The sequence below is a fragment of the Nocardia nepalensis genome (assembly GCF_048910785.1).
In the GTDB taxonomy this organism is placed as follows: domain Bacteria; phylum Actinomycetota; class Actinomycetes; order Mycobacteriales; family Mycobacteriaceae; genus Nocardia; species Nocardia nepalensis.
This window is the reverse complement of record NZ_JBKBET010000003.1, coordinates 508501-566171: the sequence shown is the minus strand read 5'-3', so window position 1 is coordinate 566171 and position 57671 is coordinate 508501. Positions and strand designations below refer to the sequence as shown.

The following is a 57671-nucleotide window of genomic DNA, read 5'->3' as shown; positions in this document are numbered from 1 at the left end:
GACCAGCACGCGTTCCCCCTCGGCACCATCGGCGACCAGGATGTTCGACGGTTTGACATCGCGGTGCAGCAGATTCTGCTCGTGCGCGTGATGCAGCCCCTTCGCGGCCTCGCAGACTATGCGGGCCGCCCGGTCCGGTTCCAATCCGCCCGGTTGCTTGCGCATGAGTTCGCCCGCGTCGGTGCCGTCCACGTACTGCATGGCCATCCACAGCGCGTCGCCCTCTTCACCCCGGTTGTAGACCGAGACGACATTCGGATGGTCCAACCGGCACACCAGTTCGGCCTCGCGCCGGAAAATGCTGCGATAACGCTGGTTCGCGCCGAGATTTTCGGCGAGCACCTTCAGTGCCACCTGCCTCGGTAGGGCCGGATCCTCGGCCAGATAGACCGCACCCATCCCGCCGGAACCCAGCGGCCGCACGATCGAATATCCCGCGAATACCTGCCCCGGCCGCAATAACATCCCTGCCCTCCAAGGGAATACGGGCCACGTCCTCGCCCTGACGCGTATCAGCCACTACCCCACATCCGGGGCCCGGTGTCAAGCCGATATGCGCGACCCGCGCCGGCTGCCCCGTCGAGCGATCCATGAGCAATCGCTACCGCCCGCTCGAGCGATCCGCAGGCAATCGCCAGCCCTACATTCACCCATCCATCAAGGTCATCAGAGATTGATAGATAACGCTCTACCTCGACCCCTACCGGCCGGTAACAAACCCTCCTACACTCTTATGTGATCCTGATCACGTCCGAGGAGGACATCATGGCGAGTACCGCAAAAGTCGACGCCACCGAAGAACAGGCCCGCGCACTGGTCGAGGAATCCCGCGAAACCAGTTGGGCCAAACCATCGTTCGCCAAGGAGATGTTTCTCGGCCGATTCCGGCTCGATCTGATCCACCCCTACCCCCAGCCGAGCGACGAGGACGCCGCGCGCACCGAGGCCTATCTGGCCCGGCTCCGCCCGTTCTGCGAATCGCTGGACGGCAGCGTCATCGAGGCGGAGTCCAAGATTCCCGACGAGTACGTCAAGGGACTGGCCGAACTCGGCTGCTTCGGCCTCAAGATCCCGGAAGAATATGGCGGCCAAGGTCTTTCCCAGGTCGGCTACAACCGAGCGCTGATGCTCGTCGGCTCCGCGCACCCCAGCCTCGGCGTACTGCTGTCGGCGCACCAGTCGATCGGCGTGCCCGAACCGCTGAAGCTGGCGGGCACCCCGGAGCAGAAGGCCGAATTCCTGCCCCGCTGTGCGGCGGGCGCGGTCAGCGCGTTCCTGCTCACCGAGCCCGATGTCGGCTCCGACCCGGCCCGCATGGCCAGCACCGCCACCCCGACCGAGGACGGCGAGGCCTACGAGATCAACGGCGTGAAGCTGTGGACCACCAACGGTGTCGTCGCCGAACTGCTGGTGGTGATGGCCCGGATACCCAAGAGCGAGGGGCACCGCGGCGGCATCTCCGCCTTCATCGTCGAGGCCGATTCGCCGGGCATCACGGTCGAGCGCCGCAATGCGTTCATGGGCCTGCACGGCATCGAGAACGGCGTGACCCGCCTGCACAACGTCCGTGTACCAAAGCGCAATCTGGTCGGTCGCGAGGGCGACGGCTTGAAAATCGCGCTGACCACGTTGAACGCGGGGCGGCTCGCCATTCCGGCGCTGTGCACGGCGGCCTCGAAGTGGTCGCTGAAGATCGCACGGGAGTGGAGCACCCAGCGGGTGCAGTGGGGCCGCCCGGTCGGCGAGCACGCCGCGGTCGGGGAGAAGATCTCCTTCATCGCCGCCACCACCTACGCACTCGAGGCGGCGCTGGACCTCTCGGCCACCATGTGCGACGAGGCCCGCAACGATATCCGGATCGAGGCGGCGCTGGCCAAGCTGTGGGCCAGTGAGATGAGCTGCCAGATCGCCGACGAACTGGTGCAGATCCGCGGCGGACGCGGCTACGAGACGGCGGCGTCGTTGCAGGCCCGCGGTGAGCGCGCCGTCGGTGCCGAGCAACTGGTCCGGGATCTGCGGATCAACCGCATCTTCGAGGGCTCCAGCGAGATCATGCGGCTGCTGATCGCCAGGGAGATGGCCGACGCGCACATGGCCGCCGCCGGTGCGCTGGTCGATCGGAATGCGGAGTTCAAGGACAAGGCCAAGGCCGCGGTCGGCGCGGGTGGTTTCTACGCCAAGTGGTTCCCGCAGTTGGCGGTCGGCGCGGGCACGGTGCCGGCGACCTATGCCGAATTCGGGCCGCTGGCAAGGCATATGCGCTTCGTCGAGCGCAACTCCCGCAAGCAGGCCAGGTCGCTGATGTACGCGATGGCGCGCTGGCAGGCGGGTCTGGAGTACCGGCAGAACTTCCTCGGCCGCATCGTCGATATCGGCGCCGAGCTGTTCGCGATATCGGCGGCCTGCGTGCGCGCGCAGGCGCTGCGGACCGCGGGCGCGCCGGAGGGCAAGGCCGCCGAGGAGCTGGCCGATACCTTCAGCAGGCAGGCGCGGATCCGGGTGAAGAAGCTGTTCGACGCACTGTGGGACAACACCGACGACGACGATCGCACCCTCACCCGCAACGTCCTCGACGGCCGCTACCAGTGGCTGGAGGAGGGCATCTTCGATCCGAGCGAGGGCACCGGACCGTGGATCGCCGAATGGCAGATGGGTCCGTCGACCGAAACCAACCTGCTGCGCCCATTCCTGCCGTCGACCCGCAGCCACGCGGGCACCTAGGCCAGGACCCGATACGAGCCGTCGCCCGTCCCTGGGTGACGGCTCGTTCGTGTGCGTGACCAGCCGCGTTCGCGCCCGATCGGCAAATATTCGGCAGTCTCGGAAAATTCCTAGACGTCGACAGACATTCGATACTTCGAGGTGGTGACTGTCCGATAACAATCTCTAGCGAATTCTAGAAAATTCAACCGATTACCCGATAGAAGCCGATTCCACAGACGATCATGGTTGTCTACGTGAATCTAGCGTCTGACCTACTGGTTCGTAGATTCACCGATCGACGAGCCCCGCGATGTCGATCGGCGGCGTCAGTTGGACAACGCGTACATAACGAGTGGTATGGGGCGTTAACGGCTCGGGAATCCAAGCCGACAACCGGGCAAGAAACGCTCCGCATGGGTGTCCTACGAGGCACAGGAGAACCTTCATGTCCACGACCAGCGCCCGCCGGGCCGCCGATTACGACGGCCACCGCATCACGGTGTCGGCCGACGACGGCGTCCCGATCGCGGTCCGCACCTTCGGCGCCGACGACGCACCCCTGACCGTTGTCTTCGTACACGGTCACTGCTTGCGCACCGAATCCTGGTCATTCCTGCGCGATCACCTGCTGCGACACTGGGGGACGGGAGCCGGCGGGGCGGGTAAGTACGGCGGGACGGCAGCCGGCGAAGCCGACGGGCCGGGTAAGTACAGCGTGACTGCATTGCGCGAAGCCGACGGGACAGCTGGGTACGGCGGCACAGCATTGCGCGAAGCCGATGGGGCAGGTGGGTACCGCCGCGCGGACACCCGAATGGTCTTCTACGACCACCGCGGGCACGGCGAGTCGGGCGCCGCACACCCATCGACCTACACCATCGATCAGCTCGGCCACGACCTCGACGCCGTGCTGCGGACGGTCGTGCCGACCGGTCCGATCGTCCTGGTCGGACATTCGATGGGCGCGATGGTGACCCTGGCCTACTCCCGGCTGTTCCCGGCGGCGATCGGCACCCGAGTGGTCGGCCTCGGCCTGATCGCCGGCGCGGCCAACGGCCTCACCGAGGTGGGGCTCGGGCGGTTCCTGAATCGGCGCGCGGTGAACTCGCTGCAGGTCGCGGTGCTGCGCGCGCCGCGGTTCATGCACGCATCGAAGCGCCTGACCCGCCGGATCTTCGAGCCGATCGCCCGCGAGGCGAATATGGGCACCAAGCGGACGAATCCGCGCATGGTCGCGCTCGCCGCGGCGATGATGAACGACACGCCGCTGCTCACCATGTCGAGCTTCCTCGCCTCGCTGATCACCTTCGACGAGACCGCATCACTGCACCGCCTCGGCACCATCCCGGCGCTGGTGCTGGCCGGTTCGGCCGACATCGTCGTGCCATTCGCGCATTCGGTGGTGCTGGCCTCGCAACTGGCGGGCTCCGAGCTGGTCCGGCTCGAGGGCGCGGGACACAGCGTGCACCTGGAGCGGGCCGAGGAGGTGGCCTGCTACATCGTCGGGCTGGTCGAACGGGTCATCGCCGCCATGCACGATCACGGCCCCGGATATGCGGCGGTCGGCTGAGAGCGCGGCTCGTCGGAACTCACAACGGCGCGGAAGGCCATCCAGGCAACATTCGGGCGAACAACCAGAATTGTGGGTCCCACGAGCCAAATCGCGATTCCTCACGTACTGTGTTGTAGATCACGTTGTGTGGTGAGTCACACGACTTGGTGAAGCGCGGTCCCAGACAGACCATGGAACCAACCGCACCAGTTCGTCTGTCCGCCAAGGAACACAGGAGGTATCGATGACACGCAGCGACATAGCGGAACTACGCTACGCGGTCGGCCAGCTCCGGCAATCCATCGGCGCACTGCGCTCCCACTACGGCGACGCCAAGTCGGTGCGACGACTGGAGAACGATCTCGAGCGCCTCGTCATCGATGCCGACGAGCTCGAGCAGTCGCCGCCGCAGGAGATCACGCGCCGTCCACAGGAGGTCATCTACGTGCCGGACAGCAAGTCCGACGAGGCGGCGTGGATGGGTGCGCAAGACGAGGGCCTCGGCTTCCACTCGCGCCCGCGGACCAAGTAGCAAACCCCTGGTTTCCGACGCTCCTGCGCTCTCCGCGCCTTTTGCCGGTCGTCAGGTCCGCCACGGCTACCGTCGCGGACCGGCGGCTGGTAACTCCTCGCCCCTTGGACGTGCCCGGCGGAGTTGCGCATGCCCTCGCGAAATCAGTTGTTACGTCGGTCGGGTCGAACGAAATCGCCCGTAAACCACAGTTGCCGTTGGCGCCTGCCAGCGCGTGCGGCATCGTGGTCATGATGCACAGGGAGGTGGCGCCGCCGAGCGGATGACCGAGTGCGATCGCCGAGCCGTCGACGTTGCACGCCTCGCGCGGATCCCGGTCCCATTCCCGCACCAGCGCAAGCACTTCCACCGCGCCCGGAGTCGCGGTGTCCGAATCACATCCGGCCGCAGCCCATCCGAGGAGGGTTTGTATCTGGTTCGCCACAACGCACGGTAGGTAAACCCGGATCGGGTGTGGCGGAAATCACGGACCTGAGGGTGGGTCATGTTTGGCGTGACCTCGCTCGCGCGATAGCTGGCGTGTCGTATGGTGCTCAGCATCACATTCGATTGCGGAGGTCACGGGGACCGTCCGCACAGCAGATCAGCGAGGCATCCACCTGTGAGTGCCGCACCGACCGCCACCCCGGAAACGGGCACCGGCGTCTTCAGCAAGACCAGGGCCGCCATCTCCGCGCGCACGCTGCGCACCGACCGATGGTGGATCCCACCGCTAGTGACAACCGTCGGACTAGCCGCGTTCGTCATCTACGCGACGATCAGATCGTATGTGCGAACGGCATATTGGGTTCCGGAGTACCACTACCTGACGCCGTTCTACTCACCATGTGTGAGCAGCGACTGCGTCGAGGGCTCCAGCCACTTCGGCGCGTGGTTCGGCCATATCCCCGCGATCCTGCCGCTGGGCTTCCTGGTGCTGCCGTTCCTGCTCGGATTCCGGCTCACCTGCTACTACTACCGCAAGGCCTATTACCGCGCGGTGTGGTTCTCCCCGCCCGCGTGCGCGGTCGCCGAGCCGCACGCCAAGTACACCGGCGAGACCAAGCTGCCACTGATCATCCAGAACGTGCACCGCTACTTCTTCTATGTGGCCGTGCTGGTTTCACTGGTCAACACCTGGGACGCGATCTACGCATTCCACGGCGAGACCGGCGGATTCGGCTTCGGCCTCGGCAATATCGTCCTGACCGGCAATGTGCTGCTGCTCTGGGCCTACACGCTGTCCTGCCATTCCTGCAGGCACATCATGGGCGGCAAGCTCAAGCACTTCTCCGCGCATCCGGCGCGGTACTGGTTCTGGACCCAGGTCTCCAAGCTCAACACCCGCCATATGGCGCTGGCCTGGACCACCCTCGGCACGCTCGTGCTGACCGACTTCTACGTGATGTTGGTTGCCAGCGGCACGATTTCGGATCTGCGGTTCATCAACTAACCGCCCTCACAAACCAGGAGTTTCGCGGCCATGCCAGAAGTGGAACGGCACAAGTACGACGTCGTCGTCATCGGTGCCGGTGGCGCCGGACTGCGCGCGGTGATCGAAGCACGCGAACACGGTCTCTCCGTCGCGGTGGTGTGCAAGTCGTTGTTCGGCAAGGCGCACACCGTGATGGCCGAGGGCGGTTGCGCCGCCTCGATGGGTAATGCCAATGAAAAGGACAACTGGCAAACCCATTTCAAGGACACCATGCGCGGTGGCAAGTTCCTCAACAACTGGCGCATGGCCGAATTGCATGCCCAGGAGGCGCCCGATCGGGTGTGGGAGCTGGAAACCTATGGGGCGCTGTTCGATCGGACGGCCGACGGCCGGATCAGTCAGCGCAACTTCGGCGGCCACACCTATCCGCGGCTGGCGCACGTCGGCGACCGCACCGGACTCGAGATCATCCGGACGATGCAGCAGAAGATCGTTTCGTTGCAGCAGGAGGATTTCGCGGAGACCGGCGACTACGAGTCGCGCATCAAGGTTTTCGCCGAATGCACCATCACCGAACTGCTCAAGGACGGCGACCGGATCTCCGGCGCGTTCGGCTATTGGCGCGAGTCCGGGCGGTTCGTACTGTTCGAGACGCCCGCGGTGGTGCTGGCGACCGGCGGCATCGGCAAGTCCTACAAGGTCACCTCCAACTCGTGGGAGTACACCGGCGACGGACACGCGCTGGCGCTGCGGGCCGGGGCGACGCTGATCAATATGGAATTCCTGCAGTTCCATCCGACCGGCATGGTCTGGCCGCCCAGCGTCAAGGGCATCCTCGTCACCGAGGGTGTGCGCGGTGACGGTGGGGTGCTGAAGAACACCGACGGCAAGCGGTTCATGTTCGAGTACATCCCGCCGGTCTTCAAGGGGCAGTACGCCGAGACCGAGGAAGAGGCCGATCAGTGGCTGCGCGATAACGACTCCGCGCGCCGCACACCGGATCTGCTGCCACGCGACGAGGTGGCCCGGGCCATCAACTCGGAGGTGAAGGCCGGACGCGGCACCGAACACGGCGGCGTGTACCTGGATATCGCCTCGCGGCTGCCCGCCGAGGAGATCCGGCGGCGGCTGCCCTCGATGCACCATCAGTTCAAAGAGCTTGCGGACGTGGATATTACGAAGGAGCCGATGGAGGTCGGCCCGACGTGCCATTACGTGATGGGCGGAATCGAGGTCGAACCGGATACCGGTGCGGCCACCGTGCCCGGATTGTTCGCCGCGGGTGAGTGTTCGGGCGGTATGCACGGCTCGAACCGGCTCGGCGGCAATTCGCTCTCGGACCTGCTGGTCTTCGGTCGGCGCGCCGGGCTCGGCGCGGCGACCTACGTCGAACAGCTGACCACGCGGCCCACGGTTGCCGACACCGATATCGCCGCGGCCGCGAAAGACGCGGTGGCGCCATTCGATCCGCCCGCCGACGGGACCGGGGAGAACCCGTACACCCTGCACACCGATCTACAGCAGGCGATGAACGATCTGGTCGGCATCATCCGCAAGGACCACGAATTGCAGGAGGCCATCACCCGCCTCGCCGACCTGCGCACGCGCTTCGACAATGTGGTGGTCGAGGGGCATCGGCAGTTCAACCCGGGCTGGCATCTCGCCCTCGACCTGCGCAATATGCTGCTGATCAGCGAATGTGTCGCGCAGGCAGCGCTTTTGCGCACCGAGAGCCGAGGCGGGCACACCCGTGACGACTTCCCGGCCATGGATCCGGGCTGGCGCAACAAGCTGCTGGTGTGCTCGGTCGATCCCGCCGACGCGAACGGACCGGTGCCGGGCGTGCGGGTCGTCCCCGAGGACCAGATCCCGATGCGGGAGGACCTGCTCTCGCTCTTCGACCTCGGTGAACTCGAAAAGTATTACAACCCTGCCGAACTCGCCTCCCATCCGGAGGCTTCGGTTTCAGCCACGGAAGGCGAGGCGTAAGAATGGGTTACGACGCCAAGTTCCGCGTGTGGCGCGGCGATATCGATGGCGGTGAACTGCACGACTTCACCGTCGAGGTGAACGAGGGCGAGGTGGTGCTCGACATCATCCACCGGCTGCAGGCCACCCAGGCGCCCGATCTCGCGGTGCGCTGGAATTGCAAAGCGGGCAAATGCGGTTCGTGTTCGGCCGAGGTGAACGGTCGGCCACGGCTGCTGTGCATGACCCGAATGTCGACCTTCCAGCCGGATGAACTGATCACGGTCACGCCGATGCGCACCTTCCCGGTGATCCGGGATCTGGTGACCGATGTGTCGTTCAACTACCAGAAGGCCAGGGAGATCCCGTCTTTCACGCCGCCGGACGATCTGAAGCCGGGCGACTACCGGATGCAGCAGGTCGATGTGGAGCGCTCGCAGGAGTTCCGCAAGTGCATCGAATGTTTCCTGTGCCAGAACACTTGTCACGTGGTCCGCGACCACGAGGAGAACAAGGCCGCCTTCGCCGGTCCGCGTTTCCTGATGCGGATCGCCGAATTGGAGATGCATCCGCTCGATGTGGCCGACCGTCGCGATCTGGCTCAGGAAGACCAGGGGCTCGGGCTCTGCAATATCACCAAATGCTGCACCGAGGTCTGCCCGGAACATATCAAGATCACCGATAACGCCCTGATCCCGATGAAGGAACGGGTGGCGGATAAGAAGTACGATCCGCTGGTTTGGTTGGGCAACAAGCTTTTCCGACGCTGATCAGCTGCCATTGGACCACCGGCCGGGTGTGAAAGCCCGGCCGGTCGGCGCACCCTATAGCAACGCGACGACTCCGACTGCGACGACCCACACCAGCACTCCGACGAACAGCGCCGAGAGGAACGAGCCGGTGAGGACGAAGACGCCGACCGCCGACACCGCGAAAAGCAGTGCCACGATCAGCCATTCCACCCAATCGCCCGGCCGCAATTTCTTGTACCGGGGGTGGGAACTCTTGAGCCCACGGTCCACAAGTTGTTGTCTACCCGTAATCAGCCTCGGCAAACGCGGTTCCGTTGTCGAATCTGCGCTATTTCGTGATCTTCTCGCGCATATCCGATCATCAAGTCGCTGAACGACTCTGGCCGCAAGTGCCGCGGACCCGGCGGGTATCCCTTGCCACCGCCGGGTCGGTCGCACTACTCGGGACGGTCGAACTCACCGTCGTGCACGCCCGCGGTGAAGGCGGCCCATTCACCGGGCGTGAAGATCAGGACCGGCCCATCGGGGTCCTTACCGTCACGCAATGCGACGTGACCGGCCTCTAGTAGCGCCACTTCCACGCTGTCCTTACCCGTGCCCGTACCGGCCTTACGCCAGACCGCATCGGTCAGATCGACATTCGCGCCCTTATTAATGCTCACGCCGCACAACTCCCTCAGAACTCGCCACCCGCCACACCGGCGGTGAAGGCATCCCATGCGCCCGGGGTGAAGACCAGGGCGGGTCCACTCGGATTCTTGCTGTCGCGTACGCCGACTCGACCGCTGTCGAGAAAGGCGACCTCTACGCAGTCCTTACCCGCACCGCTGTGGGTGCTCTTGAACCACTGTGCGCCAACCAGATCCATACTCATGCCACATACTCCTTCGCTATCTGCCGCAGCAGATGCCTACTGGGTTGAATATCCAGCGCGCTGCGCTGGAGGCACTCGTGCGCACGATCGTACCGCCGTACATCAGCATGTCTTTCGAGGTAGAGATCCCCCGTGAAGCCCTCGGCGTACACCACCGGCGGCTCGACCGGCTGGCCCTTACTATCGGTTCCGAACGCCAGAATCGTGAACGGTCCGGTGGAAACCCCGAGTGGAACACCGGCCGCGAACGGCAGGATACGCAGGGAGATGTTGGGCTGGGTACTGATATCGGCAAGATGACGTAGCTGCGCCGCCATCACTTTGGCGCCACCGACCACCCGGCGCAAGACCGACTCGTGCAACACCACATCCACCGTTGCCGGTGCGGCCTTGCGGGTGATCAAAGCCTGGCGCTGCAACCGCAATTGGACGCGGCGTTCGATCTCGGCATCCGAATCATCCGGATAGCCGAGGCGATTCAGGGCTCTTGCGTAATCGGCGGTCTGCAGCAGGCCGAGCACGAGTTCGGATTGGTAGGCGTTGAGTTGCTGGGCCGATGCCTCCAAACCGACATAGACGTCGAAGTTTTCGGGGATGAGGTCGCCGTAGGCGTGCCACCAGCTCTTGACGGCGGCCTGCTGGGCCAGGCCCTTCAGCCCGTCGGATAGTTCGTCCGGTATGCCGTAGATGCGGCAAAGCTCTTGGATATCGATGGTGCGGATGCGGTCTGCCTGGCCTTTTTCCAAGCGCTGCAAGGTACTCGCGCCCCACTCCATCAGCCTGGATGCTTCGGCGATGGTGAGTCCCGCCTGGGTTCGCCAATCTCGGAGATATCTGCCCAGCTGGCGCCTTGGTAGGGTAGAGGCGGCGTTGTCGGGGGATAGCCGATCCGAAGTTGCGATCCCCCTGGAAGAATGCCGGGAACTCTCTGACGCTCTTGCCGAACTCGCTGACACAGCACGCTCCGTTCTTCCGATGCAGACCCAAAGGTTTGCTCCGGGCGACCCCACAAGCTCGGTTCCCCGTCACTTCGCTTGGGCAGAGGGCTCTTTCGTCCACTATGGAGAATCCTCCCTTCCCACCTGGGTTTTGTGCTGGGAATTCGCGCCAAATCTTTGGATATCCAACAAGGACGTTGTTCGCGACCTGCCACGGTGGTGTGCTGGGAGTGTGCCCGGAGCGGAACAGGCGCATATCCCCTCCTCCTGCGAAACCTCCGGGCACACACCAGGAATCGCACGTAGGAACGAGGAGTCATGGCTGTAAGTGTCATAGCGTCGTCCTTGATGACCAGCGATTTGACCCCGCATCGAGCCCGCAGCGTCGGGCAGGAGAGCTGGGTGGTTTCCTATTTGCCCGGGCGCACACTGACCTGCGCCCAGGCGGTCGCAGCACTGCAGGTTGCCGAGGTAGTGCCAGCGCTGCTGGGCGCGGTCGGCAATCTCGCCGACGGGATCGGGCTCACCCCACTCGAGGCGTTGGGGATGGCGATCCGGCAGGCCCCATGGGACGACGGACCGATCTCCCGCTACAACCGACATGTCCGCTCGGTGCGCCGCCGGGCGGCGGTCGCCTGATGCAACTCACCAACCTGAACATGCACGTCGCCTCGCTACTGACCTGCGGGCGCGACCCTGGTGTGCTGACAACCGAACAAGCCCACGCCGCAATGCAATTGCATATCGACTGCACCGTCGACCGGTGCCGGGTCCGCCGCGCCGCGCGCACCACGCTGGTCGAGGCGGGCAAATGCGTGTTGGACGAGCGCGCGCTGCGGTTATGAGCGCCGCTGCCGCCGAGCCGACAGCCATCCTCGCGACCGCGCGCCAGCAACGTGTACCGCAGACGCTGCTGGATTGCCTGCGCGTCCTGCGGTGGGTGACGGCCGAATCGCTGGCCCATCGCCGCCGTAGCGCCGTTCGAACGAAGGACGGCCTGCCGAAACGTATTGTCCGGCGGCGGATCCGGTCAGTGCCAGGTGTGATCGGTGAGCGGGGTGCGCGGGCCGAACTTCGGCTTGTGCGCGTGGCCGCTGATCTCCAGCAGGCGGACGGCCCGATAGCGATGTGGCCGTAGCGGTTCCAGATATTCGACCATCGCGGCATCGTCGATGGGCTCACCGAGCAGGGTCCAGCCGACGATGGCCGCGAGGTGGTAGTCGCCGACCGACAGGGCGTCCGCGTCGCCGAAGGCGCGCTGGCCGATCTCGGCCGCGGTCCACACGCCGATACCCGGCACTGTCTGCAGGCGCTGGGCGGCGGCCGCGGGTTCCTCGGCGGCCGCCCGCTCCAGCGCATCCGCCAGCCGGGCCGCGCGCACGATCGTCTGCGCACGCTGCGGCCCGACATTGGCGCGATGCCAGGTCCAGGACGGGATCAGTCGCCAGGTGTCGGCGTCGGGCGGTAGCAGCAGGCCGGCGGGCGCTGGCCCCGGCGCGGGAGAACCGAACTGCCGCACCAGTTTTCGCCAGGACGCGCGGGCGGAGACGGTGTGCACCTTCTGTTCGAGTACCGCGGGCACCAAGGCCTCGAAGACCAGGCCGGTGCGCAGCATGCGAAGTCCGGGGAAGCGGCGGTGCGCGTCGACGATCTTCGGATGTTCCGGGGCGAAGTCGGACAGGTCCTCGTCCAGGCACAGCATCCGGTCGAGGCCGTCCAGGAATTCGGCCGCGCCGGGACCCCAGGCGCGGGCGTCGACGGTATGGCGATCGGCTTGGGTCAGGCGGTAGGTGACCGGACCGGTCGGCATCCGGGAGGCATGCCAGTGCGCGCCATCAGGGGTGACCTGGTGACACGGGTCGCCGCGGCCGCGGGAGAGCGGCGCGAGGGTGGGCGCGAGGTCGATCGGCGCCTCGGCCGTGACCGTCCTGGTCAGACCGGCTCGGATCTGGTCCGGCTCGGCCGTTTGGTTGCGCACCGCCTCATTGTGCCCGTCAGGTGTGCGGCGCGAGCACGGACCTCCTGTCGCGTATCGAATGTTGCGCGGCTCACCGCGGTTTCGGCCCGAATACCGAATTCGCGATAGCGATTCGGCATAATCGCAGATCTAGGCTATTTCGTAACGCGAAGAATGGGTATGGCGATATTGATGCGTTCGGCAAATGGCTGGCACTCGCCATATCGGAGGATTCGAATGATCACCAATGCGCTCAACTGGTTGCTCAATGCCTGGGGTGCGGTTTCCGCGGGCAGCTCGGGTTACCAGATTCCGCCCGGCACACTGCCCTTCGGCAGCTGAGGCTCATTCGCCGAGCAGGAATTGCGCAAGGTGTAGCCCTCCGCGGCCGCTCAGCTGCGCCGCCTGGGTGCGACAGGAGAAGCCGTCCGCGATCAAGATCGAATCGTCGTCGGCGTTCCGCAGTGCGCGGAGTAGGCCATTCTCGGCCACCGCGACCGAAATGTCGTAATGGCCGGATTGCATTCCGAAGTTTCCCGCGAGGCCGCAACATCCGGTGACCTCTGTCACATTTATACCCATGCTGGCTAACATTTGGCGATCGGCATCGAAGCCGAGCACGGCATGCTGGTGGCAATGCGGTTGCACCACTACGGATTGTCCCGTCCGCAGTGGCGGCCGCCAGTTCGGCTGTTCGGCAAGGAACTCCGCGAGTGTGCGCACGGCCGTGGCGGTCGCGGCCGCACGGGGGTCCTCCGGCAGCAGTTCCGGCAGGTCCGCGCGTAGGACCGCGGTGCACGACGGCTCGAGGCCGACGATGATGCCGCCGCCGCGCACATGCTCATCGAGTTCGCTCAGGGTCGCGCGCAGCCGTGCTCGCGCACCGTCGAGTTGACCGGTGCTGATCCAGGTGAGTCCGCAGCACACGCGGCGCTCCGGTATGCGGACCCGATAGCCGAGCGACTCGATCAATTGCACTGCGGCCAAGCCTATTTCGGGGTCGAAGACGTCTGTGAACGTATCGACCCACAGCAGGACCTCCTGGGACGCAACAGCCTGCCTGTGCGAGCCAACTGCCGATCCGGGCGATGGCGGGCCATCGATCGACTCCGGCGATCGGGCGATGTCAGCCGACGCGATCGCTGCCCCTCCACCGGTCGCGGACTGCGCTGCTCGAGGATGACTCGACGACTCCGCCTGTTCGTTCAGGTCACGCCAGATCCGGCGGAAACTGCGGTCCGCCAGCCTCGGAACCGCGCGGCGCGGATCGATTCCCGCCGCGCGCATACCAATTCGGCGCAGCCATCCGATATCGGCCGATGCGTTTACCGCGCGCGGCATTCGGCTCATGACAGCAAGCCAGCGCGGCAGCCAGCCCAGCGTGTAATGATCGATCGGACGCGGGCGGTGCCGGTAGCGGCGGTACAGCGCCTCGGATTTATAGGTCGCCACATCAACCCCTGCCGGGCAGTCCGAGCGACATGCTTTGCAGGACAGGCACAGATCGAGCGATTCGGCGACGGCCTCGGATGACCAGGGGAGTGCGCCGCGCACCACCTCCTGGAGCACGCGCGCCCGGCCGCGGGTGCTGTCCTTCTCGTCGGCGGTGGCCAGATACGACGGGCACATGAAGCCCCCGGTCGCGCGGGTATCGGCGCGGCATTTGCCGACACCGACGCAGCGGTGCACGGCCATGGCGATATCACCGTTGTCGTGCGGAAACGCGAATCCACCTGCGCTCTCGATCGGGCGCACCCCGACCAGCCGCAGATCCGCATCGATCGGACGCGGGGCGACCAGTACGCCCGGGTTCAATACATTGTCCGGATCGAAAAGTGCCTTGTACCCTGCGAATACGTCGAGCGCATCCGATGAGTACATGACCGACAGCAACTCCGAGCGGGCCCGACCGTCGCCGTGCTCACCGGACAGCGATCCGCCGTAACGGACGACCAACTCGGTCGCGTCCTGCAAGAACGCCCGAAAACGTCGCGGCGCATCGGCAATGGGCAGATCGAGGCGGACGTGAATGCAGCCGTCGCCGATATGTCCATAGAGCAGGCCGTCCACGCCATGGTCTTTGGTCAGCGTGGCGAAATCGCGCAGATACGCACCGAGATGCGCCGGCGGGACCGCGGCATCCTCCCAGCCCGGCCAGGCCGGATGACCCGCCGGAGTGCGACCGGCCAGCCCCGCGCCCTCGGCCCGGATGCGCCAGAGCGCCGCGGCGACACCGGGATCGGTGACGATCCGGGAGTCCAGCGCATCGACTGTCCGGCAGAGCTTTTCGGCCGCGGCATATGCCTCGGCGGCGGTGTCACCGGCGGATTCGACGAACAACCAGCCGCTGCCGCGCGGCAGTTCGGGCACGCCGCTGGTGGCGCCGCGGTGCACGCGCACAATGTCGACCAGTCGCGCGTCGATGCCCTCGACCGCGATCGGATCGCATGCCATCACGGCGGCGACATCGTCCGCGGCGGTGGCTATATCGGGATAGCCGAGCACCGTGAGCACCGTGGCCTGTGGCAACGGGACAAGGGCCACCGTGGCCTCGAGCAACAGCCCGCAGGTGCCCTCGGTGCCGACGAACGATTTGGCGACCGCCGAACCATGTTCCGGCAGTAGATATTCGAGTCCATAGCCGGAGGCCTGCCGACCGAATCGGCCGAGTTCGGTGCGGATCACCGCGAGACTCGCCCTGGTGAATTCGGGCAGCCCGGGAATTGCGGACGGATCGCCCGCGAGCGTCCTCGCCGCGCCGGTCCCATCGAGAATGCGCAGTTCACGGATGTTGTCCGAGGTGCGCCCCCAGGCCACCGCATGCGGCCCGCACGCGTTGTTGCCGATCATCCCGCCGAGCGTGCAGCGATTCTGCGTCGACGGATCGGGACCGAACCGCAGCCCGTGCGCCCCGGCCCGACGCTGTAGTTCCGAGAGGACGACACCGGGCTGGACCCGCGCCACCCGCTGCTCCGGGTCCAACTCGAGCACGGCATTCATATGTCGGCTGAAGTCCAGCACAAGCCCGGGGCCGATGGCATTGCCCGCCACCGACGTCCCCGCACCACGCGCGGTAACCGACAGCCCGTTGTTCCTGGCGAATTCGAGAGTGCGCGCCACGTCCTCGTCACCGCGTGGGAACACCACAGCTGTGGGGAGCACCCGATAGTTCGACGCATCCGAGGAGTACTCCGCGCGCCTGCGCGCGGACGCGTCGAGCGCACCCGCGATCCCACGCCGCAACCCCTCGATCACCCGCTCCTCGTCCACCCCGCCAGCCTATGCACGCCCGCGCCACGACCGCGAGATCCGCGCGCTTTATCGCATCGGCACTGTTGCCGGATCGAAGTTCGCGGGTCGCGCCGAAATTCGAGCGCGGCGATCAGCGGCCGGGCCAACTGACCATTGCGGCGAGGTGAGCACAAAGTCGATCCGGGAACTCGGGCGAAGGCCGCCCATCCCGGCCTCGCAGGGCGTACCGCGCCGGTGCGTGGGAGAGCGGGAGTTACGGAGATCGGCTCCGGTGCGACGGTCGACAACAGCCCTTTGAGCGGCGCGGCCGTTTCGCTGTGCGCGGAATCGGGACGGAATGGGCTTGCTCTCAACCTTTGTTGAGGTCTTAATGTCGGTGGCCAGGAGTTCCATGGGTGGGGAGCGAGAGGGAGTACGCAGGTGAGTATCGAATCGGTGGCCTGGAGCCAGATGTATCGGCGGGCGAACGCGCCGCAGGAGCAGCGGCCGTTCCGGCTCGCGACGGCGCGGCGCATCCTGCGGTTCGCAGGGCCGCATCGCCGCCGGATCGGTGCGTTCTTGCTGTTCAGTGTGGTGTCGGCGCTGCTTGCGGTGGCGACGCCGGTGCTGGCCGGTCGGGTCGTCAACGACATCGTGGGCGGCGCCGCGCCGCGGGTGGTGGTCATCCTCGCGATCGTGATCGGCGGGTTCGCGGTGGTCGATGCCGCGCTCGGGGTGATCATTCGCTGGCTGTCCTCGCGGATCGGTGAGGGGCTGATCCTGGATCTGCGGACGGCCGTCTTCGATCATGTGCAGAAGATGCCGGTCGCGTTCTTCACCCGGACCCGCACCGGTGCACTGGTCAGCCGACTGAACAGCGATGTGATCGGTGCGCAGCGCGCGTTCAGCGACACGCTCTCCGGGGTGGTCACGAATCTGGTGACCCTCGCGCTCACCCTCGCCGTGATGGTCCGCATCTCCTGGCAGATCACGCTGCTCGCGCTGGTTCTGTTGCCGGTGTTCGTGGTTCCGGCGCGGCGGATGGGGAATCGACTCGCGGGCATGCAGCGCGAAGCGGCCGGACTCAACGCGGCCATGAGCACCCAGATGACCGAGCGGTTCTCCGCACCGGGCGCGACCCTGGTGAAGTTGTTCGGACGCCCGCAGCAGGAGTCCGACGAATTCGCGCTGCGGGCGCGCCGGGTGCGCGATATCGGGGTGCGCACGGCGATGCTGCAGACCGTCTTCGTCACCTCGCTGACCCTGGTTTCGGCGCTGGCGCTCGCCCTGGTCTACGGACTCGGCGGATGGTATGCGCTGCGCGGACAGCTGGATGCCGGTGCGGTGGTTTCGCTTTCGCTGCTGCTGACCCGGCTCTACACACCACTGACCGCGCTGGCCAGCGCCCGGATGGAGATCATGTCCGCGCTGGTGAGCTTCGAGCGGGTCTTCGAGGTGCTGGATCTGAAGCCGCTCATCGAGGATGCGCCCGATGCCGTCGCGGTGCCCGCGGGTCCGGTCGCGGTGGAGTTGGACAATGTCACGTTCGGATACCCGTCGGCGGACAAGGTCTCGCTGGCCTCATTGGAGGATGTCGCGACGCTGGATACCCGTGGCGGGGTCGAGGTGCTGCACAATGTGTCGCTGCGGGCCGAACCCGGTCAGCTCGTCGCGCTCGTCGGTTCCTCGGGCGCCGGGAAATCCACTGTCGCCCAACTCGTTTCCCGGCTCTACGACGTCGACGGCGGCGCGGTGCGGTTGAACGGCACCGATGTGCGCGAGCTGAGCACGACCTCGATCCGCGATACCGTCGGCCTGGTCACCCAGGACGGCCACCTGTTCCACGACACGATCCGCGCCAATCTGCTGCTGGCCCGGCCGGAGGCGACCGAGGCCGAACTGTGGGATGCGTTGCAGCGGGCGCGGTTACGCAATCTGGTCGAGTCACTGCAGGACGGTCTGGATACCGTCGTCGGCGAACGCGGTTACCGACTCTCCGGCGGTGAACGCCAGCGATTGACCATCGCCCGGCTGCTGCTCAAGCAACCGCGCGTAGTGATCCTCGACGAAGCGACCGCCTCACTGGACTCGACCTCGGAAGCCGCCGTCCAAGAGGCGCTTTCCGAGGCGCTGGACGGCCGCACCGCACTGGTCATCGCGCACCGCCTGTCCACCATCCGCGCCGCCGACCAGATCCTGGTGCTCGAGGACGGCCGAATCGTGGAGCGCGGCACACACACTCAGCTGCTCGCCGCCGACGGACGCTACGCGGAGTTGTACCGCACGCAGTTCGCGGACGATCCGGTCGAGGTCGCGGCCTGAGCCCGAACCCATCGAAGCCCGGCTCACCCCGGGCTTCGGTGGGTACCTTCAGAAGTCCCGGCACCGTTATGACCGCACCAGCGCGATCGACGGCGGAATATTGCGCAGGATCGGCAGCTCGAACAGCGGCAGCAATCGCGGCAGCGGGCCGTTGGTCGGGGCGAAGCTGGTGACGGTGACGTCGGTGATTCGGGGCACCCAGCGTCGCAGCAGCGGCTCGATGTCGTCGCGCTTGATCCCCCATGGCATCGGCGGCACGGTGTAGTGCGCGTTCTTGCGGTGGCCCGCCAGCGTCTTGCGCGCGAAGTACGGCGGGATCGCGTCGAACATCAACGTCACCTGGTCGAACCGGTCGAAGATCGCGGTCACCAGCTCATGGACCTGCTGCTCTTCGAAGTACATGAACAGCCCCTGCGCGGTCACGAACACCGGACCGTCAGCGACCTCGTCCAGCCACGCGGAATCCAGTGCGCTCACGCCCAGATGGCGGCAGCGGTCAGTGGCGGGCAGGAAGCGCTCGCGGATCTCGATCGACTCCGGCACGTCCACGCATAACCACCGCACGCTGCCGTTGTCGCACCGCTGGAACTGCGTCTCCAGTCCGGCGCCGAGTTCTACGACCGTTGCCGACGGGTGATCGGCCAGCCATGGCCGCACCGCGCCGTCGAATAGCTTCGACCGCATGGCGTGCACGCCATCGGGTCGGCCGAAGCTGCGTTCGTAGTCGTAGTCGATCGCGTCATAGATCCGCTCGCAGGCGGGGTCGGAAATGATCCCGCCCGGTCGTTTCGACTCCGACGCCCGGTTGTGCAGCGTCCACAGCATCGTCTCCGGAACGCCGGTCAAGTTCGCAGACGTCATGACAGCCTCCTCGATGGTCGGATGCCAGGCGGGATGTCTGCCCGCAACCGACCTAGTTTCGCTACCAATTGTATCGAAACCGATAGTAGCGGAATCCGTTATCGTGTGGCCATGGCACCAGCGACCACATCCGCCAGACCGCCCGGCCGCCCACGCGCCGGCATCGACGCCGTGGTCTTCGCCGCGACGCTGAGCACGATCCACGAGCTGGGCTATACGCGCGCGACGATGGATCGCATCGCGGCGGCGGCGGGCGTCGCGAAGACGACGATCTACCGTCGCTGGCCGTCGAAAGGGGCGTTGATCACCGACTGCCTGCTCGACGCGTTCGGCCCGCTGCCATTGAAAGGCACCGGCAGAGAAGAGGTCCTGTCTTCGGTCATCCGCTGGTTCGCGGCGAGGCTCAGCGAGCCCGGACTGGGCGCGGCATTCGCCGGTGTTTTCGTTGACGCCGTCAGCGATCCGCCCCTGCGGGAGGTCCTGTCCACGCGGTTACAGGCGCCGTACCTGCGGGTGCTTCAGGACATGCTCGGCGAGCCGGAGGACCGGGTCCTGCTCATCATCGACATCGTCGCCGGAACCATGCTGCACCGGATGGGCATGACCGGCGCATCAATGGCCGATGCGGATGTCACCGCGCTGATCGAGATGGTTCTGCACCACCTCGCCACCCGGTCCGGCCCGGCCTGACCCGAAGCGAATACCGCGAAGCCCGGCTCGATACGTTCGAGCCGGGCTTCTTCGGTTGCGATCAGAATTCGCCGGCGACGCCGAAGACGGTGCGGCCGGAGTGGGTGCCGTGCTGGATGGCGCGCAGCACCTGTTCCGCGTCGGTGATCGGGGCGAAGTTCTCGATGGTCGAGAGGTGTTGGGGCCGAAGGTCGTTGGCGAGACGGGCCCACAGGGCGCGGCGCTTGTCGATCGGGACATAGGCGGAATCGATGCCGAGCAGCGACACACCGCGCAGGATGAAGGGCATCACGGTGGTGGGCAGATCCGAGCCGCCGGTCAGGCCGCTGACCGCGACCGCGCCGCCATAGCCGATGGCACTGAGGATGTAGGCGAGGGATTTGCCGCCGACGCTGTCCACCGCACCGGCCCACGCGGCCTTCGACAGCGGGCGGAGTTTGGCATCCGGATCCTGCGGCAGTCGGCCGATCACCTCGTTGGCGCCGAGTTCGGCGAGCAGATCGCCCGCATCGGTCTTGCCGGTCGAGGCGATCACCTCGAAACCGAGACCGGACAGGATATCGATGGCGACGCTGCCGACACCGCCCGTCGCACCGGTGACCAGCACCGCGCCGGTCTCCGGGGTGAGTTCGTGAGCGAGCAGGCCCTGCACGCTCAGTGCGGCCGTGAAACCGGCGGTGCCGAGCGCGGCCGCGTCGCGGGTGTCCAGACCGTCGAGCTTGACCACCCAGTCCGCGGGCACCCTGGCGTATTCGGCGAATCCGCCGTTATGCGAGACGCCGATGTCGTAGCCGTGTGCCACCACCAGGTCGCCGGGGGCGAAATCGTCGACCTGGGATGCGAATACCTCACCGGTGATATCGATGCCCGGGATGATCGGATAGTTGCGGACCACGCCACCGCCCGGGGTGATGGCCAGTCCGTCCTTGTAGTTCGCGCTCGAGTAGTGAACCTTGATCGTGACCTCGCCCGGTCCGAGGAAGTCCTCGTCGACCTGCTTGCGCTCGAGCACGATCCCGCTGTCCGATTCGTGTGCCACCATCGCCCAGAACTCCATGCCGACGAGCATACGAGCGTGGCCGCCGGCCGGGGCAGATCTCACGGACACCCCGGCGGCACGCCGTGTCGGCGGGGTGTCATTCGGGGACCAACTCGAGGCGGACGCCGAGGAGGCGGACCGGGCGGTCGAGTTCGAAGCGGTCGATGATGCGCGATGCGGCTTCGACGATCGTCGGGACGTCGGTGGTCGGCTCGGGCAGCTTTTCCTGTTTGCTGCGGGTGTAGAAGGTATTGGTGCGGACGGTCACCGCGACACGCAGCGGAACGCGGCCCGCGGCGGCCATCTCCTCGGCCACCTCGGTGGCCAGGCGCGCGACCTGCGCGCGGATCTCCTCGGGATCGGTCAGATCGTGCGGGAAGGTCTCGGATTTGCTGCGTCCCACCGGAATTCGCGGTTCGGTCGTCACCTCGGTATCGCCCTTGCCATGACCGAGGACCCACAGATACGGCCCGGTGTTCGGGCCGAATTCGGCGGCGAGGCGATGCCGGTCGGCGGCCATCAGGTCGGCGACGGTTTCGATGCCGAGCTCGGCCATTCGGGCCGCGATCCGATTTCCGATGCCCCACAACGCATTTGTCGGGCGATGCGCCATCACCTCGACCCAGTTCGCGGCGGTGAGCCGGAACATACCCGCCGCCGCGCCATCGGTATCGGCAGGTGCGGCCGAGGACTTGCCCGCGGACTTGGCGAAACCGGTCGCGAGCTTGGCCGTCAGCTTATTGTCGCCGATGCCGATGGCACAGGTCAGATCCAATTCGGCGATGGCGCTACGGATTTCGCGCGCCAACTGCTCGGGATCATCGGTATCGGCGGCGAGGAAGGCCTCGTCCCAGCCCCACACCTCGACGCGGCCGGGGAAGGTCCGCAGCAGCGCCATGACGTCCTCGGACGCCTCCTCGTAGGTCGCCATATCCAGCGGCAGGAAAATAGCGTCGGGACATTTGCGCTTGGCCGAGCGCAGCGGCATTCCCGCACGCACCCCGAATGCCCTGGCCGGATAGGACGCGCAGGTCACCACCTTGCGCGGTTCGTCGGGATCGCCATTGCCGCCGACGATGACCGGCAGGCCGCGCAGCTCCGGATGGCGGCGGAACTCCACCGCCGCCTGGAACTGGTCGAGATCGACGTGCAGCAGCCACCTGGGCATATGTCCGTCTTACCGCACGGCTGTGACAGGCAGCGGAAATTCGCCACAAACGGCCGTTGTCGACCAGGGAACGAGCCGCGCGTACCGACGTACGATTTCGGTCAGGACGAGCAAGGGGAGCATTGCGCATGACCGACGCACCGGACAACCTGCCCGCGGTCAGGGTCGGCGATATCGATCGCGAGGTGGCGGCACGGCAGTTGCAGTTGGCCGTCGACGAGGGGCAGCTCGACCTGATGGAGCTGGATAAGCGGCTGGTCGCGGTCTATTCGGCGCAGACGTCGACCGAACTCGTCGCCGTCACGGCCGATCTGCCGGTAATCGCGGCGGCCCGTGAACCGATCGAACTGCGCACCGGAAGTGGCGCGCGGGTGAAAGACGGGGAGTGGATCGTCCCGGCCGAGATCACGGCCGAATGTAGTTCCGGCGGTATCAAAATCGACTTCACGCAGGCGCTGTGCCCGCATCGCGAGGTCGCGGTGCACGTATCCGTCGGTTCGGGCGCGGTTCAGCTGATCGTGCCGCGCGGCTGGCGGGTCGACCTCGATCGGGTGCAGACCAAGAGCGGCACCGTCAAGAACAAGGTGACCGAGAGCAGTCTGCCCGGGTCGACACTGATCCGAGTCGACGGCGAGATCGGCTCGGGCACGGTAGTGGCGAAGCATCCGCGCCCGCCCCGGCGATCGTTCCTGGCCTGGCTATTGCGCAGGCCCCGCCCCACTGCCTGACAGTTTCCGCTTCGACTGCCCGGGCAACGCCCAGACGATCGTTTCCGGCCTGGCTGCATCAGCCCCGCCCGACGGCCTGACAGCCACTTTCGACTGGCGGGCAGCGCCAAAGCAATCGCTCCCGACCTGGCTGCATCAGCCCGCCCGACGGTCTGACCGTTCCACCTCGACTGGCCGGGCAACGCCCAGACGATCGTTCCCGGCCCGGCTGCATCAGACCCGCCCGACTGCCCGGCAGTTCCACTTTCGACTGGCGGGCAGCGCCAAAGCGATCGCTCCCTGTCCGCCTGCACAGCGTCCAGGCGATCGCTCTCGGCCCGGCTGTACCATTCCCACCCGACTGCCCGACAGCTCCACTTCGACAGGCCGGACAGCGCCTAAGCGATCGCTCCCGACCTGGCTGTGTCGGCCCCACCCGACTGCCTGATTCCACTCGGCTGGCCGGGCAGGCCCAAGCGATCGTTCCCGGCCCGGCTGCATCGGCCCCATCCGACTGCCTGACAATTCCGTTTCGAACGGCCGGGCATTGCGTCGTCCGCGAAACAGAACTAAATTCTGGTTATGAAGATTCGAGATCGGTTGCTGCTGGCGGCCGAGCGGCAGTTCGCGGAGCGGGGGACGTTGGAGACAACGCTGACTCAGATCCGCGATGCGGCGGGGGCCAGCGTGGGCGCTCTCTACCACCACTTTCCGGATAAGGCGGAGCTGTATCGCGAGGTGTGGGCGCATGCGCTCGCCGATTATCAGGAGCACTTCTGGGTTGTCGTCGGCGAAAGTACCGGCGCGCGGGAAGGAGTCACCGCGGGTGTGCTCGAGCACCTGCGGTGGGTCACCGAAAATCAGTACCGCGCAAAGGTTCTCACCTCGGCGCGGCCGCCCGGCATCCGCGAAAGCGACAGCAATCGCGAATTTCTGCGCAATGTACTGCGGTGGTGGCGCACTCACGCCCGCTACGGCGCGGTGCGCGATCTCGATTTCGATCTCGTCTACGCCCTGTGGCTGGGCCCCGCCCAGGAGTACTCCCGACATTGGCTCGGCGGCGAAATCCGAACCGCCCCAATAGATGTCGCGCGCGAACTCGCCGATGCCGCCTGGCAGGCGCTGGGCACAACGGACAACTGAAACCTCGGAACGGAGCCGCTATGCCCACCATCGCCCTCGACCTGGACCTCGCGCGGCAAGTGCTCGCCGCACAGCCGTTCGCACAGCTGGTCGGCACCGAGATCGCCGCATTCGGCGACGGCGCCGCGACCCTGATCATCCCCATCCGCCCCGAACTCGGCCAGCAATTCGGCTTCGTACACGGCGGCGTGGTGTCCTACGCGGCCGATAACGCCCTCACCTTCGCGGCCGGTACGGTGCTCGGCGCAAATGTCCTCACCGGCGGTTTCACCATCACCTACCTGCGCCCGGCCGCGGGCACCCGACTGCGCGCCGAGGCCACCGTCACCGGATCGACCCGCCGCCAAGCCGTCGTCACCTGCGAAATCTATGCCGAGAGTGCGGATTCCGAACCGGTGCTGTGCGCGGTCGCACAGGGCAACGCGCGCTCTGTCGAGCGCGAACTCGGGGCCAACGGTAACTGAAGAACGCTCCGAGACATGGGGCTTGTTCCTGGCGTGGCTGGCCAACGACACCGAGGAATGGTTCACGATTCCTCGGTGTTCGCGAGCGAACGCGGCCGCGGGGGGCAGGGGGCCGCACTGGTATCCAGCGCCGATTCGGCATCGGAAGACCAGCCGGTGAGCGAGCGCAATGTCGTGGTCAGCGAGCTCGGGTACAGACCCTCGTCGGAACGCGCCGCCACATGTCCATCCGGACGCACCAGCAGCGCACCGCCCTCGGGCAGGCCGGTGCGGGCGCCCCATTCGGCGGCCAAACCGTGTACGGCGATATCGATTCCGGTCTCCCGCTGCGCGCGCGCCGCGGCATCACGCCAGGCCGCGGATGTTCCGACGATCAGAATCGCGTGGCCGGGCCCACAGAGATCCAAGGTCGAGGTGGTCTGCTCGGCATCGATCCACAAGTGCGGCAATCGCGTTCCGACCTGTCCTGTCAACCGATCGACATGCGGCTCAACCCATTCGACGCAATCCGCGGGTTTACGCGATACCGCGCTCGACGAGTACCGGAAGCACGACATGACCGCCCCGAAATCCAACCGCTTCGCCAAAATGTCCGCGTTTTCCGGGGTTTCGATGCCGTAGCGGGCCTCGAAGTCGGTACCCAGATTGGCCTGTTCGGCGGCGATGATCGCACGTGACCACCGTTCGGCCTGATAGGAGTCGAGCAGTGCGGGCCCGCCCGTACCCGACAGCACGGCGGCCAGTTTCCAGACCAGATTATGTGCGTCGGCGACACCGGTATTGCCGCCGAACCCACCCCACGGGGCGTGCCGGTGGGCGGCGTCACCGGTGAGGAAGATCCGGCCGCGCCGATATTCGTCCGCCACGAAACTACTGTCGTCCCAAGCACTTCGCGCCAGCACCTCGACCTCGATATCGGGCACCCCGATCGCGGCGCGGATCAGCTCGACACAGCGCTCGTCCGGATAGTCCGCAGCCGTCTCGCGCGTCGGATCGTATTCGAGGTGGAAGGACCATTCGTCGGTGTTGTTCTTGGACAAGACAAGTCCGCGAACCGTGTCATTGCTGATCGCGCACTGGCTGAACGTACGACCACCCAGCACGCCCGTGAGATCCGTGCGCACAAAGACATTGATGTAGTGGTGCGTCGGCGGCACCTCCCAGCCCGCGATGCCCAACGCCCGACGGATCGGACTCGCCGCACCATCGGCCGCGATGAGGTAGTCGGCCCGGATAACCGAGCTGCGGCCCGATTCGTCACGCAGGGTTGCCGTCACACCCGCATCATCGGCCTCGAAATCGACCAGCTCGACCCCGAATCGGAGATCACCACCGCGTTCGCGGGCCTGCTCCGCGAGCACCGGCTCGAGCAGCACCTGCGGCAGGAAGCAGAACTGCGATGGGCTGGGCTCGGCCGCCGCCATCGCCGCCCGCAGGTGGCTGACATCCAGCGGCCGCGCCGCGCTCAGGCTGGTACCCCGGCTCGCACCGCCGAAGCTGTCCGCCCGCAACGCGGTCGCGGCGGCCTGCCGGACCCGATCCTCGACGCCGACCTGGCGGAACAGTTCGGCGGTCCTGGGGTGCACGCCGCGGGCCTTGGGCAGGGGCGATGTCCGGGTCCGTTTCTCGACGAGAACGTAAGGGACATTGTGGTACTCGAGGAACAGCGCGGCCGACAGTCCGACCAGGCCGCCACCGACAACGAGAACGGGAATCCGCTGCGTAGAAGTCATGCCACGATCGTGTGCGCATGGGCTTGCACTGCCCTTGCGTCGCGATCACGGGAACCATGCATACGAAACGGGCCGTGCCCGCAGGCACGACCCGTTCGGCCGAAATATCAGGCGCTCGCCGCGAAGGCAGGGGCGTCCAGGGCCGGTTCGGCGACCGGTTCGATGGCGTAGGCCAGGATGTCGGCCACATCGGCGACGGGACGAACATCCAAGGCGGCCAGCACTTCCGCGGGCACCTCGTCCAGATCCGGCTCGTTGCGAGCCGGAATGAACACCGTCTTCAGACCCGCACGCTGAGCGGCCATCAGCTTCTGCTTCACGCCGCCGATCGGCAGCACCCGGCCGTTCAGCGTGACCTCACCGGTCATGCCGACATCCGCGCGCACCTGCCGACCCAGCGCCAGCGACACCAGCGCGGTGACCATGGTGACGCCCGCCGAAGGACCGTCCTTCGGCACCGCGCCCGCCGGGAAGTGGATGTGGATATTGCGATCCAGCACCGACGGTTCGATGCCGATCTCCGCCAGGTGCGAGCGCACGTAGGTGAGGGCGATCTGCGCCGACTCCTTCATGACGTCACCCAGCTGACCGGTCAGGGTGAGCGCGCGCTCGCCCTCGGCGGCATTGGCCTCGATGTAGAGGACATCGCCGCCCAGACCGGTGACGGCCAAACCCGTTGCCACACCTGGGACCGCGGTGCGTTCCACCGAGTCCGGGGTGAAGCGCGGACGACCCAGGTAGTCCTTGAGGTTGTCCAGATCGATGGTCAACGACTCCAGCGCGTCGTAGCCCAGGTCGGCGTCGTAACCCAGCGACACCACATTGTCGGCCGAACCGTTTCCGTCCTCGGACAGCCGAGTCGCGGCCTTACGCAACGCCTTCGCGATCAACCGCTCCATCTGCCGGACACCGGCTTCCCGGGTGTAGTTGGCCGCCACCTCGCGCAACGCCTCGTCGGTGATCGAAACCTCCTGCGCCGTCAGCGCATTGCGCTCCAGTTGCCGGGGCACCAGGAAGTCGCGGGCGATGGCCACCTTGTCGTCCTCGGTGTAGCCGTCGACGGTGATCATTTCCATCCGGTCCAGCAGCGGGCCCGGGATGGTGTCCATGACGTTCGCGGTCGCGATGAACAGCACATCGGACAGGTCCAGATCCAGATCCAGGTAGTGGTCCCGGAAGGTGTGGTTCTGCGCCGGATCCAGCACCTCGAGCAGCGCCGCGGCCGGATCGCCGCGGAAGTCCGAGCCGACCTTATCGATCTCGTCCAGCAGGACAACGGGATTCATCGATCCCGCCTCCTTCATGGCGCGCACGATCCGGCCGGGCAGTGCGCCGACGTAGGTGCGCCGGTGACCGCGGATCTCGGCCTCGTCGCGCACGCCGCCCAGCGCGACGCGAACGAACTTGCGGTCCATGGCCCGTGCCACGGATTCACCCAGCGAGGTCTTGCCGACACCGGGCGGACCGACCAGTGCGAGCACCGCGCCGGAGCCACGTCCGCCGACGACCTCGAGACCGCGCGCGGCCCGCCGCGAGCGCACCGCCAGGTACTCGACCATGCGGTCCTTGACCTCGTCCAGCCCGTGGTGATCGGCGTCGAGTACCGCGCGGGCGGCCGAAACATCGGTGCTGTCGGTGGTTTTCACCGTCCAGGGCAGTTCCAGCACGGTGTCGAGCCAGGTGCGGATCCAGCCGGATTCCGGGCTCTGATCGCTGGCCCGCTCCAGCCTGCCGACCTCGCGCAACGCCTCGGCGCGCACGTCATCGGGGAGATCGGCCTGTTCGACCCGGGTGCGGTAGTCGTCCGCGCCGTCGGGCTCGTCCTCGCCGAGTTCCTTGCGGATGGCGTTGAGCTGCTGACGCAGCAGGAATTCGCGCTGACTCTTCTCCATGCCCTCGCGGACATCTTCGCTGATCTTCTCGGTGACCTCGGCCTCGGCGATATGCGCCTTGGTCCACTCGATCAGCTTGGTCAAACGCTGTGCGGTATCGGGTGTTTCGAGCAGCTCACGCTTCTCGTCGGCGGTCAGGTACGGCGCGTAGCCCGCGGTATCGGCGATCGCCGACGGATCGGTCAGCTGATTGACCGCGTCGATGATCTGCCAGGCCTCGCGGCGCTGCAGCACCGAAACGACCAGCTTCTTGTATTCGGCGGCAAGCTCTTTGGTGCGCCCGTCGGCGGCGGGCGTCTCGACCGGTTCGGCCTCGACCCACAGCGCGGCGCCCGGACCGGTGACCCCGTGGCCGATCTTGGCGCGGCGTTCGGCCTTGAGCACGGCGGCGGGCGCGCCACCGCGCATCCGGCCGACCTGTTCGATGGTGGCGACGACGCCGTAGGAGGCGTAGCCCTCGGTCAATCGGGGCGCGAGCAGCACCGCGTCGGTATTCGCGGCCCGCGCGGCGTCGATGGCGGCCTGCGCCGATTCGTCCAGTTCGATGGGCACGACCATGCCCGGCAGCACGATCGGATCGGTCAGGAACAGCACCGGCAGGTTCTGTGGTGTAGTCACGTGTTCGACCCTTCCAAAAGTTGAGCGATGCCCAGTCAACCCCGCGGCGATCACGTTTGTTCCAGAACCTTCCCCGCGTTCGCTCACGGCGAATCACGTTGTCGCAGATAGTTCTCTGACCTGGCACGATGCCGGGCTTTCGGTAATCCGATGTGCGCTGCGGCACAGTCCGACGCAGGACTTCGCGCGCCGCGGACGCGGTCCAAGACCTCGGCGCTCAGCCCCAGGTCCGCATTGACACTCCGTCGGAGCCAATGAGAATGTTGGCACCTAGATATCTCAGGTCCGGGATATCGCACCACTTGGGCGGCAGTAGGGGGATCACCCGATGACAACACTCGGAGCGGGAGTGTTCATCAATTGGGAAGAGCTGACCGGCCTGTCCAAGTTCACCGTCGATCTGATCACCTTCCCTATCTTCAGCGCCCTCGCCGGATGGCTCACCAACTGGACCGGTGTGCTGATGCTGTTCTGGCCCGTCATATTTCGCGGAATCCGAATTCCGGGCCTGCAGGTGTTGTATCCATATTTTCCGCGCCGAGTCCAGGTGCTGCCGACATTCTCCGGCGACGGCCGCCGGTTCGGATTCCAGGGCTTCATTCCGGCGCGTGCGGAGAAGATGGCCAGCATTTGCGTCGACAAGGCGCTCATGCGCATCGGCAGTCCGCGCGATTTCATCCACGAACTGGATCTGGAGAGTATTGCCGATTACATCGCGATACTCGCGAGCAAGCAGGTGCAGCCGCTGGTCGACGAGGTGATGTATCGGGAGAATCCGGATCTGTGGCGCGGCGTGCCGAAAGCCATGAAACAGATCATCTATCAGCGGGTGGATCGGGAATTACCAGCGTTGACCACGCGGGCCTTCGAATCACTCGGCGACAATGTCGACCAGCTGATCGATATCAAGAGCTTCGTCATCCGGTATCTGCGGGAAAACCCGTACATCCTGAAGGATCTGACCACCACCATCGCCGCCCCGGAATTGCGCTTCATGGTGCGGATCGGCCTGCTCGGCGCACCGTTCGGCCTACTGCTCGCGCTGTATATGCATGTGCACCACACCATTCCGGTGTTCGGCTGGGTGCCGGGCTGGGTGATCGTGCTGCTGGCCTCCGCGGCGATCGGCGTGATCGTCAATGTCATCGCCGTCAAAATGGTCTTCGAACCGGGCGATCCGCAGCCGCGCTACAAATATCTGTGGAAACAGGCGCTGCTGGCCAAGCGGCAGCCGCAGGCGGCCACCGACCTCGCGCATATCCTCGCCTACCAGGTGCTCACGCTGCCGAACCTGTCCAGGGAACTGCTCGACGGCCCCAATGGCGATAAGACCCGGCAGTTGATCGAACGGCTGGTCTCCGATGAGATCCATCGCCAACTCGGCCCGACCACCGCGATCGTGCGCGTCGCCTTCGGCCGCCGCCAATTCGACAATCTCAAGGTCGGCGCGGCGGGCGCGGCGGTCGGGCTGGCCCCGAGCCTGGTCGAGGACGAGGCGTTCACCCTCGAACAGGCCAAGAAGATCGACGAGTTCGCGGCGCGCAAACTCCAGGACCTCACCCCGGGGGAGTTCATGGAGATGTTCTACGCCTCGGTCGAACAGGATGCCTGGCTGCTGTACCTGCACGGTGCGCTGCTCGGCCTAGTGGTCGGCGCGGCCCACCTGACGATTTTCGGCTGGTAACCGGCACAATTCCGGTCCGCTGAGCCTTTCGAGCAACCTGCAAGCAGTCGCTAGCGGTGAGCCCATCCCAAATACAAGCACGCATGCTTGCATTTTTTTCGTCCCGCTGCGATCCTGAATCGCGACGGCGCACGTAGGGGTGCGCCTCGACGACAGGGATCTGATGGCCGATCTGGACGCGCTCCTGCGCGATTTCGCCGACGAATGCGCGGAGCTGGAACGAATCGTCACGCTGCCACCGGCGGACTGGTCGAAGCCGACGCCAGCGCCGGGGTGGAGCATCGCCCACCAGATCGGGCATCTGGCCTGGACCGACGAGGTCGCCACCATGGCCGCCGCCGATGCGGACGGCTTCGCGAAACTACTCGAGCAAGCCGCCCCGAAGGCATTCACCTTTGTCGACGAGGCCGCCGAGGAAGCTGCCACCACGCCGTCCGCCGAACTGCTCGACCGTTGGCGCAGAGGCCGCGACGCTCTGATCGAGGCCCTGCGCGCGGTTCCGCACGGCACCAAGCTGCCGTGGTTCGGACCGCCGATGAGCGCGGCGTCCATGGTCAGCGCCCGCATCATGGAGACCTTCGCGCACGGCCAGGACATCGTCGACGCGCTCGGGCTGACCAGAACGCCGACCGCGCGGCTGCGCACGGTCGCGCATATCGGCGTGCGGACCAGGAACTTCGCCTACAGCGTGCGCGGCAAGACCGCACCGGCCGAGGAATTCCGGGTCGAACTCACCGCACCGGACGACGGTGTCTGGGCGTGGGGCCCCGAAGACGCCGCCCAACGCGTGACCGGCCAAGCCCTGGATTTCTGTCTGCTGGTGACGCAGCGCCGCCACCGCGATGACCTCGCGCTCGAAGCCGTGGGTGCGGACGCCGCCGAATGGCTCACCATCGCACAGGCTTTCGCGGGACCGACGGGAGCGGGACGAGCAGCGGGCCAGTTCGACTGACCCGCCGAACCCCGACCGCCCGGTCCGACGAAGGAATCGGAGCGGGCGAGCGCCACCTTGGGTGCGCCGTTCGTGTCGGCCGGACGCCGTTGGCCGGGTGTCTCGATGTGGCAGTCGAGAATGACGCTCGCCAGCTATGTGTATTTACCCGGTTGTCAGCTGCCGGAAACATGAACGACGCCCAAATGGCTCGAATTCGCCATCGTGCAGGTCACCCGGGGGATTGTGAGGCTGATCTCCCCCATGGGGCGCCACCCGGGGCCGTCCCTGTAACCTGGACAAGCGTACGGCTTCCAACGATGCGGGCCGGACCGGTGAGGGGACCAGGGGCGGAGGGAAAGGATACGCATCGTGGCAGCACATAGACCTGCCCAAATCGCACGGTATGCCGCCATCGTCCTCGCGGGCGCCGCCAGCCTCAGCCTCACCGTCGTCTCCGGGGCCTACATCGTCCATCAGATGGCCGACACCCAGCACAGCAGCGGCGATATCGCGGCACGACCCGCGCGCACCATCCCGGATATCGGCACCGATTCGGGTCCGATGCGCTCGGAAGCCGTGCTGACCGGCGGAAGCCGCGAGCTGCCCGCACTATTCGCCCGCTTTCCCGCGGAAACCATAGACCCCGACGCGAAAGCCTCGCAGACCCATGCCGATTCGCCGACCGCGGCGCCCGCCGGAATCGGCGGCAAGCTGCGCATCGGCACCACCTACGTCGGCGCGCAGGTCGACCCGGGCCGCGCGAATTCCGTCGCCTTCACGTTGGACACCAATGCGCTGACGGTGCTATCGGATTTCCTGCTCTCCGAACCGGTTCGGGAACGCCTCGGTATCCACGCCGATCCCGGCGGCATCACCCAGCTGCGCACCGAGGTCGACACGCACACCGGCGAAGTGACACTGACCTTCTCGGATCCGACCCTCGGCGAACACGGGCTCCGGCTGGATCGCTACCCCACGCCGACCACGAAACACGGGCCGGGCGTGGACGACTCGACCGCGCCCGCCACCGACGCCACGACCACCGGCGACGCGACACCGAATCCCACTGTGGCGGCGGCGAAACGCACCGTCGTGGTCTAGTCCGCCTACGCTGCGTCCCATGTACGACTTCTGTGTCATCGGGGGTGGGATCGTCGGAGTCGCGACCGCGCATCGGATTCTGCAACGCCATTGCGGCGCCAGCCTCGTGCTCGTCGATAAGGCCAGCGCGTTGGCCACCCACCAGACCGGGCACAACAGCGGTGTCATCCATTCCGGCATCTACTATCCGCCGGACAGTCTGAAGGCGCGCCTGTGCAGACAGGGCGCCGCGTGGACGAAGGAATTCGCCGCGGCGCACGACATTCCGTTCGAGGTCTGCGGAAAACTGCTGGTGGCCACCGATGCCGCCGAGCACGAGCGGATGCTCGCGCTGCACCAGCGTTCGGTCGCCAACGCCGTCGATGTCGAATTGATCGACGCCGCCGAACTCACCCGCCGGGAACCGCATGTGACCGGCGTCGGCGCGCTGTTCGTTCCCGCCACCGGCATCATCGATTTCACCCGCGTCACCGCCGCGCTCGCCGAGCAGGTCCGGGCCGCGGGCGGCGAGATCGTGCTCGGCGCCGAGATCACCGCGCTCTCCGAGACCGCGGACGCGGTCACCGCATCCGGGCCCGCGGGCTCCTGGACCGCGCGCACACTTGTGGTCTGCGCGGGTCTACAGGCCGACCGGATGGCCGCGCTCGCGGGCCTGCAAACCGAGTTCCGCATCGTTCCGTTCCGCGGGGAGTACTACCAGCTACCGCCCAGCCGAGCCGGATTGGTGCGCACGCTGATCTATCCGATTCCCGATCCGGACCTGCCATTCCTCGGCGTCCACCTGAGTCCGACCATCGACGGCGCGCTGACCGTCGGCCCCAATGCGGTGCTCGGACTGGCCAGGGAGGGGTACCGCAAGGGCAGCTTCGACGCCCGCGACGCCCGTGCGGTGCTCGGTTTTCCCGGCTTCCACCGGGTGGCCCGCGCCAATGTGCGGACCGGGCTGCGCGAATTGCGCAACTCGCTGTTCAAGCGCGGCTACCTGGCCGAATGCCGACGGTACTGCCCCGAGCTGACGCTCGCGGACCTGCGGCCGCGCGAGGCCGGGATCCGCGCGCAGGCGGTGCTGCGCGACGGCACCCTGGTGCACGACTTCATGATCGAGCGCACGGCGCGTTCGATCCATGTGCTCAACGCCCCGTCGCCGGCGGCCACATCCGCCATGCCGATCGCCGAATACATCGTCGACCAACTCTGAACCCGATTCGATAGCTGAGCCGTCCGTCCCAGCAAACCAAGCGACCACCCGGTCATCCAACTGGAAAGCTGGCCAACCAAATTCCGGGCAACCACTCCAATAAAGAGGAGAGCTGTAGTACTTTTAGCGGCAGCCAACAGGGAGGGCCTATGGGCCACATCAAGTACGCGAGCGACGTCGGAGCCCCGGTCGAGGTGGCCTTCACCTATACGGACAACCATCTGTTCGTGCCGGATTGGATGTTCGGTGTCGCGGCGTTCGAGCCGAAAGGCGAGCTCGAACAGGGTTTCGGTGCGGTCTTCACGACTCGGGTCAGGCTGGGGCCGTGGCGGCCGACCATGGAGTGCGAGATCACCGAATACCGGCGCAATGTGGTGATCGGCTACACCTTGCGCGGACGGTTTTCGGGAACTTTGACGCTGCGCTTCGATCCGCTCGGCTACGGACGCTCGGTGCTGACCTCGGAAGCGGAGTACGCTCCACCGAGCGGGCTTTTCGGTCGCGTATGCCTGCGCCTGGTGGATTCCGCCGTGCGCTCGGCGCTGCGCCGCACCGAATCCCAGTTGCGAAGGGAGATAGAGGAATTCCACGGTACCGATCTTGTCGGTCGGATTGCGTAGGGTGCCAGCCATGATCATCGTGAGCACCGACGGATCCTGCCTCCGCAATCCCGGCGGCGCCATCGGCTGGGCTTGGGTCAATCATCAGGGCGGCTCGCGCAGCGGGGGAGCCGCCACCGGAACCAATCAGGTCGCGGAGTTGCGCGCGCTGCTGGAGGCGATACTCGCCCATCCCGGCGAGGAACCGCTGTTCATCGAGAGCGATTCGCTCTACGCGATCAAATGCGCCTCGGAGTGGATCTTCAGCTGGCGCACCAACGGCTGGCGCACCTCAACCGGCGGCGCGGTGAAGAACGTCGAGCTCATCAAGCAGATCGACCGGGCCATCGCCTCCCGGCCGGGACCGGTCCGGTTCCGTTGGGTGCGTGGACATGTCGGCAATTACTTCAACGAGATGGCCGATACCCTCGCGGGCGAGGCGGCCAGGCAGGCCGCGGCCTCGGCGGCCGCCGGCGAGGTGCCGACCGCGGAACTGCCCGAATTGCCGCCGGTAGTCGAGGACAAGACCGAAAAGACCACCGCCCTCGGCAATTCGGCCAGGGCAGCCAAATCCTCCCGGCCGCGGTCAGCGGGGAAGCCGGTCGCACCAGCACCTCAGGCATTGACCTTGTTCTGAGACCGCCGGGCGCGACCGGGCGCAAGACCGCCGGAAAGACCTCCGGGCGGGTGGTGCCATTCCCACCCGCCCGGAGGCGCCTTCGCAATTCAGTTGTCGACGTGCTTACTCAGTTGCCCATCTGCTTCAGGATCGGCAGATCGAACTTGTCGACGAGCCACTTGTCCCCGACCTTCTGCAGACCGGCCACTACCACGAGTTCCACCTTGCTCGGCGGCTTGTTCGCGGCGGCGATATTCACATTGGTGGTGGTCTGGCCGATCACCACCAGCACCTTCGCGCTGTCGGTACCGCCGGACTGGAAGCCGCACTGCATGTCGTAGGTGGACGAGGTGGCCTTGGCATCCACGACGACACCCTTGAGGTCCTGACCGAGCTTGGCGAACTGGTCCTTCCACTCACCGGTCGACGCGGCGTCCACCTTCTTCAGGTATTCGTCGATGGTCTGCGGATCGTAGGTCGAGATCAGCTTGCCGTACTCGCAGGCGGCCGTGGTGGCCGCGGCGTGCGCGTCCAACTCGTCGCCGCGAGTGCTGGCCTGCCGGTAGAAGACGACGACGGCGGTGACCGCCGCGACGAGCAGCACACCGGCGACGAAGGCGGCGACGATGGGCACCAGTGGGCCCCGCGCGTTGCCGCCGTTCCCGGCGTCCGGCGCCTGCTTCGGGGTCGGCTCGGCGGCTACCGCGTCGCCCGACTTCCCGATCTCGACCGTCTTGTCCTCGGCGGCCTTGGCGTCCTCTTTCCGGTCATCCGAGTTCTGGTTCTCGGCGCCGACATCATCAGTGGACATCGATACAATCCTGCACTTTCCCGGCGCACCCGAGCGCACCGATATTGCCTTGTCGGTCCGCATCGGACGAACCGTTCGCACTCTGCGGGCGAGTATCGCTGTGTCGACTCATCGCAGCGGCGGCGGGGTCATTTCATTCGGATCCGCTCCCGGCGGCATCTGCGCACCGTTATCCGGAACGTTCGGCCGCGGCGCATTCGCCGAACCGCGAACCTGCAGCCCGGGCGGCGGGTTTTCACAGTAGTTCCACTTGGGCACCGTGCCGTCCTGGATGACCTCATTGCGGATCGGCGTGTGCTTGTACTGGCAGATCGGCCGAATCCAGATGTCGACGACAGTGTAGAACTCACCGTCGTGCGCTGGCACACCCGCGGCCGACAGGCCGAGGTTCAGCGACGGGAACAGCGCCTGCAGCGCCGGCACCCGCAACTGCGCGGCCTTGGTCATCGCGGCGAAGTTGGCCGCGAGACTGGTGATCGGGTCGGCCGTCTTGTCCAGCACCGCACCGAGACTGGTCAGCTGTCCCGGCGCCTTCTCCAGGACCGCCTGCAATTCGGCGTTGGCATTGTTGAACTGGTCGAACAGCTGGCCCGAGTTGCGGGTCAGCGTCGCCAGATCGGGCTGCGCGTGTGAGGTGGTGTCCGCGATGGTGCGCAGGTTGGTGATCAGATTCTGGGTCTGCGGCAGCAGATTGTCGAAACCGGCCATGGCCAGGCTGATGCCGTTCACCATGCCGCGCAGCTGATCCGGGCCGCCGCTGAGTGCGGTGTCCAGGTTGGACAGGATGACACTGAATTTATCCGGATCGAGCTGGGCGATCAGCGCGCTGGAGTTGTCGAGCACCGAGTAGATCGGGGTCGGGGTCTTGATCTTGTTCGCATCGAACTTGATTACCGAGCCGTCCTCGAGGAATGGTCCCTGCTCGATATTCGGCCGGAAGTCGATGTACTGCTCACCGGCGCCGGAGAGCGCGCCCACCGAGATATTGGTGTCCTGCGGAATCTTGAACTTCGAATCGATTTCCGCGGTCGCGGCAATGGACCGTCCGCGATCGACCAACTCGATGGAGGTCACCTTGCCGATGCGGTAGCCGCGCAGCGTCACATCGTTGCCAGGCTGCAGACCACCGGAGCGGTCCAGGTCGACCTTGACCGAATAGGTCGACTTCAACGGGTTGATCCGCATGACGCTCACCAGCAGGTAGCTGGCGCCGATGATGAATACCAGCACCAGGCCGATGGTGGACAGCAGCATCTTGCGCTGCATCAGTTTGCCGAGCCAGGTCATCGGTGACCCCCCTGCAGTCGTCCCTGAATTGCCTGCAGGACGGTGATCAGGCTGCCCGCGAAGTCCGAGAGATCACGGCCGTCGAAGAACTTGCCCTGTCCCGGATCCGACAACAAGCTGAAGTTGTGGATATTGGTGAGGGTCGCGTAGACCGCGAGGCTGTTGCCTTTGAACGACGCGTCGACCGGACCGCGCATCTCGTGCAGCGCGTCCAATGCGGGACCGAAGTTCTGCTCGGTCTGCGACAGCGCGTTCATGAGTTTGTGCACGTTGTCGAGTAGATCGCTCAGCTGATCGCTCGACGTATTGGCATAGTCACCGAGCGCGGCACTGGTCACCGAAATCTTCTGCAGCAGATCGCCGATGGCCCGGTTGTTCTCCGCGACGGCACCGATCATCTGCGGCAGCGTATCGGCGACCTGGCCCAATTCCCCATGCCTGCCCTCGATGGTGCCGGCCAGCGTGCTGAACTGGGCGAGCACACTGTCCACCCGGGCGCTGTTGTCGTTCAAACTGCCGACCACGCCGGTCATTTCGGTGATCAGATGCGCCATCTGATCACCGCGACCGCCGACAATGGAGTCCATCTCCGAGGTCAGCTTGGTCAGCGCGGCGACGCCACCGCCGTTGAACAGCATGGAGACCGAGATCAACAGCTCCTCGACGGTGGCGCCCGCCGAGGTCTTGTCCCGATCGAGGGTGCTGCCGTCGTGCAGCATCGGCGCACCCGGTTCCGCCGCGGGCTTCTTCACCGCGATGAACACATCGCCGAGCGGGGTGGCCTGGCGCAGTTCCGCCGTAGTGCCGACCGGCAATTCGATGTCCTTGCTGATCTTCAGATCGACGATGGCCTCGAAGTTCTTGGTCTCGATCCTGGAGACGACGCCGACGTCGGAGCCACCGACCTTCACCTTCGCCTGATCCGGCAGGTTCAGCGCGTTGTCGAATTTGGCGTGCACGGTGTAGGTTTCGCCGGTTACGCCCGGTTTGGGCAGCGGCAGCTTCTCCACCGTGAGACCACAGCCGGAGGTGATGGCCACCCCGGATGCCGCCGCCAGCGCGATCAGCGCGCGGCGGGCTTTCAACGTGAACCGGTCGCTCATTTGGTCATCCCCAGCAGTGCCGCAGTAACACCAAGGTCGGGACCCAGGTCCTCCAGTTTGCCGGTCCGGCAACCATCCGAGCGCATCTGAACCCGTTCACAGAACACGCTCAGCAGTTCGCCGTTGAGGAAGGTCGGCAGGTTGCCGTGCAGCCGGACGTATCCCAGCTGCCGGTTCATCGACCGGTCGAGGTTCTGCATGAGCAGCGGCGCCAGGTCGACGACCTCGGTGACGCCGCGGGCATTGGCGCGCAACTGATCGGTCACCTTGGTCAGACCGGCGAGCGAGCTGCCCAGCTGATCCTGGTACTGCACGAATACCGAACTCGTATTGGCCAGGAAGTCGTTGAGCTGCTGCAGCGTGGCCTCCAAGCCGGGGGCCTGATCGGCCAGCAGTCCGGTCATCTGCGTCATCCGATTGCTGAAATCGCGTACGGACTGGTCGTTTTCGGCCAGCATCGTGGTCAGCTCGTTCAGCTTGACGATGATGCTGGAGACCGCGTCCTTATTGTCGACGCCGACCTTCAACGCACCCGAGAGCGCATTGAGGGTGTCGCGCATCTTCTCGCCGTTGCCGTTCAACATCGGGTAGAGCACCCGACCGGAGAGCGGGCCGATGCCCTCGGACCCCGGTTCCGGCTTGAGCGCCGCGGCGAACTGATCGATGGTCTTGAGCATCGTGTCCAACTCGACCGGCGTCTTGGTCTTCGCCTTCGGCAGATGCGCGCCGTTGGACATGGTTTCGCCCTGGGTGTAGACCGGGGTGAGTTCGACGTGCCGGTCGGTCACGATGGACGGCGAAACGATCGCCGCCATCGCGTCTTTCGGGATCTTGACGTCCTTATCGATCGTCATGTGCACCTCGACCATGGTGCCCTTGGGAATGATCTTGTCGATCTTGCCGACCTGCAGACCGAGCACCGTGACCGGATTGCCCTCGAAGACACCGGCGATGTTCTCGAAGTCCGCGGTGATCGTCATCGTGTTGCCCAGTGCGCTGTTGACCGAACTCGGCACCAGCGAGCAACTGCCGATGGCGAGGGCCGCGGCGCTGATCATCAGTGGTTTGGCGATGCGCCCAACATTCGGGCGACGCAGGTTGATTCGCATCAGTCTCATCCCTGGCACCCCTCGACCAAGTGGGCGAAGCACAGCCAGTTGTCGGGGAAGCCCCACGGCAGGCCGACCTCACCGTACGGTCCATTGCCGAACACATTGTTGAAGGTGCGCACCGACACCGGCATGATCTGCAGCAGCCGGTCGAGGTTGTCCTTATTCTTCTGCAGGCCCTCGGCCATGGTGTTCAACTGCGCGATCGTCGGGCCGAGCTGGTTGTTGTTGGCCGCGCCGATCTCCTGCAGCTGGCGGCTCAGCGTCGACACATTGTCGAGCAGCTGGCGCAGCAGGGTCTGGCGCTCCATCACCCGGTTGGCGATGGCCTCGCCCTGGGTGATCACCAGCAGCACGCTATTGCGATTGTCGCCGAGGATCCTGGTGACCCGGTCGAGATCCTTGAGCAGGCTGTCGACCTCTGCCTTGCGTGAATCCATCACCTTCGCCAGCGCGCCGACACTGTCGAGCGCCTGCGCCGTCAGCGCGGGCGAATCGCCCATCTGCTTGTTGATCAGGTCGAGCGAGGCGGCCAGCTGTTTGGTGTCGAGCGCCTCGAACTTCGGCGTGCCGTACTCGACCACATCGGCCAGGTTGTACGGAACCGAGGTGTTGGACAACGGAATTCGGCCGTTCTTCAGCCCCGATCCGTCACCCGGGTCCAGATCGACGTAGCGCGCGCCGAGCAGCGTCGCCATCTTGATCGAGGCCCTGGCATCGGGCCCGAGCTTGACGTCGTCGTTCACGCTGAGGGTGAGCAGGATATGCCCGTTCTCCAGCTTCGCACCGGCGACATGGCCACTCGGGACACCGGCCACATTGACCTTGTCACCGACCTTGACCCCGGCGGTCTGCACGAACTCGGCCTTGACCGTCTTCTCGCCGACGCCGATCAGCTTGTAGACGCTGGAGCCGATCAGCAGCGCGATGACGAGGACGCCACCGATCACGCCCAGCCAGAAGTACCGATTGCTGTTGAACCTGTCCTTGATCTTGGTCATCATGGGCGGCACACCGCCGACTGTCCGTTGCCGCCGATCATGGGGAGCAGGCCCCGGGGGAGCAGGATGCCGTACAGCGAGATGTCCAGCTTGCACACATACGCGTTGGCGTAGGCGCCGTCCTGGCTGAACTTGCCCAGGTCGGCCAGCACCGCGGGCAGGTCGATCGCGGCCTGGTCGAGCTTGGCGCCGTTGGCGATCAGCAGCGTCAGCGCGGCGCTGGTGGAATCCTGTGCGGTCGCCAGCTTCGGCTTGATCTTGGCCATCATGTCGACCAGGGAGCTGGTCGCATCCGCGATCTGCACCGTGGACGATTGCAGCGACTGCCCCTGGTCGTACAGGCCGCCGATCAGTGCCCGGGTCTGGGTAACCAGGGTCTCCAATTCATCACCTCGCTTGGCCAACCCGGACATGACGCCGCTGAGGTTGGTGATCACATCGCTGAGAATCGCGTCTCGGCGCTGGAAATCCGTGGCCAGGGTGGCGGCTTGAGTGATGAACGCGCTCAACGAAACCTGGTCACCCTGCAATGCCTGGATGAAGGTCTCCGAGAGCCGGTTCACCTGCTCGGGCTGCAACACCTGGAACAGCGGCTGGAATCCGTTGAGCAGTCCGGACACATCGAACGACGGTTCGGTGCGCTCCAGCGGAATGGTGGCCTTGTTCTTCAACGCCGCCGGGCTCGCCGCCTTGCCCGGCGCCAGCGCGACATAGCGCTGACCGATCAGGTTCTGGTAGCGCACCAGCGCCTTGGTGTCGTCGTACACCGTCTGGTTGCGCTGCACGATGAACGTCACGTTGGCGACGGACTTCTTCTTGTCCTTGGGATCGCGGCTGAGCTCGATCTTCTCGACCTTGCCGACCCGCACACCCGCCATCCGGACGTCATCGCCCTCGCGCAGGCCGAGCACATCGCTGAAGGTCGCGGTGTAGGTGTTGGTATCACCCTCGACCACTCGCGCCAGCGTATTCCAGACGACGACGGTGACCAGGATCGAGACGATCGCGAAGAGACCGAAGCCGATCAGCGGTTTACGAATGCTCATTTGGCGGTACCACTTTCGCCGACCTGCAGGGTGCCCCCGCGCATCGCCGAACTGAGCAGCAGATATTCGGCCGCTGTCGGCCGACGACCGAGCAGCGCCACGATAGCGGCATCTCCTTCGTACGAAATCGGAGCGGCGGATGCGGGCGCACTCGCCGGTCGCACGGGTGCGGCCGGAGCCGCGGGCTGTCCGGCGGAGGGCTGGGCACCCGGCGCGGGCGGCGCCAGATTCGGGAACAGACCCTCCAGCGGGGTACCGGCGAACGGGCTCGCCGGCTTCGGCTCGCTCGACGTCGACGCGAGCGGATCACCCGGCGAGGTCAGACCCGGGATCTCCGGGAAACCCGCGGGCAGCGGCAGTTTCGCCAAACCCTGCGCCGTTTCCAGCGAACGCGGCTTCATCGAGTCCGGCAGATAGCCGGGATCGGAGACCGCCGGTGCGGTGGCGCAGCTCGGGCCGGCCAGGTTGCCGTAGCGCGGGCAGTCCGCCTGTTCGTATGGCCGGTACGGGGTGAGGGTGATACCCGCGTTCCAGACCATCTGCCGCTGCGGACCCCAGTGGAAGGTCTGGCCCAGCTTGCGCAGCGAGTTGTTCAGCGAGGCAATGGTGTCCGGAATCGAATTCGCGTCCGCGGCGATCGCGCCGAACATATCGCTGGTGCCCGCGGTCACCTGCTTGCCGACATCGCCGTTGCGGGCGAACAGGCCGTTGACCGTATCCACCGTGCCTGCCGTGCCGGTGATCAACGCGACCAGCGCGGAACGGTGATCGGCGATGGTCTGCGCGGTCTTCACCGAACTGCCGAGCACGTCGAGCAGTTCGGGCGCGGACTGGTTGAGCGCGTGCGCCGAGGCCGAGAAATCATCGAGCAGCACACCGAGATTCGGGATGGACTCGTCCACCGAGGTGAGCCACTTGTCCAGCCGCTCGATGGTGGAGCCCGGCATCCGACCGCTGCCGTCCAGCGCCTGGGAGAGCGTACCCAGCACCCGGCCGAACTGCACCGGGTCGAGTTTGGTGAGGACGCTGCGGACCTTGGTGAGGGTGTCCTGCAGTGCGATGGTGCCCTGGCTGCGGTCCTCTTCGATGACCGAACCCTCGTGCAGGTACTTGTCCACCGGATCGGTGGGGGGGACCAATTCCACCGAGGTGACGGCGAACAGGTTGCTCGGCACCACCCGCGCGGTCACGTTCGACGGAATGCCGCCGGCGAACTCGGGCTTCAGGTCGATCTTCACCTCTTGCGACTCGCCCTTGGCGACGACGTCGACCTCCTTGACCGCGCCGACCAGCACGCCGCGGAACTTCACGTCCGCCTCGCTCGGCAGCCCGTCACCGGTGGATTTCAGATTGGCGACCACATGCACCTTGGGCACGAAATAGCCTTCGTACCTGGCCATCAGGAAGCCGAGGATCAGCGCGAAGACGACGAGTCCGCATACGCCCGCGATCAACAACTGTCGCATGGTGGGACCACGCCCACTGGGATCGATGATCATCTCGTCCTACCCCGAGATCCGGATGCCGGGATTGACGCCCCAGATCGCCAATGTCATGAACAGGTCCGCGAATACCACGATAATGATGCACATCTTGATGGCCCGACCGGCCGCGACACCCACACCCTCCGGACCGCCCGAGGCGAAGAACCCGTAGTAGCACTGGATGAACGTGGTGATCGCGACGAACACCATCGCCTTGAGCAGCGAGGTGAGCACATCGACAGGTACCAGGAACTGATAGAAGTAGTGCGCGTAGGTGCCGCTGGAGGTATTACCGATCAGCTGCACCGTGAGCGAGCACGAGATGTAGGCCATGGCGAGGCCGAGGCAGTAGAGCGGAACGATGGCGATCATCGCCGCGAACATCCGGGTGCTCACCAGATAGGGCAGCGGCCGGATCGCGATCGACTCGAGCGCGTCGATCTCCTCGGAGATCCGCATCGCACCGAGCTGGGCGGTGAATCGACATCCGGCCTGCGCCGCGAAGGCCAGCGCCGCGAGCAGCGGCCCCAATTCCCTGGTGGTCGCGAATGCCGAGATGGCGCCGGTGATCGGGCTGAGGCCGAGCAGATTCAGTGAGGTATAGCCCTGGATGCCGACCGTCATTCCGCCGAATGCGCTGAGGATCAGGATGACGCCGATGGTGCCGCCACCGACGACCAGACTTCCGTTGCCCCAGGTGACATCCGAGAGCAGCCGCCAGACTTCCTTCGGATAGTGCCGCAGCGCCAACGGGATCGAGCCCACCGACCGCAGGAAGAAGAACACCTGGTGGCCCAGGCGCGCCACCAAATCCACCGGGGCCTGCGCGGACTTCTTTATTTGCCGAAGTGGCCGCAGCAGCGGCGGTACATAGGTTGTTGACACCGGCTCAGACCACCTGTGGGGGGAGGAGAACGTTGTAGATCTGGGTGATGATCAAGTTCACGCCGAACAACATGATGGCGGAACTGACCACCGCCGAGTTCACCGAGTTGGCGACACCACCGGGACCACCGCGGGTATTGAGCCCGGTATCGCAGGCGATGATCGCCGCGAGCAACCCGAAGATCAACGATTTCACCAGTGCGACAAGAAGATCGATGGTAACGGCGAACGAGGAGAAGGTGCCGATATAGGAACCGGGCGTGCCGTTCTGCGCGAAAATGTTGAAAATGTAGCCAGTCAAAAATCCGACGAATACGACGAAGCCACAGAGCAGGACACTGACCAGCATGGCCGCGCCGAGCCGAGGCGCGACCAAGCGGCGCAGCGGATCCACACCCATCACCCGCATCGCGTCGATCTCCTCGCGGATGGTGCGCGAACCGAGATCGGCGGTGATGGCCGAACCGACCGCGCCCGCGATCATCAGCGAGGTGACCAGCGGTGCGCCCTGCTGGATGATGCCGAGTCCGTTCGCCGCGCCGATGAACGAGGTCGCACCGACCTGGCTGGCGACCGCGCCGACCTGGATGGAGACGATCACGCCGATCGGGATGGCGACCAGCAGCGTCGGCGCCGCGGCCACGTTGGACATGAAGGCGCACTGACGGATGAACTCACGGTAGGGAAAGCGACGCCGGAATATCGCGATGAACAACTCCGCGACTGCCGCGAATCCCATCGTGATCTGCCGACCGAAGGTCTCCAAAGAGCGCTTCGGATGGTCTTCCCAGTAGGCCTTCGTCCAATCGACCGCGTCACTCATCCGTGATCGCGCTGGTGGACTCTTGGTCGACTGCACTGGCTAACCCCTCTCGACGCCGGTAACAAACCCCGACGACTTGTTTGCTTGACGCACCTTACTACGGAGTAGTGCAGAACACATCATCGACGTGTGATTGCAGTCATAGATTGGAGCCCGTGTTGGAGAAACGCTATGACCAGTGGCACGGGGCTTGGGACGGGTCCCAAAGTTAACGGTGATACTTCTAGAACAAGTTACAGTTCCACCAGGCCCTATCTTCCCCGCATATGGCATGTTCGGCTAATTGCGCGGATAATATTCATGCAAAATCTGTGGCGATTGGAATGGCTTACGCGATCGCGTCCGACGCAGAACTGAAACGCTATCGCGTACTTTCTGAACATCACTGTTATAGATCTTCGCTATTGCGAAGAATGAGACGCTGCATATGAAATGTCGAAAAATGAGGCCCCCGGCGTCGACGTGATCGACCGCCCGCGGAGCCGACCGGTTTCTAGCGACTTGCAAGCAGTCGCTACGGCCGGTTTCGAGCGCCCCGCAAGCACGACCCGTTTCGACCGACCGGCGAGCAGTCGCCACGACCCGTTTCGAGCGACCCGCAAGGGGACACTATGGATACAGGACGCGCCCGGAGCCGAATACTGACACGATGGGTGCGACAGATTGATATCGTGCGGGCTTCCGACGTCTGGAGGGACATGTTCAGCAAACTCGCCAAGGTGGCCAACGCCGCCTTCGCCGTAGCTCTTGGTGCGGCGCTGGTCGCAACGGGGTCCGGGACCGCGGATGCCGCGCCGGGACCGCCCGTCGTCGGCGGTGGGTCGGGAATCATTATCGATAATCAGTTCGAATGCACTGTCACGACGGTCGGTTACGACGGCGGCGGCCGGCTGGTCGGGTTGACCGCCGGGCACTGCGGCGACCCGGGCGCTCAGGTTTACGCCGAGGCCGACCGCGGCGCGGGCGTGATCGGCCGATTCGTCTACTCCAACCACGATCTGGACTACGCCATCATCCAGTTCGATCCGGGCAAGATCACCCCGGTGAACCGGATCGGCAATGTCACCATCACCGGGATCGGCGGCCCGGCCCAGTTCCCGATGATCGTCTGCAAGGAAGGCCGCACCACCGGCAATACCTGCGGCCTCGCCTACGGTGACCTGTTCGGCACGAATATGGAGACCTGGTCGCAGATGTGTGTGGTGGAGGGCGATTCCGGCGCGCCGGTCGTCGTCGGCAGCACCCTGGTCGGCATGGTCAACGCCTATCTCGCCATCGCCTGCTTCGGGCCCGAGGTCGGCACCAATATGAGCTCGATCATGGGTGATATCAATGCCCGTGGCAGCGTCGGGGCGGGCTTCAACCCGATCTAGCCGACTGCCGAATCAGTGCAACGCCGAATGAGCGGGGCCGACCGTTTCGAGTGACCTGCAAGCAGAGTCACTAGCGGGCGACCCGCTCATTCTGTTTTATGCAGCGGGGCCAGCGCCGGACCCGCCACCCCGCACTGCGGCATGCAGTCGACGTTGTCCAGCGTCGGTGTGTGCCGCGGCTCGCGCAGCAGCACGGCGGCGAGCAGCGCACCGGCCACCAGCAGGCCGACACAGATCCACATCGCGATGCCGAAGCCGCGGTCGAATTCGACCGGATCGCCGAGGGATCCGGAGATTCCGGCGAGGCCGGGCAGCGCGGCGACGGCGAGCAACTGGGCCGTCCTGGCGACGGCATTGTTCACCCCCGAGGCGATACCCGCCTCACTCGACGGCACCGCGCCGAGCACGGCGCCGGTAAGCGGGGCGACCAAGACCGACAGGCCGAGACCGAAGACAAGTACGCCCGGTAGGACATCGGTCAGATAGGTGGTGTCGGGTCCGATCCGCAGCAGCAACACCAGACCGCCCGCCGCGAGCAAAGGTCCGGCCGTCATCGGAATGCGCGCACCGTGCACCTGCGCCCAGCGGCCCGCGGGCGCGGAGAGCACCAGCATGATCAGCGTGACCGGGACCGTGGCCACCCCCGACATCAGCGGCGAATACCTCGCCACCAGCTGCAATTGCAGGATCAGCAGGAAGAAGACCCCGCCGAGCGCGGCATAGACCGCGAGGGTCACCAGATTCGCCGCCGTGAACACCCGGGAGGCGAACAGCGACGGCGGAACCAGCGGATGATCGCTGCGCATTTCGATCACCACGAAGACGGTGAGCAGCAGCAGACCGGCGACGACCAGCAGCGGCATCGCATCGATCAGACCGAAGGTCAGCGCGCCGAGAGCCAGCGCGACCACCACCGCACCCGGAACATCCAGTCGCGCCGCGGCATTCGGGTCATGACTTTCCGGCACACGTTTCAGCGTGACGAGCACGACGACCAGCGCGAGCGGCACATTGATGAAGAAGATGGACTGCCAGCCCGCCAACTCGATCAACCAGCCACCGAGGAACGGCCCGAGCGCGCCGGCGACGCCGCCGAAGCCGGACCACAGGCCGATCGCCGCGCCCTGATCCCGCTGATCGATGGACGAGGAGATCAGGGCCAGACTGCCCGGTGTGAGCAGCGCGCCGGCCACGCCCTGCAGGATCCGCGCGACCACCAGCATCTCGATATTCACCGCGGCGCCGCAGAGCACCGAGGCCAGCGCGAAACCGATGACACCCCAGACGAAGACCTTGCGACGACCGAGATGATCGCCGAGTGAACCGCCGAGCAGGATGAACGAGGCCAGGGTCAGGGTGTAGCCGTTGAGCGTCCACTGCAGTCCCGCGACATCGGTGTCGAGGGATGCACCGATGCGCGGCAGCGCGATATTGACGACGGTGGCATCCAGTGAGGCCACCGACGAACCGAGGATGGTGGCCAGCAGGATCCAGCGGCCGGTGGCCGAACTCAGCCGGGGTAGCTCTTGCGCACTCACCGACCCAACGTAACCTCCGCGGGCCGGATTCCGTGGCGGTCAGAGATTCTGGACGCAGACCACGAAATGCCGGGTCGGGTACTCGAACCCGCTGCTGCTGCCGCAGACGCTCGCGTCATCGGCGCCCTGCTGGATATTGGTCACCTTCACGCCCTGGCTGACGCGTTCGGTGCAGTCGATGCGCTTGGGGTCCTCGCCGCCGATATCCATGCAGCCGCCGACGACCCAGTCGATATCCAGGCAGATCGCACCCTGCTGGGAGCCGTTGAGGGTTTCGAAGTAGGCGGAATCGCGGTCGGCGACGCACTGCGAACTGTTCGCGGCCTTGCCGATCACTTTGTAGTTGGATGCCCGGCTGCCGCAGGACGCCTTGGCGATGGTGGCGTTATCGGTGGTGCCGCCGAGCGTCACACAATCACCGACATTGGCCTGGAAGTCGGTGCTGCCGCCCTTGGTCGCCGAGGTGGTCGTGGTCGGCTTGCCGGACGACGGACGTGCGCTCGTTGTCGGCCGCCCCGAAGTGGGCCTGGCGGATGAGCTTTTCGGAGTATTGGTGGACGAGACCGCGTCGATGGTCCCGTTCCCTATTGCGGGCTGGGCGGTGCCGCTGATTTTATTGCCGCAGCCCGCGAGCGTGAGCGCGGCGACCACCGCGACGGCGGCGACGGCCGCCATCGCGAGGCGACCCGAGATCAGTTGACGAGACACGTACAGTCCTCCCGGCTGTAACGCTCCGAACTCATTTCCCCCGTCGGAATCCGAAGTTGATCTAGCAATGCGTGAGATACCACGCCATGCATACACCACCGACCGCGCGTGCGTCGAGTCGACGGCGGCCAGGCCGGAGCAGCACACTACCGGCCCGGATGTCGGCTCGATCACTCCCGCGCGGCGCCCGACCAGCGGAATCGGCCCCCCAGCAACCGATCTGAGTATGGTGGGGTTTCAGGTGTGAAAGGAGCTCGTCCGTGAAGCTGATCAGCGCAATCGCCTGCGCCACCGCCGCGGTCGGCACCTCGCTGATGCTGCCGTCAGTGGCATCAGCAACCGATGTGCATTGCGCGGCCGAGAGCGGAACCGACGTGACCGTGATCGACGGGCACACCGGATGCCGGGCCGCGGCGGAAACCCACGGCCGGGCACGGGCGGCCGGATACGACGGAGTCGGCTACGCGCACGCCGCATCGGGCGCGGCCGCACTCGGCGTCGGCGCGGCGGGCGGCGTCGGCGCCAGCGATGGGGTCGGCGGGGTTCCGATCGCCTTCGGCTACGGCGCGGACGCGATCGCGCAGACCTCGATCGCCGCTGCGGCAACGGATTCCGAGACCCAGCAAGCACCGGCGGCCACACCGCTGTTCGCGGTATCGGTCGCCTTCGACGGCTCGCGCGCACAGGTCGCGACCGCCGAGAGTTCGGTGGTGTGCCTCGGCGTGGCGGCCTTCGCCTGGAATTCGGCCACCGGCGCGACCTGCCTGACCACGCCCTTCGGTCGCTGGCAAACACCACTATCCGAGCTAGGCTGAGAGTTCGGCCCCGCCAGCGAGCAGGAGGTGCGACCCATGGTTTCTGCCGTCCCGCCACCGGACCGGTGGCCATCGGCGCCACGGGAAATGCTCGTTGACCCAAGGTTCGTCCGGCTCGCCGACCACTTCTTCGGCATGTTCGCCCAGCCGACGCGCGGCGGTGGCGCCCTGGCCATCTACCTCGATGGTCGGCCCGTCGTCGATATCTGGGCGGGCTGGGCGGCCAAGGATCGGCGCTGGAACGGCGACAACCTGGCGCTCACCTTCTCCACCGGCAAGGGCGTCGCGACGACCGTGGTACACCGGCTGGCCGAACGGGGACTGATCGACTACGAGGCCGCGGTCGCGACGTATTGGCCCGAGTTCGGCGCGCACGGCAAGGATGACATCACCGTGCGAGATGTGCTCTCGCATCGGGCCGGACTGCATCGGGTGCGCGGTCTGGTCCCCGGCCGCGAGGGCATCCTCGACTACGACGCCGTCGTCGCGGCACTGGCCGAGAGCCCGGCCGATCCGCGGCGGATCCGCACCTCCGGCTATCACGCGATCACCTTCGGCTGGCTGGTGGCCGAGATCGTGCAGCGGGCCACCGGTGATTCGTTCACCGAGGTGCTGCGGCGCGAGATCGCCGAACCACTCGGCTACGACGAATTCTGGTTCCGGGTACCGGAATCCGAGCGCTACCGGATCGCCAAGACCTTTCCGCATCTGAGCCCGCCCGGAATCCGTTGGAATACCGCGTCATCGGTGCTGTCCTGGGTGCGGCCGATACGCGGACTCGCCGAGGCGGGCATGCCGGAGAGCTTCGACGAGTTGGTCCGCGATCCGCGCGTGCACGATGCGGTGATGCCGGGCTGGAACGGCGTCTTCTCGGCGCGCGCGTTGGCCAGAATGTATGGGGCACTTGCGAATAGGGGCCGGGTCGAGGCACTGGATGCCGAACGCGGTGGACACCGCATCGCGGCGGTGCAGTTCCTGAAACCGGAGACCATCGAGCTCATCAACCAGACGCAGCGGGCCGACAGCCGCGACTATGTGCTCGGACTGCCGCTGAAATTCACCCTCGGTTATCACCGGCCGGTGGTGATGTCCAAGCAACAACCGCGAGAAGCCTTCGGCCACTACGGTCTCGGCGGTTCGGGGGCCTATGCCGATCCCGAACTCGGCATGTCGATCGCCTTCATCACCAACCGCCTCGGCAATGCGGTGACCGCACTCGGGGACGCCCGGCTCGCGCGCCTGGCCGTCATTGCCAGCAATACGGTGCGCAAGGCGAAACCGGCGGTCGAACCGGAAGACCGGTGAGTTCGTAGCAATAGATATGGAGCAGGCGGACGCACCACTCGAAACGGCGCCGGAGGCGCCGCATTCGATGCCGCGCCCACCCAGGATGGTGCTCGCGCACGCGCTGGCCGCGGGCATCGATTTCGAGCGGTACTTCCGGTGGCGGCGGGGGCGCGAGGGCGATCCGTTCTACGTCCGGTTCCCCGGTTTCGGTGCGGTGCTGTTCACCGGCACCGCGGTCGGCGCTCGCGAAATCTTTCGCGCGCCGATCGAACTGCTCGAACCGCCGCGGCCGAATCCGATCGAACCGCTGGTCGGCTCTGCCTCACTCATCCTGGCCGCCGGCGAACGGCACCAGCGCGATCGGGCACTGCTCGCGCCTGCGTTCCACGGGTCCCGGATCCGGGCCTACGGCGAGCTCATTCGCGACTCGACGATAGACGAAATATCCGGCGGCACAGGCGAATCCCGCCCGGCGTGGCGACCAGGCACGCGCATCGACTCGCGCGCGGCGGCCAGGACGATCACGCTGCGGGTGATTCTGGAGGCGGTCTTCGGGGTGGACAGCCATGCGCGGCGCGCCGAATACACCGCCGCCGTCGCGGAATTCCTCACCGCCTTCTCCGGCCCGCTGATGCTGGTGCCCGCCCTGCGCCACGGGATGTTCGGCCATGCGCCGTGGGACCGGTTCGTGGCCGCGCGCGAGCGGCTGGACGAGCTGATCCTGGCCGATATCGCGCGGCGACGCGCGGTGGCCGACGGCCGCGCGGTGGGCGCCGACATTCTCGGCATGCTGCTGGCGACCAGCTATGACGACGGCACCTCCATCTCCGATGACGAGCTGTGCGAACAATTGCGCACCCTGCTCGTCGCCGGGCACGAGACCACCGCGACCACGCTGGTGTGGGCGCTGTTCCATCTGCATCGGGCACCCGAGGCGCTGGAGCGCCTGCGCGCCGAACTGCGCGCGGCCGGACCGGATGCCTCCCCGCTCGAGCTGGCCCGACTGCCGTTCTTGGATGCGGTCTGCCAGGAGACGCTGCGGTTGCATCCCACGGTGCCGATCGTCCTGCGCCGGCTGACCAGGCCGTTCACGCTGCGCGGGGTCGCGCTCGCGGCGGGCGAGACGATGGGCGTCGCGGTGCCGCTGCTGCACTCCGATCCCGCGGTGTGGTCGGACCCGGAGCTGTTCCAGCCGGAGCGCTTCATCGGGCGAAAGTATCGGCCGTTCGAATTCGCGCCGTTCGGCGGCGGACATCGGCGGTGTGTCGGGGCGTCGCTGGCCGATTACGAACTGCGGATCGTGCTCGCCACCGTGCTCGGCCGGGTCCGGCTGCGGCTTCCGTCGCGGTATGCGCGGGGGCGGGCGCCGCTGTCGGTGCCGCACAACATCGCGACGGGTCCGCGCCGGTCGATCCCGTTCGACGTCGTGACCGATGCGTGATTTATCTCACGAAGCGGTTTGCTGCCCGCTGCGCGCGCCCGCTCTATTCGATCTTCGGCCGCATCGAGATTCGCCGTCCTGACCGGCACTTATCGCGAAAGATGGTGGCCGCCAACAGCATATGTGTCGCGCGACACACTTGACGGTCGGTACGAATCAATCAGAAACACCGCTGGCCTCGGATGGCACCTGGACGGTAGGAAGGACGGCAGGGTCGGGTGCGTCATCAATACCCGTGGGGTGCCTCATGCTCCCCGCGCCGTTTTTCCGTGGGCGTTTGCGGCGGATTCCATATCAGTCTTCGTGGAACCGCCATGCGAACACCACACCGATGAGTGATCTCGCTGCGCCACCGGCGCAACCGAGAGATGGATTGGAACGAGAAACCTATGCATGCCGCTTTGCACACCGGGACGTCGACTGCTCCTCGTCGGGGGGCGCTAGCCCGCCGACTCCGGCAGGGCGTCCTATTGTCGGCGGCGATCGCCGCGATCGGTGTCACCGCCGTCGCGCCCGCACAGGCCGATCCGCTGGTGCCCGGTTCGGGCTCCTCCTCCTCGCCCGCGACCGATCCGGGCGTCAAGGCCAATTTCGCACCGCCGAACATCAGCCCCGGCGACGGTGAGACCGTCGGCGTCGCGCAGCCGATCATCATCAACTTCAAGGAGCCGGTGACCGACCACGCCACCGCCGAGCAGGCCATCAAGATCACCTCCTCGAATCCGGCGCCCGGGCACTTCTACTGGTTCAGCGACAAGCAGGTGCGCTGGCGGCCGAACGAGTTCTGGCCCGCCAACACCGATGTGACCGTCGAGGCGGGCGGCACCCGCACCGCCTACCGGATCGGCGACGCCTTCATCACCACCGCCGACGACACCACCCACACCATCACGATCACTCGCAACGGCGAGGAGATCATGACGATGCCGACCTCGATGGGCAAGACCAAGCACGAGACCCCGAACGGCACCTACTTCGTCGGCGAGCAGCTGCGCAAGATGACCATGGATTCGTCCACCTACGGTGTGCCGACCACCGATCCCGAGGGCTACAAGGTCGAGGTGGAGTACGCCACCCGCATCTCCAACAGCGGCATCTTCGTGCACGCGGCCCCGTGGTCGGTCGCACAGCAAGGCGTTTCGAACGCCAGCCACGGCTGCCTGAACGTCAGCACCGAGAACGCCAAGTGGTTCTTCGAGAACGCCAAGAAGGGCGACCCGGTCATCGTCGAGAACACCAAGGGCGGCACCCTGAACGCCCGCGACGGCTACGGCGACTGGAACGACTGAACATCCGGTCGAGCATCCCCCGAGCTCAACTCAGCCCAGGCGCGATCGCCTGGGCTGAGTTCGTTTTGTTCAGCTGATGGTGTTCCGGAATTTCCCGGACGACGGACCAGTTGCCCGTTAATCTCCCGAGTGGCGCAACGCTACAACTGATTGCGGGAGAACATGGGTAACTCGTCGGGTACGCCCAGAAACCAATCACCGGCACGACCGTCGGCCCGCGAGGAAACGCTCATCGCACCCAACGACCGGCAGAAGGTCCGGGGATGCGGACGAGCACATGGGTAACTCGTCGGATACGCCCAGCATCCAGCCGCCTGCACGAGGGCCGGCCCGCGACGAAGATGGCCTCGCACCCAACGACCGGCAAAAGGTCCGGGGAGCGGGCGAGAAGTTCAGCGTATCGGCGTTCAGCGTTAACCGATCATTTGCTGCGCGCCGTAAGGCTTCGGCCGTGCGAACCAGGCCCGAACGAGTGCTGCCCCAACCGCCCGGGCGTGGCCTGCGCAATCGGCCGTGGCAGGACTATGCGCTGTTCCTGGTGTTGCTCGGGCCGAATCTGGCGCTGCTGGCGCTGTTCGTCTACCGCCCGCTGGCCGACAATATCCGGCTCTCGTTCACCGACTTCAATATCTCCGATACGTTCGTGACCTACATCGGGTTCGCCAACTACACGGAGTGGTGGGGGCGCGACGATTCCTGGCAGATCGTCACCAACACAGTGGTTTTCACCCTGGCCGCGGTGGTCGGCAGCATGGTGCTCGGGCTGGCCCTGGCCCTGCTGCTGGACCGTAAGCTGTTCGGCCGCAACCTGGTCCGTTCCACCATCTTCGCGCCGTTCGTCATCTCCGGCGCCGCCATCGGCGTGGCGTTCCAGTTCATCTTCGATCCCAGCTTCGGGCTGGTCCAGGATGTGCTGCACCGCATCGGCGTCGACAAGGTGCCCGACTTCTACCAGAACCCGCACTGGGCACTGTTCATGGTGACGGTCACCTATATCTGGAAGAACCTCGGCTACACCTTCGTGATCTACCTGGCCGCATTGCAGGGCACCCGCGCCGACCTGATGGAGGCGGCCGAGATGGACGGTGCGAGCCGCTGGACCACCTTCACCAAAGTGCTCTTGCCGCAACTGCGCCCGACCACCTTCTTCCTGTCCATCACGGTGCTGCTGAACTCGCTGCAGGTCTTCGACATCATCAATGTGATGACGCGCGGCGGGCCGCTCGGTACCGGCACCACGACCATGGTCTACCAGGTCTACGAAGAGTCCTTCCGCAACTTCCGGGCCGGATACGGCGCGACGGTCGCCACCATCATGTTCCTCGTGCTGCTGGTCATCACGCTGGTTCAGGTGCGCATCATGGATCGGGGCGAGCAGTGAAATATGCTGGCGTGCAGACGCTTTCGTATCGGCGCAGGCAGCGGGCGGTCACCCTGCTCGGATACGCCGCGATGGTGTGCGTGCTGATCATCGTCGGCGTTCCGCTGTTCTGGATCTTCATCACCTCGTTCAAGGCGCGTCCGGATATCTACACCCAGCCCGCGGTGTACTGGCCGCACGGCTGGCATCCGGAGAACTACGAGGAGGCCACCACCGCACTGCCGTTCTGGACGTTCCTGCGCAATTCGCTGATCATCACCGGGATCGTCTCGCTGGTGAAATTCGTGCTGGGTGTGTTCAGCGCGTACGGCCTGGTTTTCCTGCGTTTTCCTGGCAAGACCGCGGTATTCCTGGTGATCATCGCGGCGCTCATGGTGCCCAACCAGATCACGGTGATCTCCAACTACGCGCTGATCGCGCAGTTGGGCTGGCGAAATACCTTCCAGGGCATCGTCGTTCCGCTCTGCGGGGTCGCCTTCGGCACCTTCCTGATGCGCAACCATTTCCTCTCGCTGCCCTCGGAGGTGATCGAGGCGGCCCGGATGGACGGCGCCAACTGGTGGCGGCTGCTCACCCGGGTGGTGCTGCCGATGTCCGGACCGACGATGGTGGCCTTCGCGGTGGTCACGCTGGTCAACGAGTGGAACGAATACCTCTGGCCGTTCTTGATGGCCGATGACACCAGGGTCGCCACGCTGCCGGTCGGCCTGACCCTATTGCAGAACACCGAGAATCCGAGCGTTACCAACTGGGGACCGGTGATGGCGGGGACGCTGCTGACCATGCTGCCGATCCTCATCGTCTTCCTGCTGCTACAGCGCCACATGATCAAGGGCCTCACCTCCGGTGCGGTCAAGGGTTGAGCCCACCCGCCGCCCGACCACCACCCCCGAAGGAATCGCTACGCGATGCATACCCGATTAGGAGAAACCAGTGTCCACTTCACAATTCCCGGCACTGTCGCGGCGCGGATTCATCGGCCTGGCCGGTGCGCTGGCGGCGGGTACCGCACTGACCGCGTGCGCGGGCAGCGGCGGTGGCGGCAAGCAGTCCGGTGACGCCAACACCATCACCTTCTGGTCGAATCACCCTGGCACCTCGAAGGAACTCGAGACCGAGCTGATCAACCGGTTCCAGGCGAAGTATCCGGGCCTGAAGGTCAATCTGGTCGATGCGGGCAAGAACTATGAGGAGGTGTCGCAGAAGTTCAATGCGGCGCTATCCGGCGGTGAGCTGCCCGATGTCGTTGTGCTGTCGGATGTCTGGTGGTTCAACTACGCGCTCAACGGCACCATCGAACCGCTGGACTCGCACTTCGCCGATGCCGGGGTGCAGCTCGACGACTACGTCGATTCGCTGGCCGCGGACTATGTGTTCAACGGCAAGCACTACGCACTGCCGTACTCACGTTCGACGCCGCTGTTCTATTACAACAAGGATGTGTGGGCGAAGGCCGGTCTGCCCGATCGCGGCCCGCAGAGCTGGCAGGAATTCGACGAGTGGGGCCCGAAGATCCAGTCGGTGGTCGGCGATGGCAAGCTCGCGCACGGCTGGGGTGACGCCAAGAACTACCTGGCCTGGACCTTCCAGGGACCGAACTGGACCTTCGGCGGCGCCTACTCCGATCAGTGGACGCTGAAATTCACCGACCCCAAAACCATTGCGGCGGGCCAGTTCCTGCGCGATATGATCCACACCAAGAAGTACGCGGGCATCAAGCCGCAGATCGCCGTCGACTTCGGCACCGGCGTCATCGCCTCCACCATCGCCTCCACCGGCGATCTGAAGGGCATCCAGAAGAACGCCGAGGGCAAGCTGGAGTTCGGCACCGCCTTCCTGCCACATCCCAACGGCCCCGGCGTCACCACCGGCGGCGCGGGCCTGGCGGTTCCGTCGCGGATCTCGGATCAGCGGAAGGTGAACGCGCTGAAGTTCATCGAATTCGTCACCAATGCCGCGAATACCGCGTACTTCTCACAGGGCACCGGATACATGCCGGTGCGCAAGTCGGCGGTGAGCGATGCGAGCGAGGTCGACTTCCTGGCGAAGAATCCGAAGTCGAAGGTCGCCATCGAGCAGCTCGCGGTGACCAAATCGCAGGACTACGCGCGGGTGTTCGTGCCGGGCGGTGACCAGATCATCGGCACCGGGCTGGAGCAGATCGGTCTGCAGAATGCCGATCCGGCAACGGCTTTCGCCAATGTGGCGAGCCAGCTGCAGGCCATTATCGATCGGCAGATCACGCCGAAGCTGCCCAAGTAATACGCACCGAAGAGGGAGATCGACAGCATGGCAACAGTGCACTTCGACGGGGTGACGCATCTGTATCCCGGTGCGCCGACGCCTGCTGTCGACAGCCTGGAGCTCGACATCGCCGACGGGGAGTTCATCGTCCTCGTCGGCCCGTCGGGCTGCGGCAAATCGACCAGTCTGCGGATGCTGGCCGGGTTGGAATCGGTTGCGGCGGGGCGCATTCTGATCGGCGGCAAGGATGTCACCGGGCTGCCGCCGCGCGCCCGCGATGTGGCGATGGTGTTCCAGAGCTATGCGCTCTACCCGAATATGACCGTCGCGCAGAATATGGGCTTCGCGCTGCGCAATGCGGGAATGAACAAGGCCGATACCGCGGTTCGCGTCCAGGAAGCGGCGAAGATGCTCGAGCTCGAACATCTGCTCGACCGCAAACCGGCGAAACTCTCCGGCGGACAACGCCAGCGCGTCGCGATGGGCCGTGCCATCGTGCGCCGCCCCCAGGTCTTCTGCATGGACGAGCCGCTGTCCAACCTGGACGCCAAACTGCGGGTGAGCACCCGCTCCCAGATCGCCGCACTGCAGAAGCGCCTCGGCACCACCACCGTCTATGTCACCCACGACCAGGTCGAGGCCATGACCATGGGCGATCGCGTCGCGGTGCTGCGCGACGGAAAACTCCAGCAGATCGCCAAACCCCGTGAGCTCTACGACAATCCGGTGAACACCTTCGTCGCTGGCTTCATCGGATCACCCGGTATGAACCTGCTCGACGCCCCCGTCCACGACGGCGCGGCAGTACTCGGCGACCTGCGAATACCCTTACCCCGCAGCGCGACCAGCGACCGAGTCGTGGTCGGCATCCGCCCGGAATCCTGGGAAACCACCACCGATCCGGACAACAGCCTGGCCGTGGCCGCCGAACTCCTCGAAGAACTCGGCGCGGAATCCTTCATCTACAGCCACGGCGTCACCGACGAATGGAACAGCCGCTCCGGCAAGGTGGTCGCCCGCGTCGACCGCCGCTTCCAGGTGGCCCTCGGCGACCGCCTGCGCCTGCGCCCCAAACTCGACGAGATCTTCTTCTTCGACGGCGAAACCGAGGAACGCCTGCGCTGAAGCCCGGCGTCCTCGGCCCGCCGCGTACTCACCAGATCTTGACGCGCTGCTCAGGTTCCAGATACAGCGCGTCGCCGGGCTTAACGTCGAAGGCCTCGTGGAAGCTGTCGATATTGCGAACCACCGCATTGCAACGGAATTCCGGCGGGGAGTGCGGGTCGGTGGCCAGGCGTCGAATGGCCTCCTCGTTGCGGGCCTTGGTGCGCCAGACCTGGGCCCAGCCGTAGA

53 protein-coding genes (2 of these 53 only partly in view) are annotated in these 57671 nt (G+C 65.8%); 28 read left to right on the top strand and 25 right to left on the bottom strand.

The features are described from left to right. Nucleotides 1-465 carry the 5' portion of a protein kinase domain-containing protein gene (locus ACHQ4I_RS03120; RefSeq protein ID WP_420770097.1) on the bottom strand. 906 nt of this gene lie to the left of the window's left edge, so 465 of the gene's 1371 nt are visible here — the first part of the coding sequence; its start codon is at nt 463-465; its stop codon lies beyond the left edge, outside the window. Between the two features lie 300 nt (nt 466-765). On the opposite strand from ACHQ4I_RS03120, the gene ACHQ4I_RS03115 reads away from it, so the two are divergent. From ACHQ4I_RS03115 to ACHQ4I_RS03105, 3 genes are all read left to right on the top strand, one after another. After that, nucleotides 766-2721 carry an acyl-CoA dehydrogenase family protein gene (locus tag ACHQ4I_RS03115; RefSeq protein ID WP_420770096.1) on the top strand — a complete coding sequence of 652 codons (1956 nt, stop codon included), beginning with the start codon at nt 766-768 and terminating at the stop codon, nt 2719-2721. A 427-nt stretch (nt 2722-3148) separates the two neighbouring features. After that, the gene (locus tag ACHQ4I_RS03110) at nt 3149-4273 is read left to right on the top strand and encodes an alpha/beta fold hydrolase (protein ID WP_420770095.1); all 1125 of its coding nucleotides are present in this window, start codon (nt 3149-3151) and stop codon (nt 4271-4273) included. 226 nt (nt 4274-4499) lie between these two features. Next, complete coding sequence (locus tag ACHQ4I_RS03105) at nt 4500-4787, top strand: hypothetical protein (RefSeq protein WP_420770094.1); 288 nt, start codon at nt 4500-4502, stop codon at nt 4785-4787. Here ACHQ4I_RS03105 and ACHQ4I_RS03100 read toward each other — a convergent pair. Then, nucleotides 4693-5130, bottom strand: coding sequence for a hypothetical protein (locus ACHQ4I_RS03100; protein WP_420770187.1), 438 nt, complete (start codon nt 5128-5130; stop codon nt 4693-4695). The genes ACHQ4I_RS03105 and ACHQ4I_RS03100 overlap by 95 nt on opposite strands. 258 nt (nt 5131-5388) lie before the next feature. On the opposite strand from ACHQ4I_RS03100, the gene ACHQ4I_RS03095 reads away from it, so the two are divergent. From ACHQ4I_RS03095 to ACHQ4I_RS03085, 3 genes are read left to right on the top strand one after another with little or no spacing between them, the layout of a single operon-like run. Then, the gene (locus ACHQ4I_RS03095; RefSeq protein ID WP_420770093.1) at nt 5389-6219 is read left to right on the top strand and encodes a hypothetical protein; all 831 of its coding nucleotides are present in this window, start codon (nt 5389-5391) and stop codon (nt 6217-6219) included. Between the two features lie 30 nt (nt 6220-6249). Next, complete coding sequence (locus tag ACHQ4I_RS03090; RefSeq protein ID WP_420770092.1) at nt 6250-8190, top strand: fumarate reductase/succinate dehydrogenase flavoprotein subunit; 1941 nt, start codon at nt 6250-6252, stop codon at nt 8188-8190. Between the two features lie 2 nt (nt 8191-8192). Next, complete coding sequence (locus ACHQ4I_RS03085; protein WP_420770091.1) at nt 8193-8939, top strand: succinate dehydrogenase/fumarate reductase iron-sulfur subunit; 747 nt, start codon at nt 8193-8195, stop codon at nt 8937-8939. Nucleotides 8940-8993: 54 nt separating this feature from the next. On the opposite strand, the gene ACHQ4I_RS03080 is transcribed toward ACHQ4I_RS03085, so the two are convergent. From ACHQ4I_RS03080 to ACHQ4I_RS03065, 4 genes are all read right to left on the bottom strand, one after another. Further along, nucleotides 8994-9191, bottom strand: a complete 198-nt coding sequence (locus ACHQ4I_RS03080; RefSeq protein ID WP_040697654.1) for a hypothetical protein — start codon at nt 9189-9191, stop codon at nt 8994-8996. Nucleotides 9192-9358: 167 nt separating this feature from the next. Next, on the bottom strand, nt 9359-9583 hold the full coding sequence (locus ACHQ4I_RS03075) for a DUF397 domain-containing protein (RefSeq protein WP_420770090.1): 225 nt from the start codon (nt 9581-9583) through the stop codon (nt 9359-9361). A gap of 14 nt (nt 9584-9597) precedes the next feature. Next, the gene (locus tag ACHQ4I_RS03070) at nt 9598-9795 is read right to left on the bottom strand and encodes a DUF397 domain-containing protein (protein ID WP_420770089.1); all 198 of its coding nucleotides are present in this window, start codon (nt 9793-9795) and stop codon (nt 9598-9600) included. Further along, nucleotides 9792-10697 carry a helix-turn-helix domain-containing protein gene (locus tag ACHQ4I_RS03065; protein WP_420770186.1) on the bottom strand — a complete coding sequence of 302 codons (906 nt, stop codon included), beginning with the start codon at nt 10695-10697 and terminating at the stop codon, nt 9792-9794. Before ACHQ4I_RS03065 ends, ACHQ4I_RS03070 begins: the two co-directional genes overlap by 4 nt. A 384-nt stretch (nt 10698-11081) precedes the next feature. Here ACHQ4I_RS03065 and ACHQ4I_RS03060 point away from each other — a divergent pair, with 384 nt between their 5' ends. Then, a complete protein-coding gene (locus ACHQ4I_RS03060; RefSeq protein WP_420770088.1) occupies nt 11082-11372 on the top strand; it encodes a hypothetical protein in 291 nt (96 codons plus the stop codon). Next, nucleotides 11372-11578 (top strand): hypothetical protein, encoded by a 207-nt coding sequence (locus ACHQ4I_RS03055; RefSeq protein ID WP_420770087.1) that lies wholly within the window; start codon nt 11372-11374, stop codon nt 11576-11578. Before ACHQ4I_RS03060 ends, ACHQ4I_RS03055 begins: the two co-directional genes overlap by 1 nt. Before the next feature lie 185 nt (nt 11579-11763). On the opposite strand, the gene ACHQ4I_RS03050 is transcribed toward ACHQ4I_RS03055, so the two are convergent. Next, complete coding sequence (locus tag ACHQ4I_RS03050; protein ID WP_420770086.1) at nt 11764-12711, bottom strand: DNA-3-methyladenine glycosylase family protein; 948 nt, start codon at nt 12709-12711, stop codon at nt 11764-11766. A gap of 324 nt (nt 12712-13035) precedes the next feature. Then, the gene (locus tag ACHQ4I_RS03045; RefSeq protein ID WP_420770085.1) at nt 13036-15960 is read right to left on the bottom strand and encodes an FAD-binding and (Fe-S)-binding domain-containing protein; all 2925 of its coding nucleotides are present in this window, start codon (nt 15958-15960) and stop codon (nt 13036-13038) included. 402 nt (nt 15961-16362) lie between these two features. On the opposite strand from ACHQ4I_RS03045, the gene ACHQ4I_RS03040 reads away from it, so the two are divergent. After that, entirely contained in the window at nt 16363-18243 is a 1881-nt protein-coding gene (locus ACHQ4I_RS03040; RefSeq protein WP_420770084.1) for an ABC transporter ATP-binding protein, read from the top strand. Between the two features lie 66 nt (nt 18244-18309). Here ACHQ4I_RS03040 and ACHQ4I_RS03035 read toward each other — a convergent pair whose 3' ends face one another. Further along, on the bottom strand, nt 18310-19104 hold the full coding sequence (locus ACHQ4I_RS03035) for a class I SAM-dependent methyltransferase (RefSeq protein ID WP_420770083.1): 795 nt from the start codon (nt 19102-19104) through the stop codon (nt 18310-18312). 33 nt (nt 19105-19137) lie between these two features. Here ACHQ4I_RS03035 and ACHQ4I_RS03030 point away from each other — a divergent pair, with 33 nt between their 5' ends. Beyond that, on the top strand, nt 19138-19794 hold the full coding sequence (locus tag ACHQ4I_RS03030) for a TetR/AcrR family transcriptional regulator (protein WP_420770082.1): 657 nt from the start codon (nt 19138-19140) through the stop codon (nt 19792-19794). Nucleotides 19795-19855: 61 nt separating this feature from the next. Here ACHQ4I_RS03030 and ACHQ4I_RS03025 read toward each other — a convergent pair whose 3' ends face one another. Both ACHQ4I_RS03025 and ACHQ4I_RS03020 read right to left on the bottom strand, forming a co-directional pair. Next, on the bottom strand, nt 19856-20851 hold the full coding sequence (locus ACHQ4I_RS03025) for an oxidoreductase (protein WP_420770081.1): 996 nt from the start codon (nt 20849-20851) through the stop codon (nt 19856-19858). Between the two features lie 79 nt (nt 20852-20930). After that, entirely contained in the window at nt 20931-22001 is a 1071-nt protein-coding gene (locus ACHQ4I_RS03020; RefSeq protein ID WP_420770080.1) for a DNA polymerase IV, read from the bottom strand. Between the two features lie 128 nt (nt 22002-22129). On the opposite strand from ACHQ4I_RS03020, the gene ACHQ4I_RS03015 reads away from it, so the two are divergent. The 3 genes from ACHQ4I_RS03015 (at nt 22130) to ACHQ4I_RS03005 (ending at nt 24315) form a co-directional block, all read left to right on the top strand. Next, nucleotides 22130-22729 carry a DUF1707 SHOCT-like domain-containing protein gene (locus ACHQ4I_RS03015; protein WP_420770079.1) on the top strand — a complete coding sequence of 200 codons (600 nt, stop codon included), beginning with the start codon at nt 22130-22132 and terminating at the stop codon, nt 22727-22729. A gap of 561 nt (nt 22730-23290) precedes the next feature. Further along, the gene (locus ACHQ4I_RS03010) at nt 23291-23851 is read left to right on the top strand and encodes a TetR/AcrR family transcriptional regulator (protein ID WP_420770078.1); all 561 of its coding nucleotides are present in this window, start codon (nt 23291-23293) and stop codon (nt 23849-23851) included. Nucleotides 23852-23871: 20 nt separating this feature from the next. Beyond that, on the top strand, nt 23872-24315 hold the full coding sequence (locus ACHQ4I_RS03005) for a PaaI family thioesterase (protein ID WP_420770077.1): 444 nt from the start codon (nt 23872-23874) through the stop codon (nt 24313-24315). A 62-nt stretch (nt 24316-24377) separates the two neighbouring features. Here the strand turns inward: ACHQ4I_RS03005 and ACHQ4I_RS03000 are convergent, their stop codons facing one another. Together ACHQ4I_RS03000 and lon are read right to left on the bottom strand one after the other, a co-directional pair. Beyond that, nucleotides 24378-26048, bottom strand: coding sequence for an FAD-dependent monooxygenase (locus ACHQ4I_RS03000; protein ID WP_420770076.1), 1671 nt, complete (start codon nt 26046-26048; stop codon nt 24378-24380). 107 nt (nt 26049-26155) lie between these two features. Beyond that, nucleotides 26156-28498: an endopeptidase La gene (gene lon, locus ACHQ4I_RS02995; RefSeq protein ID WP_420770185.1), complete on the bottom strand. Its 2343-nt coding sequence runs from the start codon at nt 28496-28498 to the stop codon at nt 26156-26158. Nucleotides 28499-28886: 388 nt separating this feature from the next. Between lon and ACHQ4I_RS02990 the strand changes: the two genes are divergently transcribed. From ACHQ4I_RS02990 to ACHQ4I_RS02965, 6 genes are all read left to right on the top strand, one after another. Then, on the top strand, nt 28887-30242 hold the full coding sequence (locus tag ACHQ4I_RS02990; protein ID WP_420770075.1) for a DUF445 domain-containing protein: 1356 nt from the start codon (nt 28887-28889) through the stop codon (nt 30240-30242). Between the two features lie 163 nt (nt 30243-30405). Next, on the top strand, nt 30406-31194 hold the full coding sequence (locus tag ACHQ4I_RS02985) for a TIGR03084 family metal-binding protein (protein ID WP_420770074.1): 789 nt from the start codon (nt 30406-30408) through the stop codon (nt 31192-31194). 351 nt (nt 31195-31545) lie between these two features. After that, nucleotides 31546-32277, top strand: coding sequence for a hypothetical protein (locus ACHQ4I_RS02980; RefSeq protein ID WP_420770073.1), 732 nt, complete (start codon nt 31546-31548; stop codon nt 32275-32277). A gap of 19 nt (nt 32278-32296) precedes the next feature. Then, a complete protein-coding gene (lhgO, locus tag ACHQ4I_RS02975) occupies nt 32297-33475 on the top strand; it encodes an L-2-hydroxyglutarate oxidase (RefSeq protein WP_420770072.1) in 1179 nt (392 codons plus the stop codon). A 149-nt stretch (nt 33476-33624) separates the two neighbouring features. Continuing rightward, on the top strand, nt 33625-34095 hold the full coding sequence (locus tag ACHQ4I_RS02970) for an SRPBCC family protein (protein ID WP_420770071.1): 471 nt from the start codon (nt 33625-33627) through the stop codon (nt 34093-34095). Between the two features lie 10 nt (nt 34096-34105). Then, complete coding sequence (locus ACHQ4I_RS02965; protein WP_420770070.1) at nt 34106-34711, top strand: ribonuclease H family protein; 606 nt, start codon at nt 34106-34108, stop codon at nt 34709-34711. 109 nt (nt 34712-34820) lie between these two features. Here the strand turns inward: ACHQ4I_RS02965 and ACHQ4I_RS02960 are convergent, their stop codons facing one another. From ACHQ4I_RS02960 to ACHQ4I_RS02920, 9 genes are all read right to left on the bottom strand, one after another. Then, entirely contained in the window at nt 34821-35504 is a 684-nt protein-coding gene (locus ACHQ4I_RS02960) for a hypothetical protein (protein WP_420770069.1), read from the bottom strand. Nucleotides 35505-35612: 108 nt separating this feature from the next. Beyond that, on the bottom strand, nt 35613-36791 hold the full coding sequence (locus tag ACHQ4I_RS02955; protein WP_420770068.1) for an MlaD family protein: 1179 nt from the start codon (nt 36789-36791) through the stop codon (nt 35613-35615). Continuing rightward, nucleotides 36788-37894 carry an MCE family protein gene (locus ACHQ4I_RS02950; protein WP_420770067.1) on the bottom strand — a complete coding sequence of 369 codons (1107 nt, stop codon included), beginning with the start codon at nt 37892-37894 and terminating at the stop codon, nt 36788-36790. The genes ACHQ4I_RS02955 and ACHQ4I_RS02950 overlap by 4 nt, the downstream gene beginning before the upstream one ends. Continuing rightward, nucleotides 37891-39003 (bottom strand): MCE family protein, encoded by a 1113-nt coding sequence (locus ACHQ4I_RS02945; RefSeq protein WP_420770066.1) that lies wholly within the window; start codon nt 39001-39003, stop codon nt 37891-37893. The genes ACHQ4I_RS02950 and ACHQ4I_RS02945 overlap by 4 nt, the downstream gene beginning before the upstream one ends. 5 nt (nt 39004-39008) lie before the next feature. Further along, entirely contained in the window at nt 39009-40004 is a 996-nt protein-coding gene (locus ACHQ4I_RS02940; RefSeq protein WP_420770184.1) for an MCE family protein, read from the bottom strand. After that, the gene (locus ACHQ4I_RS02935; protein ID WP_420770065.1) at nt 40004-41050 is read right to left on the bottom strand and encodes an MCE family protein; all 1047 of its coding nucleotides are present in this window, start codon (nt 41048-41050) and stop codon (nt 40004-40006) included. Before ACHQ4I_RS02935 ends, ACHQ4I_RS02940 begins: the two co-directional genes overlap by 1 nt. After that, nucleotides 41047-42549, bottom strand: coding sequence for an MCE family protein (locus ACHQ4I_RS02930; protein WP_420770064.1), 1503 nt, complete (start codon nt 42547-42549; stop codon nt 41047-41049). Before ACHQ4I_RS02930 ends, ACHQ4I_RS02935 begins: the two co-directional genes overlap by 4 nt. Nucleotides 42550-42555: 6 nt before the next feature. Beyond that, nucleotides 42556-43419: an ABC transporter permease gene (locus tag ACHQ4I_RS02925; RefSeq protein ID WP_420770063.1), complete on the bottom strand. Its 864-nt coding sequence runs from the start codon at nt 43417-43419 to the stop codon at nt 42556-42558. A 4-nt stretch (nt 43420-43423) separates the two neighbouring features. Next, on the bottom strand, nt 43424-44242 hold the full coding sequence (locus ACHQ4I_RS02920) for an MlaE family ABC transporter permease (protein ID WP_420770062.1): 819 nt from the start codon (nt 44240-44242) through the stop codon (nt 43424-43426). A 698-nt stretch (nt 44243-44940) separates the two neighbouring features. Here ACHQ4I_RS02920 and ACHQ4I_RS02915 point away from each other — a divergent pair. Further along, nucleotides 44941-45615, top strand: a complete 675-nt coding sequence (locus tag ACHQ4I_RS02915; RefSeq protein WP_420770061.1) for a chymotrypsin family serine protease — start codon at nt 44941-44943, stop codon at nt 45613-45615. Nucleotides 45616-45701: 86 nt separating this feature from the next. On the opposite strand, the gene ACHQ4I_RS02910 is transcribed toward ACHQ4I_RS02915, so the two are convergent. Together ACHQ4I_RS02910 and lppU are read right to left on the bottom strand one after the other, a co-directional pair. Beyond that, on the bottom strand, nt 45702-47153 hold the full coding sequence (locus tag ACHQ4I_RS02910) for an MFS transporter (protein WP_420770060.1): 1452 nt from the start codon (nt 47151-47153) through the stop codon (nt 45702-45704). Between the two features lie 39 nt (nt 47154-47192). Then, nucleotides 47193-47861 carry an LppU family putative lipoprotein gene (gene lppU, locus ACHQ4I_RS02905; protein WP_420770059.1) on the bottom strand — a complete coding sequence of 223 codons (669 nt, stop codon included), beginning with the start codon at nt 47859-47861 and terminating at the stop codon, nt 47193-47195. A 260-nt stretch (nt 47862-48121) separates the two neighbouring features. On the opposite strand from lppU, the gene ACHQ4I_RS02900 reads away from it, so the two are divergent. The 8 genes from ACHQ4I_RS02900 (at nt 48122) to ACHQ4I_RS02865 (ending at nt 57443) form a co-directional block, all read left to right on the top strand. Further along, nucleotides 48122-48676, top strand: coding sequence for a DUF6764 family protein (locus ACHQ4I_RS02900; protein ID WP_420770058.1), 555 nt, complete (start codon nt 48122-48124; stop codon nt 48674-48676). Nucleotides 48677-48712: 36 nt separating this feature from the next. Continuing rightward, entirely contained in the window at nt 48713-49981 is a 1269-nt protein-coding gene (locus ACHQ4I_RS02895; protein ID WP_420770057.1) for a serine hydrolase domain-containing protein, read from the top strand. A 16-nt stretch (nt 49982-49997) separates the two neighbouring features. Then, nucleotides 49998-51404 carry a cytochrome P450 gene (locus ACHQ4I_RS02890; RefSeq protein ID WP_420770056.1) on the top strand — a complete coding sequence of 469 codons (1407 nt, stop codon included), beginning with the start codon at nt 49998-50000 and terminating at the stop codon, nt 51402-51404. A 389-nt stretch (nt 51405-51793) separates the two neighbouring features. Continuing rightward, complete coding sequence (locus tag ACHQ4I_RS02885) at nt 51794-52693, top strand: L,D-transpeptidase (RefSeq protein ID WP_420770055.1); 900 nt, start codon at nt 51794-51796, stop codon at nt 52691-52693. Between the two features lie 451 nt (nt 52694-53144). Next, entirely contained in the window at nt 53145-54074 is a 930-nt protein-coding gene (locus ACHQ4I_RS02880; RefSeq protein ID WP_420770054.1) for a carbohydrate ABC transporter permease, read from the top strand. A 71-nt stretch (nt 54075-54145) separates the two neighbouring features. Next, nucleotides 54146-54937, top strand: coding sequence for a carbohydrate ABC transporter permease (locus ACHQ4I_RS02875; RefSeq protein WP_420770183.1), 792 nt, complete (start codon nt 54146-54148; stop codon nt 54935-54937). 70 nt (nt 54938-55007) lie between these two features. Then, entirely contained in the window at nt 55008-56336 is a 1329-nt protein-coding gene (locus ACHQ4I_RS02870; protein ID WP_420770053.1) for an ABC transporter substrate-binding protein, read from the top strand. Nucleotides 56337-56363: 27 nt separating this feature from the next. Next, nucleotides 56364-57443, top strand: a complete 1080-nt coding sequence (locus ACHQ4I_RS02865) for an ABC transporter ATP-binding protein (protein WP_420770052.1) — start codon at nt 56364-56366, stop codon at nt 57441-57443. A 28-nt stretch (nt 57444-57471) separates the two neighbouring features. Here the strand turns inward: ACHQ4I_RS02865 and ACHQ4I_RS02860 are convergent, their stop codons facing one another. After that, a protein-coding gene (locus ACHQ4I_RS02860) for a M13 family metallopeptidase (RefSeq protein ID WP_420770182.1) crosses the window boundary here: on the bottom strand, nt 57472-57671 show its end. 1828 nt of this gene lie beyond the right edge of the window; the window shows 200 of its 2028 coding nt (coding positions 1829-2028); the start codon falls outside the window, past its right edge — the gene reads right to left on this strand; the stop codon is at nt 57472-57474.

Coding starts and splice junctions, on each gene's coding strand:
- ACHQ4I_RS03070 (WP_420770089.1), bottom strand. CDS start 9,795: ATGAGTATGGATCTGGTTGGCGCACAGTGGTTCAAGAGCACCCACAGC.
- ACHQ4I_RS02955 (WP_420770068.1), bottom strand. CDS start 36,791: ATGACCTGGCTCGGCAAACTGATGCAGCGCAAGATGCTGCTGTCCACC.
- ACHQ4I_RS02920 (WP_420770062.1), bottom strand. CDS start 44,242: ATGAGTGACGCGGTCGATTGGACGAAGGCCTACTGGGAAGACCATCCG.
- ACHQ4I_RS02885 (WP_420770055.1), top strand. CDS start 51,794: ATGCATGCCGCTTTGCACACCGGGACGTCGACTGCTCCTCGTCGGGGG.
- lon (WP_420770185.1), bottom strand. CDS start 28,498: ATGGTCGTGCCCATCGAACTGGACGAATCGGCGCAGGCCGCCATCGAC.
- ACHQ4I_RS02940 (WP_420770184.1), bottom strand. CDS start 40,004: ATGACCAAGATCAAGGACAGGTTCAACAGCAATCGGTACTTCTGGCTG.
- ACHQ4I_RS03060 (WP_420770088.1), top strand. CDS start 11,082: ATGACCAGCGATTTGACCCCGCATCGAGCCCGCAGCGTCGGGCAGGAG.
- ACHQ4I_RS03015 (WP_420770079.1), top strand. CDS start 22,130: ATGACCGACGCACCGGACAACCTGCCCGCGGTCAGGGTCGGCGATATC.
- ACHQ4I_RS02945 (WP_420770066.1), bottom strand. CDS start 39,003: ATGCGAATCAACCTGCGTCGCCCGAATGTTGGGCGCATCGCCAAACCA.
- ACHQ4I_RS02935 (WP_420770065.1), bottom strand. CDS start 41,050: ATGAGCATTCGTAAACCGCTGATCGGCTTCGGTCTCTTCGCGATCGTC.
- ACHQ4I_RS03055 (WP_420770087.1), top strand. CDS start 11,372: ATGCAACTCACCAACCTGAACATGCACGTCGCCTCGCTACTGACCTGC.
- ACHQ4I_RS02965 (WP_420770070.1), top strand. CDS start 34,106: ATGATCATCGTGAGCACCGACGGATCCTGCCTCCGCAATCCCGGCGGC.
- ACHQ4I_RS03035 (WP_420770083.1), bottom strand. CDS start 19,104: ATGACGTCTGCGAACTTGACCGGCGTTCCGGAGACGATGCTGTGGACG.
- ACHQ4I_RS02865 (WP_420770052.1), top strand. CDS start 56,364: ATGGCAACAGTGCACTTCGACGGGGTGACGCATCTGTATCCCGGTGCG.
- ACHQ4I_RS02950 (WP_420770067.1), bottom strand. CDS start 37,894: ATGAGCGACCGGTTCACGTTGAAAGCCCGCCGCGCGCTGATCGCGCTG.
- ACHQ4I_RS03010 (WP_420770078.1), top strand. CDS start 23,291: ATGAAGATTCGAGATCGGTTGCTGCTGGCGGCCGAGCGGCAGTTCGCG.
- ACHQ4I_RS02960 (WP_420770069.1), bottom strand. CDS start 35,504: ATGTCCACTGATGATGTCGGCGCCGAGAACCAGAACTCGGATGACCGG.
- ACHQ4I_RS02990 (WP_420770075.1), top strand. CDS start 28,887: ATGACAACACTCGGAGCGGGAGTGTTCATCAATTGGGAAGAGCTGACC.
- ACHQ4I_RS02985 (WP_420770074.1), top strand. CDS start 30,406: ATGGCCGATCTGGACGCGCTCCTGCGCGATTTCGCCGACGAATGCGCG.
- ACHQ4I_RS03110 (WP_420770095.1), top strand. CDS start 3,149: ATGTCCACGACCAGCGCCCGCCGGGCCGCCGATTACGACGGCCACCGC.
- lhgO (WP_420770072.1), top strand. CDS start 32,297: ATGTACGACTTCTGTGTCATCGGGGGTGGGATCGTCGGAGTCGCGACC.
- ACHQ4I_RS03090 (WP_420770092.1), top strand. CDS start 6,250: ATGCCAGAAGTGGAACGGCACAAGTACGACGTCGTCGTCATCGGTGCC.
- ACHQ4I_RS02970 (WP_420770071.1), top strand. CDS start 33,625: ATGGGCCACATCAAGTACGCGAGCGACGTCGGAGCCCCGGTCGAGGTG.
- ACHQ4I_RS02930 (WP_420770064.1), bottom strand. CDS start 42,549: ATGATCATCGATCCCAGTGGGCGTGGTCCCACCATGCGACAGTTGTTG.
- ACHQ4I_RS03005 (WP_420770077.1), top strand. CDS start 23,872: ATGCCCACCATCGCCCTCGACCTGGACCTCGCGCGGCAAGTGCTCGCC.
- ACHQ4I_RS03030 (WP_420770082.1), top strand. CDS start 19,138: ATGTCTGCCCGCAACCGACCTAGTTTCGCTACCAATTGTATCGAAACC.
- ACHQ4I_RS02915 (WP_420770061.1), top strand. CDS start 44,941: ATGTTCAGCAAACTCGCCAAGGTGGCCAACGCCGCCTTCGCCGTAGCT.
- ACHQ4I_RS03000 (WP_420770076.1), bottom strand. CDS start 26,048: ATGACTTCTACGCAGCGGATTCCCGTTCTCGTTGTCGGTGGCGGCCTG.
- ACHQ4I_RS03020 (WP_420770080.1), bottom strand. CDS start 22,001: ATGCCCAGGTGGCTGCTGCACGTCGATCTCGACCAGTTCCAGGCGGCG.
- ACHQ4I_RS02890 (WP_420770056.1), top strand. CDS start 49,998: ATGGAGCAGGCGGACGCACCACTCGAAACGGCGCCGGAGGCGCCGCAT.
- ACHQ4I_RS02875 (WP_420770183.1), top strand. CDS start 54,146: ATGGTGTGCGTGCTGATCATCGTCGGCGTTCCGCTGTTCTGGATCTTC.
- ACHQ4I_RS02895 (WP_420770057.1), top strand. CDS start 48,713: ATGGTTTCTGCCGTCCCGCCACCGGACCGGTGGCCATCGGCGCCACGG.
- ACHQ4I_RS03085 (WP_420770091.1), top strand. CDS start 8,193: ATGGGTTACGACGCCAAGTTCCGCGTGTGGCGCGGCGATATCGATGGC.
- ACHQ4I_RS03105 (WP_420770094.1), top strand. CDS start 4,500: ATGACACGCAGCGACATAGCGGAACTACGCTACGCGGTCGGCCAGCTC.
- ACHQ4I_RS03025 (WP_420770081.1), bottom strand. CDS start 20,851: ATGGAGTTCTGGGCGATGGTGGCACACGAATCGGACAGCGGGATCGTG.
- ACHQ4I_RS03115 (WP_420770096.1), top strand. CDS start 766: ATGGCGAGTACCGCAAAAGTCGACGCCACCGAAGAACAGGCCCGCGCA.